Annotated in this window: 51 protein-coding genes (2 of these 51 cut by a window edge); 35 read left to right on the plus strand and 16 right to left on the minus strand. The window is 64.7% G+C overall.

The window, feature by feature from the left end; translation table 11 throughout:
• The 9 genes from D1012_RS18260 to D1012_RS18300 all read left to right on the plus strand — a co-directional run.
• Positions 1 to 1,388: the 3' portion of an NCS1 family nucleobase:cation symporter-1 gene (locus tag D1012_RS18260; RefSeq protein ID WP_118155572.1), read on the plus strand. It extends 52 nt beyond the left edge of the window; only the last 1,388 of its 1,440 coding nucleotides appear in the window; the start codon falls outside the window, past its left edge; its stop codon occupies positions 1,386 to 1,388.
• Between the two features lie 184 nt (positions 1,389 to 1,572).
• Entirely contained in the window at positions 1,573 to 2,526 is a 954-nt protein-coding gene (gene phnD, locus D1012_RS18265; RefSeq protein ID WP_118155634.1) for a phosphate/phosphite/phosphonate ABC transporter substrate-binding protein, read from the plus strand.
• 68 nt (positions 2,527 to 2,594) lie between these two features.
• Complete coding sequence (gene phnC / locus D1012_RS18270) at positions 2,595 to 3,416, plus strand: phosphonate ABC transporter ATP-binding protein (protein WP_118155573.1); 822 nt, start codon at positions 2,595 to 2,597, stop codon at positions 3,414 to 3,416.
• A complete protein-coding gene (gene phnE / locus D1012_RS18275; protein ID WP_118155574.1) occupies positions 3,413 to 4,213 on the plus strand; it encodes a phosphonate ABC transporter, permease protein PhnE in 801 nt (266 codons plus the stop codon). The genes phnC and phnE (D1012_RS18275) overlap by 4 nt, the downstream gene beginning before the upstream one ends.
• Positions 4,210 to 5,013, plus strand: a complete 804-nt coding sequence (phnE, locus tag D1012_RS18280; protein ID WP_118155575.1) for a phosphonate ABC transporter, permease protein PhnE — start codon at positions 4,210 to 4,212, stop codon at positions 5,011 to 5,013. Before phnE (D1012_RS18275) ends, phnE (D1012_RS18280) begins: the two co-directional genes overlap by 4 nt.
• Before the next feature lie 43 nt (positions 5,014 to 5,056).
• Complete coding sequence (locus D1012_RS18285) at positions 5,057 to 6,073, plus strand: ABC transporter substrate-binding protein (RefSeq protein ID WP_199489559.1); 1,017 nt, start codon at positions 5,057 to 5,059, stop codon at positions 6,071 to 6,073.
• Complete coding sequence (locus D1012_RS18290) at positions 6,073 to 8,235, plus strand: ABC transporter permease (protein WP_199489560.1); 2,163 nt, start codon at positions 6,073 to 6,075, stop codon at positions 8,233 to 8,235. The genes D1012_RS18285 and D1012_RS18290 overlap by 1 nt, the downstream gene beginning before the upstream one ends.
• 7 nt (positions 8,236 to 8,242) lie before the next feature.
• Positions 8,243 to 9,256, plus strand: a complete 1,014-nt coding sequence (locus D1012_RS18295; RefSeq protein ID WP_118155577.1) for an ABC transporter ATP-binding protein — start codon at positions 8,243 to 8,245, stop codon at positions 9,254 to 9,256.
• Between the two features lie 9 nt (positions 9,257 to 9,265).
• Complete coding sequence (locus D1012_RS18300; protein ID WP_118155578.1) at positions 9,266 to 10,108, plus strand: inositol monophosphatase family protein; 843 nt, start codon at positions 9,266 to 9,268, stop codon at positions 10,106 to 10,108.
• On the opposite strand, the gene D1012_RS18305 is transcribed toward D1012_RS18300, so the two are convergent.
• From D1012_RS18305 to D1012_RS18325, 5 genes are read right to left on the minus strand one after another with little or no spacing between them, the layout of a single operon-like run.
• Positions 10,075 to 12,507, minus strand: a complete 2,433-nt coding sequence (locus D1012_RS18305) for a GcvT family protein (protein ID WP_118155579.1) — start codon at positions 12,505 to 12,507, stop codon at positions 10,075 to 10,077. The genes D1012_RS18300 and D1012_RS18305 overlap by 34 nt on opposite strands.
• Before the next feature lies 1 nt (position 12,508).
• Positions 12,509 to 13,390 (minus strand): phosphotransferase family protein, encoded by an 882-nt coding sequence (locus D1012_RS18310; RefSeq protein WP_118155580.1) that lies wholly within the window; start codon positions 13,388 to 13,390, stop codon positions 12,509 to 12,511.
• On the minus strand, positions 13,387 to 15,384 hold the full coding sequence (locus tag D1012_RS18315) for an ABC transporter permease (protein WP_233517176.1): 1,998 nt from the start codon (positions 15,382 to 15,384) through the stop codon (positions 13,387 to 13,389). Before D1012_RS18315 ends, D1012_RS18310 begins: the two co-directional genes overlap by 4 nt.
• Positions 15,381 to 16,397 carry a quaternary amine ABC transporter ATP-binding protein gene (locus tag D1012_RS18320; protein WP_118155581.1) on the minus strand — a complete coding sequence of 339 codons (1,017 nt, stop codon included), beginning with the start codon at positions 16,395 to 16,397 and terminating at the stop codon, positions 15,381 to 15,383. Before D1012_RS18320 ends, D1012_RS18315 begins: the two co-directional genes overlap by 4 nt.
• Positions 16,398 to 16,407: 10 nt before the next feature.
• The gene (locus D1012_RS18325) at positions 16,408 to 17,343 is read right to left on the minus strand and encodes an ABC transporter substrate-binding protein (RefSeq protein ID WP_118155582.1); all 936 of its coding nucleotides are present in this window, start codon (positions 17,341 to 17,343) and stop codon (positions 16,408 to 16,410) included.
• A gap of 242 nt (positions 17,344 to 17,585) precedes the next feature.
• Between D1012_RS18325 and D1012_RS18330 the strand changes: the two genes are divergently transcribed.
• Positions 17,586 to 18,359, plus strand: coding sequence for a DeoR/GlpR family DNA-binding transcription regulator (locus D1012_RS18330; RefSeq protein ID WP_118155583.1), 774 nt, complete (start codon positions 17,586 to 17,588; stop codon positions 18,357 to 18,359).
• On the opposite strand, the gene D1012_RS18335 is transcribed toward D1012_RS18330, so the two are convergent.
• On the minus strand, positions 18,330 to 18,953 hold the full coding sequence (locus D1012_RS18335) for a class I SAM-dependent DNA methyltransferase (RefSeq protein ID WP_118155584.1): 624 nt from the start codon (positions 18,951 to 18,953) through the stop codon (positions 18,330 to 18,332). The genes D1012_RS18330 and D1012_RS18335 overlap by 30 nt on opposite strands.
• A gap of 68 nt (positions 18,954 to 19,021) precedes the next feature.
• On the opposite strand from D1012_RS18335, the gene D1012_RS18340 reads away from it, so the two are divergent.
• From D1012_RS18340 to D1012_RS18390, 11 genes are all read left to right on the plus strand, one after another.
• Positions 19,022 to 19,921, plus strand: coding sequence for a phosphotransferase family protein (locus tag D1012_RS18340; RefSeq protein ID WP_118155585.1), 900 nt, complete (start codon positions 19,022 to 19,024; stop codon positions 19,919 to 19,921).
• 119 nt (positions 19,922 to 20,040) lie between these two features.
• The gene (locus D1012_RS18345; RefSeq protein WP_118155586.1) at positions 20,041 to 21,312 is read left to right on the plus strand and encodes an imelysin family protein; all 1,272 of its coding nucleotides are present in this window, start codon (positions 20,041 to 20,043) and stop codon (positions 21,310 to 21,312) included.
• Between the two features lie 77 nt (positions 21,313 to 21,389).
• Complete coding sequence (locus D1012_RS18350; RefSeq protein ID WP_118155587.1) at positions 21,390 to 22,898, plus strand: di-heme oxidoreductase family protein; 1,509 nt, start codon at positions 21,390 to 21,392, stop codon at positions 22,896 to 22,898.
• Positions 22,898 to 23,869 carry an imelysin family protein gene (locus D1012_RS18355; RefSeq protein ID WP_118155588.1) on the plus strand — a complete coding sequence of 324 codons (972 nt, stop codon included), beginning with the start codon at positions 22,898 to 22,900 and terminating at the stop codon, positions 23,867 to 23,869. The genes D1012_RS18350 and D1012_RS18355 overlap by 1 nt, the downstream gene beginning before the upstream one ends.
• Positions 23,869 to 24,927 carry a DUF1513 domain-containing protein gene (locus tag D1012_RS18360; protein ID WP_118155589.1) on the plus strand — a complete coding sequence of 353 codons (1,059 nt, stop codon included), beginning with the start codon at positions 23,869 to 23,871 and terminating at the stop codon, positions 24,925 to 24,927. The genes D1012_RS18355 and D1012_RS18360 overlap by 1 nt, the downstream gene beginning before the upstream one ends.
• Before the next feature lie 115 nt (positions 24,928 to 25,042).
• Positions 25,043 to 26,098, plus strand: coding sequence for an ABC transporter ATP-binding protein (locus D1012_RS18365; protein WP_199489561.1), 1,056 nt, complete (start codon positions 25,043 to 25,045; stop codon positions 26,096 to 26,098).
• 4 nt (positions 26,099 to 26,102) lie between these two features.
• Positions 26,103 to 27,014 carry an ABC transporter permease gene (locus D1012_RS18370; protein WP_118155591.1) on the plus strand — a complete coding sequence of 304 codons (912 nt, stop codon included), beginning with the start codon at positions 26,103 to 26,105 and terminating at the stop codon, positions 27,012 to 27,014.
• A complete protein-coding gene (locus D1012_RS18375; RefSeq protein ID WP_118155592.1) occupies positions 27,007 to 27,810 on the plus strand; it encodes an ABC transporter permease in 804 nt (267 codons plus the stop codon). The genes D1012_RS18370 and D1012_RS18375 overlap by 8 nt, the downstream gene beginning before the upstream one ends.
• Positions 27,811 to 27,828: 18 nt before the next feature.
• A complete protein-coding gene (locus tag D1012_RS18380) occupies positions 27,829 to 28,854 on the plus strand; it encodes an extracellular solute-binding protein (RefSeq protein WP_118155593.1) in 1,026 nt (341 codons plus the stop codon).
• Between the two features lie 112 nt (positions 28,855 to 28,966).
• Positions 28,967 to 30,385 (plus strand): amidase, encoded by a 1,419-nt coding sequence (locus D1012_RS18385; protein ID WP_118155594.1) that lies wholly within the window; start codon positions 28,967 to 28,969, stop codon positions 30,383 to 30,385.
• A 1-nt stretch (position 30,386) separates the two neighbouring features.
• Positions 30,387 to 32,042 (plus strand): amidohydrolase, encoded by a 1,656-nt coding sequence (locus D1012_RS18390; protein WP_118155595.1) that lies wholly within the window; start codon positions 30,387 to 30,389, stop codon positions 32,040 to 32,042.
• Here D1012_RS18390 and D1012_RS18395 read toward each other — a convergent pair.
• Entirely contained in the window at positions 32,030 to 32,842 is an 813-nt protein-coding gene (locus D1012_RS18395) for a helix-turn-helix transcriptional regulator (RefSeq protein ID WP_118155596.1), read from the minus strand. The two genes, D1012_RS18390 and D1012_RS18395, sit on opposite strands and share 13 nt — an antisense overlap.
• Positions 32,843 to 32,931: 89 nt before the next feature.
• On the opposite strand from D1012_RS18395, the gene D1012_RS18400 reads away from it, so the two are divergent.
• The 13 genes from D1012_RS18400 (at position 32,932) to hutC (ending at position 46,474) form a co-directional block, all read left to right on the plus strand.
• Positions 32,932 to 33,990 (plus strand): ABC transporter ATP-binding protein, encoded by a 1,059-nt coding sequence (locus D1012_RS18400; RefSeq protein WP_118155597.1) that lies wholly within the window; start codon positions 32,932 to 32,934, stop codon positions 33,988 to 33,990.
• Complete coding sequence (locus tag D1012_RS18405) at positions 33,990 to 34,925, plus strand: ABC transporter permease (protein WP_118155598.1); 936 nt, start codon at positions 33,990 to 33,992, stop codon at positions 34,923 to 34,925. The genes D1012_RS18400 and D1012_RS18405 overlap by 1 nt, the downstream gene beginning before the upstream one ends.
• Entirely contained in the window at positions 34,925 to 35,731 is an 807-nt protein-coding gene (locus D1012_RS18410) for an ABC transporter permease (RefSeq protein ID WP_118155599.1), read from the plus strand. Before D1012_RS18405 ends, D1012_RS18410 begins: the two co-directional genes overlap by 1 nt.
• A gap of 29 nt (positions 35,732 to 35,760) precedes the next feature.
• Positions 35,761 to 36,789 carry an extracellular solute-binding protein gene (locus D1012_RS18415; protein WP_118155600.1) on the plus strand — a complete coding sequence of 343 codons (1,029 nt, stop codon included), beginning with the start codon at positions 35,761 to 35,763 and terminating at the stop codon, positions 36,787 to 36,789.
• Positions 36,790 to 36,876: 87 nt separating this feature from the next.
• On the plus strand, positions 36,877 to 37,632 hold the full coding sequence (locus D1012_RS18420) for a nitrilase-related carbon-nitrogen hydrolase (protein ID WP_118155601.1): 756 nt from the start codon (positions 36,877 to 36,879) through the stop codon (positions 37,630 to 37,632).
• Positions 37,633 to 37,634: 2 nt separating this feature from the next.
• Positions 37,635 to 39,737 carry an oxidoreductase gene (locus D1012_RS18425; RefSeq protein ID WP_118155602.1) on the plus strand — a complete coding sequence of 701 codons (2,103 nt, stop codon included), beginning with the start codon at positions 37,635 to 37,637 and terminating at the stop codon, positions 39,735 to 39,737.
• 25 nt (positions 39,738 to 39,762) lie between these two features.
• The gene (gene argE / locus D1012_RS18430) at positions 39,763 to 40,929 is read left to right on the plus strand and encodes an acetylornithine deacetylase (protein ID WP_118155603.1); all 1,167 of its coding nucleotides are present in this window, start codon (positions 39,763 to 39,765) and stop codon (positions 40,927 to 40,929) included.
• Positions 40,930 to 41,040: 111 nt separating this feature from the next.
• Positions 41,041 to 41,454: a RidA family protein gene (locus D1012_RS18435; RefSeq protein ID WP_118155604.1), complete on the plus strand. Its 414-nt coding sequence runs from the start codon at positions 41,041 to 41,043 to the stop codon at positions 41,452 to 41,454.
• 4 nt (positions 41,455 to 41,458) lie between these two features.
• A complete protein-coding gene (locus tag D1012_RS18440; protein ID WP_118155605.1) occupies positions 41,459 to 42,130 on the plus strand; it encodes a DUF1028 domain-containing protein in 672 nt (223 codons plus the stop codon).
• 25 nt (positions 42,131 to 42,155) lie between these two features.
• A complete protein-coding gene (locus tag D1012_RS18445) occupies positions 42,156 to 43,103 on the plus strand; it encodes a LysR family transcriptional regulator (RefSeq protein WP_118155606.1) in 948 nt (315 codons plus the stop codon).
• A gap of 95 nt (positions 43,104 to 43,198) precedes the next feature.
• Positions 43,199 to 44,434 (plus strand): flavin-containing monooxygenase, encoded by a 1,236-nt coding sequence (locus D1012_RS18450; RefSeq protein ID WP_118155607.1) that lies wholly within the window; start codon positions 43,199 to 43,201, stop codon positions 44,432 to 44,434.
• Positions 44,435 to 44,554: 120 nt separating this feature from the next.
• A complete protein-coding gene (locus tag D1012_RS18455) occupies positions 44,555 to 45,688 on the plus strand; it encodes an aromatic ring-hydroxylating oxygenase subunit alpha (protein ID WP_118155608.1) in 1,134 nt (377 codons plus the stop codon).
• 69 nt (positions 45,689 to 45,757) lie between these two features.
• Positions 45,758 to 46,474, plus strand: coding sequence for a histidine utilization transcriptional repressor HutC (gene hutC / locus D1012_RS18460; protein ID WP_118155609.1), 717 nt, complete (start codon positions 45,758 to 45,760; stop codon positions 46,472 to 46,474).
• 73 nt (positions 46,475 to 46,547) lie between these two features.
• Here hutC and D1012_RS18465 read toward each other — a convergent pair whose 3' ends face one another.
• From D1012_RS18465 to hutI, 5 genes are read right to left on the minus strand one after another with little or no spacing between them, the layout of a single operon-like run.
• A complete protein-coding gene (locus D1012_RS18465; protein WP_118155610.1) occupies positions 46,548 to 47,066 on the minus strand; it encodes a HutD/Ves family protein in 519 nt (172 codons plus the stop codon).
• Complete coding sequence (gene hutU, locus D1012_RS18470) at positions 47,063 to 48,748, minus strand: urocanate hydratase (protein WP_118155611.1); 1,686 nt, start codon at positions 48,746 to 48,748, stop codon at positions 47,063 to 47,065. The genes D1012_RS18465 and hutU overlap by 4 nt, the downstream gene beginning before the upstream one ends.
• A gap of 11 nt (positions 48,749 to 48,759) precedes the next feature.
• The gene (gene hutG / locus D1012_RS18475; protein ID WP_118155637.1) at positions 48,760 to 49,554 is read right to left on the minus strand and encodes an N-formylglutamate deformylase; all 795 of its coding nucleotides are present in this window, start codon (positions 49,552 to 49,554) and stop codon (positions 48,760 to 48,762) included.
• Positions 49,554 to 51,086 (minus strand): histidine ammonia-lyase, encoded by a 1,533-nt coding sequence (hutH, locus tag D1012_RS18480; RefSeq protein ID WP_118155612.1) that lies wholly within the window; start codon positions 51,084 to 51,086, stop codon positions 49,554 to 49,556. The genes hutG and hutH overlap by 1 nt, the downstream gene beginning before the upstream one ends.
• A complete protein-coding gene (hutI, locus tag D1012_RS18485; RefSeq protein WP_118155613.1) occupies positions 51,083 to 52,285 on the minus strand; it encodes an imidazolonepropionase in 1,203 nt (400 codons plus the stop codon). Before hutI ends, hutH begins: the two co-directional genes overlap by 4 nt.
• Positions 52,286 to 52,394: 109 nt before the next feature.
• Between hutI and D1012_RS18490 the strand changes: the two genes are divergently transcribed.
• Positions 52,395 to 53,726: a formimidoylglutamate deiminase gene (locus tag D1012_RS18490; protein ID WP_118155614.1), complete on the plus strand. Its 1,332-nt coding sequence runs from the start codon at positions 52,395 to 52,397 to the stop codon at positions 53,724 to 53,726.
• 76 nt (positions 53,727 to 53,802) lie between these two features.
• Here D1012_RS18490 and D1012_RS18495 read toward each other — a convergent pair whose 3' ends face one another.
• The 4 genes from D1012_RS18495 to recF form a co-directional block, all read right to left on the minus strand.
• Entirely contained in the window at positions 53,803 to 54,003 is a 201-nt protein-coding gene (locus tag D1012_RS18495) for a hypothetical protein (protein WP_118155615.1), read from the minus strand.
• A gap of 204 nt (positions 54,004 to 54,207) precedes the next feature.
• Positions 54,208 to 56,658 (minus strand): DNA topoisomerase (ATP-hydrolyzing) subunit B, encoded by a 2,451-nt coding sequence (gene gyrB, locus D1012_RS18500; protein ID WP_118155616.1) that lies wholly within the window; start codon positions 56,656 to 56,658, stop codon positions 54,208 to 54,210.
• A gap of 81 nt (positions 56,659 to 56,739) precedes the next feature.
• On the minus strand, positions 56,740 to 57,360 hold the full coding sequence (locus D1012_RS18505) for a LysE family translocator (RefSeq protein WP_118155617.1): 621 nt from the start codon (positions 57,358 to 57,360) through the stop codon (positions 56,740 to 56,742).
• Positions 57,357 to 57,671: the 3' portion of a DNA replication/repair protein RecF gene (gene recF, locus D1012_RS18510; RefSeq protein WP_118155618.1), read on the minus strand. 774 nt of this gene lie beyond the right edge of the window; only the last 315 of its 1,089 coding nucleotides appear in the window; the start codon falls outside the window, past its right edge; its stop codon occupies positions 57,357 to 57,359. Before recF ends, D1012_RS18505 begins: the two co-directional genes overlap by 4 nt.

Raw genomic sequence — 57,671 nt, forward strand, 5'->3', positions numbered from 1 at the left:
GACCGGTTGAACCGCACGAGAAAACCTGGGGATGGTTCGCCATCTTCAACGTCTGGGCAAATGATGTGCAGTCGCTCTTTGGCTACACCCTCGTCGCGTCACTGTTCATCGGTTACGGCGTCAGCGGCTGGACCGCCTTTGCCGCCCTGATCGCCGCCGGGCTTTTCGTCATGTTTCTGGTCAACCTGTCGGGGGCGGCGGGCGAGAAGTACGGCATTCCTTACCCGGTCTTCGCCCGCGCCAGCATGGGCACTGCGGGGGCCAAACTGCCTGCCATTTTACGCGCAACAGTCGCGGTGTTCTGGTATGGCGTGCAGGTCTATTTCGCCTCGACCGCGCTTGCCTTGCTGATCCGGCTGGTAACCGGCACTTCCGACGGCGGCCTGTTCCTTGGCATGACGGGCGTGGACTGGGTCTCGTTCCTGATCGTCTGGGCCTTTCATATTGTGATCTTCTGGCGTGGCATGAGCTGGGTCGCAACCTTTCTGAACATCGCGGGGCCGTTTGTTTACGCGGTGATGATCGGGCTGGTCATTGTCTTGTGGTTCAAATCCGATGGCCAGCTTTTGCACCATGCCGCCACGATTTTCGCCAATCCCGAAGGCACATGGAGCACCGAAATCGCCGGTTTCATTGCCATCGTCGGCACCATGATCGCGTATTTTGCCGCCGTTATGATCAACTTCAGTGATTTTTCGCGCTATGCGAAGAACAAGGAGGCGATGATCAAGGGCAACCTTGCAGGCCTTCCACTCAACATGATCCTGTTCTCTGCGCTGGCGTTGCTGACCACCGCGGGAGCTGCGGCGGTTTACGGAGAGCAGATCATCAACCCGACCGAAATCGTTGAGCGGACCGACAGCGTGCTTCTGGGTGTCATTGCCGCCATCACCTTCTTTGCGGCGACGGTTGGCATCAACCTTGTGGCCAACTTCATTCCGGCTGTGAACGGCATCGCCAACCTCGCGCCCGGCAAGATCAGCTTTCGCAAGGCGGGCATCGTCACCTCGGTCTTTGCCCTGATCATCGGCGGGCTTTGGACAGCGGTGATCAGTTCCATCGGGATCAGCGGCTTTGTGAACACGCTGGGGGCTACGCTTGCGCCGCTTTATGGCATTCTGGTGGTGGACTATTACCTGATCCGCAAACAGGAACTCAGCCGTGCCGATCTTTATGATCTGGAGGGTGGGATCTACCATTACGGCAATGGCTGGAACCAGAACGCGGTCTTTGCTTTCGGTATCGCCGCGCTCTTTTCGGTGGCAACGGTCTGGGTTCCGGCTCTGGAACAGCTTCAGGGCTATGCCTGGGTCATCGGTGCGCTGCTGGGTGGGGTGATCTACTATCAGCGGTGCAAGGCGGATCTGGCAGTATCGCCGCAGGTCTGATCAGGCACCATTGATCGAAAAGACAGGCGGGCAGATCTTCTGCCCGCCTGTCTTGTCTGAAACAGACATCGTGCCGGGACGGATCAGGCCGCCGCCCTCGGATTGTCACGAAAAGATTACGCAAGTGATACCCGTGTGTAACATGGAGTTGCTAGCCGACCTCCTGACCGAAAAGGAGATCGCCATGACCATCCGCACCCTGTTGACCGCGACCGCATTGACCTGTGCCGTCGCTTTGCCTGCCGCAGCTGAATTTGCCCTTGATGCCCGCTACATCGACGCCGACGGCGACATGATCGCCGACATCCCGACTGATCCGGCGCAGCTGGTCGATCCCGACACGCTGATCTTTGCCTATACCCCGGTCGAAGATCCGGCCGTTTATGCCGAAGCTTGGGCTGATTTCATCACCCATATGGAATCCGTGACCGGCAAAAAGGTGCAGTTCTTCCCGATCAACAGCAACGCCGCCCAGATCGAGGCGATGCGTGCAGGCCGTCTGCACATCTCGGGCTTCAATACCGGATCAAACCCGCTGGCCGTGGCCTGCGCCGGGTTCCGCCCGTTTGCGATGATGGCCGCTGCCGATGGCAGCTTTGGCTATGAGATGGAGTTCATCACCTACCCCGGTTCGGGGATTGAAAAGGTCGAAGACATCAAGGGCCGCACCATGGCCTTTACCGCCGAAACCTCGAACTCCGGCTTCAAGGCGCCTTCGGCCCTGCTGGCATCGACCTATAACATGGTTGCCGGCACCGATTTCACCCCGGCGTTTTCGGGCGCGCATGACAACTCCATCCTTGGCGTGGCCAACAAGGATTATGACGCAGCCGCGATCGCGAACTCGGTCATGTCCCGGATGATCGAGCGTGATGTGATCAAGCCCGAACAGGTCGTCAGCATCTACAAATCCGACACCTTCCCCACCACCGGCTACGGCGTTGCTCATAACCTGACGCCAGAGCTGCAGGATAAGATCCGCGACGGCTTTTTCAGCTTTGACTGGGCCGGATCCAGCCTTGAGGCCGAGTTCAGCAAGTCGGGTGAGTCGCAGTTCATCCCGATCACCTTCAAGGACAACTGGACCGTGGTGCGCGACATCGACGCTGCGATGGGCGTTTCCTACACCTGCCAGTGACCGACTGAGATACCCGGATGCGGGCGGAGCACTCCGTCCGCATTCCGCTTTTGTGCCAAGGATAACCGATGCTGACCGTGACCGACCTGACCAAAACCTATAAGACCGGAGACAAGGCGCTGGCCGAGGTCAGCCTGACCGTTCCCAAAGGGCAGGTTGTCGGGTTGATCGGGCCATCGGGGGCGGGCAAATCCACCCTGATCCGCTGCATCAACCGGTTGGTGGAGCCGACCAGCGGCAAGATCGCGCTGTCGGGGGCAGAACTCACCGGCCTAGGCCCGCGCGCGTTGCGGCGCGAGCGGCGGCGGATCGGCATGATCTTTCAGGAATATGCGTTGGTGGAACGGCTGACGGTGATGGAAAACGTGCTGTCCGGCCGTCTGGGCTATGTCTCGTTCTGGCAAAGTTTTACGCGGCGCTTTCCGTCCGCCGACATCGAACGCGCCTACCGCCTGTTGGACCGGGTGGGCCTGATGGAACATGCCGACAAGCGCGCCGATGCGCTGTCGGGCGGTCAGCGTCAGCGGGTGGGCATTGCGCGGGCGCTCAGCCAGGAACCCGAGCTGCTGTTGGTCGATGAACCCACCGCCAGCCTTGATCCCAAAACCAGCCGCCAGATCATGCGCCTGTTGATCGAGATCTGCGCCGAACGCGGCCTGCCCGCAATTGTGAACATCCATGACGTGCCACTGGCGCAGCAATTCATGCAGCGCATCATCGGCTTGCGTGCAGGTCGCGTCGTCTTTGATGGCCCGCCCGAGCAGCTGACCGAAAGCGTACTGACCACAATTTACGGTGCCGAAGACTGGACCGCCATGCGCAAGGATGGCGAGGCCGACCGGGTGGCCGAGGCCGAGGCTGTGGCCCGTCTGGCGATGATCAGCGCATGACCGGGTATCCCACCACATGGCGGCGTCCGCCGCAGATTGTGACCGACCGCCGTTGGCGCATCGTGCTGACCGTGGCCATCATCGCCTATCTGCTGATCGGCATGGGCAGCGTCGAGGTGAACTGGGCCCGGATGATGGAAGGCGGCGAACGTGGCCTGCGCTTTGTCTACGGCTTTCTGCAACCCGACTTCACCTCGCGCTGGAAAGACATCTCCAACGGGCTGATCGAAAGCCTGACCATGACGTTGACCTCTACCGTTGTCGGCGTCGCCATTTCGATCCCCATCGGCATTGGTGCTGCACGCAATCTGGCCCCGCCATGGGTCTATTACATCTGCCGCAGCATCATCGCCGTCAGCCGGTCGTTGCAGGAAATCATCATTGCAATCTTTCTGGTGGCCATGTTCGGCTTTGGTCCCTTTGCCGGGTTCCTCACGCTCAGCTTTGCGACCATCGGTTTTATCTCCAAACTGCTGGCCGAAGACATTGAGGATATCGACGAGGCGCAGGCCGAGGCGATCCGGGCGACGGGGGCAAGCTGGCTGCAGCTGGTGCATTACGCGATCCAGCCGCAGGTGATGCCGCGGCTGATCGGGCTGTCGCTGTACCGGCTCGACATCAACTTTCGCGAAAGTGCGGTGATCGGGATCGTGGGGGCGGGTGGCATCGGGGCCACACTGAACACCGCCATCGACCGCTATGAATATGACAGTGCGGGCGCGATCCTGCTGGTCATCATCGCCATCGTGATGGTGGCAGAATACTCCTCCTCCTATCTGCGGAAGTTCCTGCAATGACCGAGTTTCCCCAGACATGGGCGTTCCGCACCCCGCGCGCCCGGCTCGCGCTTTGGTTTGGCTGGCTCTGCCTTGTGGCGCTGTTTGTCTATTGCTGGCAGGTGATGACATCGACCACGATCTGGATGTTCATCTGGGATGCCCCGCGTCAGGCCGCCGACATCGGCAGCCGCATGTTCCCGCCGCGGCTGTCCTATCTGCCAGAGCTGATGATACCGCTGTGGGATACGCTCAACATGGCCACGCTGGGCACCATGCTGGGTGTGATCCTTGCCGTGCCCGTCGCTTTTTTGGCAGCGCGCAACACCACGCCCTCGGCGCTGATCCTGCGCCCGGTGGCGCTGTTCATCATCGTGGCCTCGCGTTCGATCAACTCGCTGATCTGGGCATTGCTGCTGGTCGCAATCCTTGGTCCCGGCCTTCTCGCCGGGATCATCGCCATCGGCCTGCGCTCGATCGGGTTTATCGGCAAGCTGATGTATGAGGCGATCGAGGAAACCGACATCCGCCAGATCGAGGCCGTCACTGCCACCGGGGCCAGCCCGGCGCAGGTGCTGAACTACGCCATCGTGCCGCAGATCATGCCCGCCTTCTGGGGAATCACCGTGTTTCGCTGGGATATCAACATCCGCGAAAGCGCAATCCTTGGTTTGGTTGGCGCGGGCGGATTGGGTCTGAAACTGCAAGCCTCTCTCAATACGCTCGCCTGGCCGCAGGTTACGACGATTCTGCTTGTTATTTTGGCAACTGTGATAGTGTCGGAATGGGTTTCGGCACGGGTGCGCAGTGCGATCATCTGAACAACCGCCATGCAACAGCATGGCCCAACGGGAGACTGACCACATGACCAGACGTTTTACGCTGATCGGGGCCACGGCACTTGCGCTGCTGCCCATGGGCGCTTTTGCTCAGGACAAGGAGCTGGTGCTCTATTGCTCGGTGGATGAGGAATGGTGCCGCGCGCAGTCCGAAGCCTTTGTCCGCGAAACCGGCATCAACGTGCTGATGACCCGCAAATCGTCGGGCGAGACCTTTGCCCAGATCAAGGCCGAAGAAGGTCAGCCGCGCGGTGACGTGTGGTGGGGCGGCACCGGCGACCCGCATCTGCAGGCCGCCCAAGAGGGGCTGACCGAAGAATACCGCTCGGCCATGCTGTCAGAGCTGCAGCCATGGGCTGTCGCACAGGCCGAAACCTCGGGCTACAAGACCGTGGGCATTTATGCCGGGGCGCTGGGGTTTGGCTACAACTCCACCATGGTCACCGAAAACCCGCCTGCCTGCTGGAATGACCTGCTGGACGCGCGCTTTGCCGATGACATTCAGGTTGCAAACCCGAACTCCTCGGGCACCTCCTATACCATGCTGGCCACGATGGTTCAGCTGATGGGCGAGGATGAGGCGTTTGCCTATCTGGCCAAACTGCATGCGAATATCAACCAGTACACCAAATCCGGCTCTGCCCCGATCCGGGCGGCGGCGACCGGCGAAAGCGCTGTCGGCATCGTCTTCATGCATGATGCGGTCACCCAGGCCACCACGGGCGCGCCGATTGTGACCGTGGCCCCGTGTGAAGGCACCGGCTATGAGGTCGGCTCGATGTCGCTGATCAAGGGCGGCCCGAACCCCGAGGCGGCAAAGATCTGGTATGACTGGGCGCTTTCGGCATCGGCACAGGAAATCGGCGCCACTGCGAAAAGCTTTCAGGTGCCGTCGAACGGGTCTGCCGCCACCCCGCCTGAGGCCCCGAAACTGGCCGATATCAAGCTGATCGACTATGATTTCGCCAAATACGGCTCGTCCGAGGTCCGTGCAGCGTTGCTTGCACGCTGGGATGCTGAAATCGGCGCGCTGCCGAAGTGATGCGTGCAGTGAAAGGCCGGATTGGCCTCGTTTGGTCCGGCCTTTTGTTGACCGCAATTCTGGCCCTGCCCTGGTTCAAGGGCGGGGCACTGCTTGACTCGGCGCTGGCCGAGGGCGTGGCGGGCCGGGTCTGGCTGCTGCCGCTGGTGGCGGTGGCGCTGGGTCTGTCGGGTCTGTCGGTGCTGTCGCGCGACTGGCGGATACACCCCGCCGGGGCGGCACTGGTCGGGGCCGGTCTGATCTGGCTGCTGCTGCAGGGCTTTGGCATCGGCCTGCGCGGGCCAGCCCTGCCTGGCATCGGCGTCTTGTTCCCCACCGCGCTTGCCGGGCAGCCCGGCTTTGGCTGGGGGGCGTGGATCGCAGGCATTGCTCTGGTCGGCGCACTGGCCGAGGTTCTGGCCGCGCGCGGCTTTTGCCGGGGCGAGCGGTTTGCCGCGTTCTCGATCATCGGCATCGTGGCGGCGCTGTCGCTTTTTGTCTTTTTCCCCATTCTGAAACTGATGTCGGCGGCGTTTGTCGCCCCTGATGGCACACTCTCGCTTTTGCCGTTCGTGACCCGTATCACCGCCTCTGACCTGTGGTCTGTCGGTTGCCTGACCGGCGCCGGGCGCTGCGGCGTGGTGATCAACAGCGTGGTGCTGGGCGTTCTGTCGGCGGTTTTTGCCACGGCGTTGGGCCTGGCACTTGCCTTGCTGGTCGCCCGCACCGATTTCCGCATGAAGCGTCTTTTGCGGGCGATTTCCATCCTGCCGATCATCACGCCGCCCTTTGTTGTCGGCGTTGCCATCATCGTTCTGTTCGGCCGGACCGGCGTGGTCACGGTCGAGGTGGCTGACTGGTTCGGGGTGCGCCCCACCCGTTGGGTCTACGGCCTGCCCGGCATTCTGCTGGCGCAGGTTCTGGCTTTTGCCCCAGTAACCTTTCTGGTGCTGCTGTCGGCGCTGGAGGCAATCAACCCCACGCTGGAAGAGGCATCGACCACGCTGGGCGCAAAGCCTGTCACCACCTTCCGCACCGTGACATGGCCGCTGCTGCGGCCCGCACTGGCGGCGGCGTTCCTGCTCGCCTTTATTGAAAGCCTGGCCGATTTCGGCAACCCGATCGTGCTGGGCGGCAGCTATGATGTGCTGTCCACCAAGATTTTCTTCGCCGTCGTCGGGGCGCAATATGACCTGGGACAGGCGGCCACGCTGTCAGTGCTGCTGCTGACGCTGACCGTCGCGGCGTTCTGGGTGCAGACGCGCTGGCTGGGCCGCGCCAGCTATGTGACGGTCACCGGCAAGTCTGATGCCGGGCTGGTCGCCCCGGTGCCGCCGCTGATCAAATGGGCGGCGGTGGCGGCGGTGGTGCCTTTCGTGGTCTTCACCGTCGGCATCTATGCCATTGTCCTGATCGGCGGCTTCGTCAAAGACATCGCCCGGCTGGAAATGGCCCCGACCTTTGGCCACCTGTGGACCGCATTTTCCTTTGAGATCAGTGAACGCGGCGTGCAGCTGTTCGGCTCTGCGTGGAACAGCATGATCACCACGCTCTGGGTCTCGGCGCTGTCGGCCCCGCTGACCATGGGCATCGGCATTCTAACCGCATGGCTGATCGCGCGGCAGGATTTCACCGGCAAGCGCGCGTTTGAATTCGGCACGCTGCTGTCTTTCGCGATTCCGGGCACGGTGGTCGGCGTCAGCTACATCGCCGCTTTCAACGTGCCGCCAATCGACATGACCGGCACGATGGCGATTCTGGTGATCTGCTTTGTGTTCCGCAATCTGCCGGTGGGCATGCGCGCGGGCATTGCCGCACTGGCACAGATCGACCGCAGCATGGAAGAGGCCAGCCAGACCATGGGCGCGGGCGGGGGCCGGGTGCTGCGCGATGTGGTGCTGCCGCTGATCCGGCCCGCGATTTTTACCGCGCTGATCTATTCGTTCGTGACGGCGATGACGGCGGTTTCGGCGGTGATCTTTCTGGTCTCGGCCCGGCACAACATGGCCACGGCCTATATCATGGGCCGGGTCGAGAATGGCGAATATGCGCTGGCGATTGCCTATTCATCGGTGCTGATGCTGGTGATGGTGGCTTGTGTCGCGGCAATGAACTGGGCCGTCGGCACGCGACGGCTGGGGCGGCGGACAGCGGTTGCCAACCCCGCGCAACCGGCGGAATGAGGGATATATGACCGAGACAGCCATCGAATTCCGCAGCGTGGTCAAGCGCTACGGCGACGCCACCGCCGTCGCCGGGATCGATCTTTCCATCGCCAAGGGCGAGCTGGTCACCTTCCTCGGCCCGTCAGGCTGTGGCAAGACCACATCCTTGCGCCTGATCGCCGGGCTGGAACTGCCCAGCGAAGGGCAGGTGTTCATCGCCGGGCGCGATGTCAGCCGTGACCCGGCCTCGGCCCGCAATGTCGGCATGGTGTTCCAGTCTTATGCGCTGTTCCCGCATATGTCTGTCCTTGACAATGTGGCTTACGGGCCGGTGATCCGCGGCACGGCCAAGGCGCAGGCACAGGAAAAGGCACGCGAAATTCTGGATCAGGTTGGGCTTGGCGGGTTGCATCAGCGTCTGCCCGCCGAACTCTCGGGCGGCCAGCAGCAGCGCGTGGCCGTGGCCCGCGCCATCGTGCAGCAACCCGATGTGATCCTGTTTGACGAGCCGCTGTCGAATGTCGATGCCAAGCTGCGCCGCAAGGTGCGCGAGGAAATCCGCAGCCTGCAGCGCCGCTTTGGCCTGACGGCGGTGTATGTGACCCATGATCAGGAAGAGGCGCTGGCGGTGTCGGATCGGATTGTGGTGATGGACCGGGGTCGCATCGCCCAGGTTGGCACCCCCGCCGATCTGTATGAACGCCCCTCTACCCCGTTCATCGCCGATTTCATCGGTGACGCGAACCTGATCCGGGGTGAGGTGGCGCAGGGCTATTTCACCGCGCCCGGCCTGTCGCTGCCGGTCACCGGCCCTGACGGCCCTGCCACCCTTTCGATCCGCCCCGAGCGGATCACGCTGGCCCCCGGTGGCCCAGACCGGGTGGTGACAGCCACCTATCTGGGCAGCCGGATGGAGTATATGGTGGCGGCGCAGGTCGGTGAAATGCTGGTCTCGCGCCCGATTTTCGAACCGCGTCTTGCCGCCGGGCAGGACGTGTCGCTGCACATCACCCATACCGACGTTTCCCGCGTCGCCTGAGGACAGACCATGACCGATGCGATCCAAAGCCGCTTTGACCTTGCTCGCCAGCTTGCCACCGAGGGCGGGGCGCTGGCGCTGAGCCATTTCCAGAACCGCGACCGACTGGTGATCGAGGCCAAGGCCAGCCCGCAGGACATTGTCAGCCGCGCGGATCGTGAGGTTGAAGACCTGATCCGCGCCGGGATTCTGGCCGCGTTCCCGCAGGATGCCATTCTGGGCGAAGAGGGCGGCGCGCAGACGGGTGACAGCGGTTTCCTGTGGGTGATCGACCCGATTGACGGCACCTCGCCGTTTCTGGCCGGGCTGCCGCATTGGTGCGTGATCATCGCATTGGTGCAAGGCGATGAAACCGTGGCCGCCGTCACCGCGCATCCGCTGTCGGGCGAGGTGTTTACGGCGATCAGGGGGCAGGGCGCATGGCTGAACGACACCCCCATGCGCTGCGACCCGGCACACCGGATCACCAACAGCCTTGTCGCCATCGGCGCCAGCCATCGCACCGACCCGGATCATGTCTCGGGCGTGATTTCCGGGCTGATGCAGGCGGGCGGCATCTTTTACCGCAACGGTTCGGGCGGGCTGATGCTGGCGTCAGTCGCGGCGGGGCGCTTAGGTGGCTATTACGAGCCGCACATGAACCCGTGGGATTGTCTGGCCGGTGCGCTGATGATCACCGAGGCGGGGGGCCGCGCGCTGCCCATCGGCATTGATCCGGAAGGCGATCTGGTTCTGGCCACAGCGCCCGGCGTGTTCGATGACCTGTGTGCCGTCGTGGCCAAGGCACCGCCGGACCAGAACAACCCGGATCAGAACTATCAGGCGCGGATGCGCACCCCCTCCGGGTCATAAAGCGGCCGCAGGCTCAGCGTGGCGGGCAGCGCCTCGCCCGCGACCACCAGCGCATAGCGCCCCGCGTTCAGCCAGGCATCGGCCACGCCCTCTGCATGGCGGACATAGCCATACCCGATGCTCTGGCCGATGGTATAGCCATAACCGCCCGAGGTCAGATAGCCGACCGCCACCCCGTCACGCAGAATGGTCTCGCGCCCGACCAGCACCGCGTCAGGGTCCGCCACGGTGAACCCCACCAGCCGCTTTTTCAGCGGCTGCCCGGCGACAGCCTCCAGTGCGGCGCGGCCAAGGAACGGCGCATTGCCCTTCATTTTCACCGCCCAACCCAGACCCGCTTCGAACGGGGTGTCGTTGGGGGTGATGTCAGACGACCAGGCGCGATAGCCTTTCTCCAGCCGCAGCGATTCCAGCGCGCGGTATCCCACCGGGCGCAGGCCCGGGTCCGCCGCCATCAGCGCATCAAACACCGCGCCCATCCGGGCCAGCGGAATGTGCAGCTCCCACCCCAGCTCGCCCACATAGGTCACCCGCAGCGCCCGCACCTGTGCCCCGGCGATGCTGATCTCGCGCGCATGGCCAAAGGGGAACGCGGCGTTGCTCACATCCTCCGCCGTTACGCGCGCCAGAATGTCCCGTGCGCGCGGCCCCATCAGCGACAGGGTGCCCCAATCTTCGGTCACATCGGCAAAGCTGAGCCCCTCGGCGGGCAGGTGGTCGGCGATCCAGGCGAAATCATGGGTGCGAAAGCCGGTGCCGGTGACGATATAGAACATATCTTCCGCCAGCCGCGCCACGGTCAGATCGGCCTCGATCCCGCCGCGTGTGTTCAGGAGTTGCGTATAGGTCAGCCGCCCCACATCCCGCGCCACCCGGTTGGCGCAGATCGCTTCCAGCGCCTCAGCGGCCTTGGGGCCGGACAGTTCGTACTTGGCAAAGCTGGACTGGTCGAACAGCCCGGCATGGGTGCGCACATGGGCATGCTCCTCCCCCACCGGGCCGAACCAGTTCTGCCGCCCCATCGAGTAGACGTCTTTCGCCTCCATCTCCACTGGCGCGAACCAGTTCGGCCGCTCCCACCCGAGTTTCGAGCCGAACACGGCGCGCCGCACCTTTAGCCGGTCATACAGCGGCGACACGATCAGCGGGCGGCCGGAGTCGTATTCCTCATGCGGGAAAGCTACGGTGTAATGCTTGCCATAAGCCTCCAGCGTGCGCGTTGCCACCCAGTCGCGGTCGCGGTGCATTGCGGAAAAGCGCCGGATATCAACGGCCCACAGGTCCAGCGGTGCCTCGCCCCGCATCACCCATTCCGCCAAAACCCAACCGGCCCCGCCGCCCGACGCAATGCCAAAGGCATTAAAACCTGCACCAACAAACATGTTCGGGCATTCGGGTGCTGCGCCAAGGATGAAATTCCCATCCGGCGTAAAGCTCTCCGCGCCGTTGATCATCTGCTTGACCCCGGTGGTCTCCAGCGCCGGAATGCGGGCCATCGCCTGTTCCAGATGCTGGCCGAAATGCTCGAAATCATCGTCAAACAGCCGGAATTCCCAGTTCGGCGGAATGTCCCCGGTGACCCAGCCCTGCGGATTCGGCTCATAGCCGCCCATCACCAGCCCGCCGACCTCTTCCTTGAAATAGGTGCGGCGGTCAGGGTCGCGCAGCGTGGGCGCATCGGGTGACAGCCCGTCAATCCGTTCAGTGATGATATACTGATGCTTGACCGGGTGCAGCGGCACAGCCACCCCCGCCATCGCCCCGATCTGCCGTGCCCACATGCCGCCGCAGTTCACCACGGTATCACAGGCGATCACGCCCCGATCCGTCTCCACATGGGTGATGCGGCCCCGGTCCATGGTAAAGCCGGTCACCGTCACGCCTTCGACAATCCGCGCGCCATGCATCCGCGCGCCTTTGGCAAGGCTCTGGGTGATGTCCGACGGGCTGGCCTGCCCGTCGGTCGGCAACCAGCTGGCGCCGATCAGGTCGGATGTCTCCATCAGCGGCCACATCCGCTTCACCTCTTCGGGCGAGATCAGGTGCATCTCCATCCCGAAGCTGCCTGCCGTGGTGGCAAGGCGGCGATACTCGGTCCAGCGGTCGGGGGTAGTGGCCAGCCGCAGACAGCCGGTCATCTTCCAGCCGGTATCCAGCCCGGTTTCCGCCGCCAGGCCCTTATAGAGATCCACCGAGTATTTCAGCACCTTTGTAATGCTGGCCGAAGACCTGAGCTGCCCGACCAGACCCGCTGCATGCCAGGTCGAGCCGGAAGTGATCTTGCCCTGTTCCAGCAGCAGCACATCGGCCTTGTGGTCGCGCGCCAGATGATAGGCGGTGGAACAGCCGATGATGCCGCCACCGATAACGATGATCTGGGCCTGCGCAGGAAGGGTCATGTCAAAGCGTCCCGTGTGTCTGGATGAACTGGTCGAGTGCTGCATCAAGGCGGCTCAGGTTTTCGCGCGCGTAATCGCGGTAATCTGAGCCGTGGGCAGCAAGGTGAATATCCGACACCATGGCCCACATCGCCTCACGCAAAAGGCTGGCGCATTGCATGGCGGCAAAGGCGCGCTGAAAACCGGCATCGGGGGTATGACCCAGATAACTGTGCAGCAGGGTGGCGGTTTCGTCAGGGGTCATGCCCGCATTCGACGACACCCCGGCAAGGTCAAACATCGCTGTGCCAAATCCCGCATATTCATAGTCGATCAGCCAAAGGCGCGTGCCGTCCTCCAGAATATTGGCGGGCAACAGGTCATGGTGGCCAAAGATGATCGGCAGTGCGATCTGTGCTGCCTCCAGCCGGTCAGACAGCGTCAGAAACCGCGGCAGTTCCGGCGCAAACGGACTGCCCCCCGCTGCAATCGTCCGGGCATAATCGCGGATCACATGGAACGGCCAGAAGATATAGGGCGTGCCGTGGATGTGCCGCGCCATGCCATCATGAAACCGGCGCAGCAGCATGCCGATCCGGTCGGGGGCGGCGCGCACATCATCCGCCGCCCATGTCCGCGAGGGGATGAACTGCACCACGCTGACACCGGGCGCGGCATATTCCACCGCCGGGCCAAAGCCTGCGGCATGGGCGGCGCGCGCGGTCGCCACTTCGCGCGCACGGTCCACATGATGAAACGGAAAGTCGCGGCCAAAGCGGGCAACATGCTGGCCCGTCGCATCGGTCACAAGCCAGCTTTCATTCGACAATCCCCCCTCCAGAAGCACCGCCGAAGGCGTGCCGGACCAGCAGGGCAATGCGGTGATCTGTGAGGGTGCGGTCATGCCTGTCCCCCCAGCCCCAACCGGGCGCGGGCATTGCGGGCCGCCGCAGACAGCAGCCGGTCGGCAATGATGGCGATAAAGGCAATCGCCAGCCCCGCCACCAACCCGTTGCCGGGGTTGGCCTTGGTCAGCGCGATATAGACATCCTGCCCCAGATCACGTGTGCCGACCAAAGCGGTGATCACCAGCATCGACAGCGCGAACATGATGGTCTGGTTCAGCCCCAGCAAGATCTCGGGCAGCGCCAACCGCAGGCGGATGCGGGTCAGGATCTGCCACGGCGTGCAGCCCATGGCGCGCCCCGCCTCGATCAGACGGGGGTCCACCGATTGCAGGCCCAGAACGGTGTAGCGAATGGCGGGCGCGATGGCATAGGCGACCACCGCGATCATCGCGGTGAAATCGCCGACCCGGAACAACATGACAATCGGCATCAGATACACAAAACTCGGCAGCGTCTGCGCGGTGTCGATCACAGCGCGCGTCACCGCCCACAGCCGGTCGCGCATGGCCACGGCGATGCCGACCGGCACCCCGATGGCCATGGCAATCAGGGTCGAGATGCCGCAGAGATAGACCGTGATCATCGCCTTTTCCCACTGCCCGGTCGCGGCAATCAGGAACGACAGGCCCGCCGTCAGCAGCGCCAGCCGCCACCCGCCCAAGCGCCAGCCCGCGACGCCCAGCAGCAGCACCACCGCCAGCCAGGGCAGCCCCAGCATGAACCGTTTCACCGGCACCAACAGCCAGACGAGGAAGAACGTCTTTACCGCCTCCAGCGTGTCGAAAAAGGTCACGTTGATCCATTGCACCGCCGACGCCCAGAACGGGCTGGTCGAAAGCCGGGCGGCATCGGGATAGGTCTGCACCGCCGGGATCAGCAGGCCGAAGACAAAGCCTGCTGCAATCATCGCCAGCGCCGCCGCCAGATACGGATGCCGCCGGATCACCCCGCCCGGCACCGCCGGAGCCGTGCCACGATGCGCCACCGCCTGACTGAAGCGGTCCAGCGCAATGGCCAGCGCCACGATCGCCAGTCCCGCCTCCAGTCCCGCGCCGAAATCGAGCCGGCGCAAGGCGTTCAGCACATCAAACCCCAGCCCCCCCGCGCCGATCATCGAGGCGATGATCACCATGTTCAGCGACAGCATGATCACCTGATTGACCCCCACCATCAACGGCTCGCGCGCCGAGGGGATCAGCACCCGCCACAGGGTCTGACGCGGGGTGCAGCCCACCATGCGGGCCAGATCATGCGCCTCGTCCGGCACCCGCGACAGCGCCAGCGTGGTGATCCGGGTCATCGGCGGTGTGGCATAGATCAGCGTGGCAATCACCGCCGCCGTCGGGCCAAAGCCGAACAGGATCAGGATCGGCACCAGATAGGCAAACACCGGCATGGTCTGCATCAGGTCCAGCAACGGGCGCAAAGCACGTTCGAACCACGGATGCCGCCACGCCAGAATGCCGAACACCAGCCCCCCCGCAACCCCCAAGGGCACCGCCACGAGGATCGAAGCCAGCGTGACCATGGCGCTGTGCCACTGGCCAAACACCGCGATAAAGCCAAAGCAGGCCGCCATCAGCAGCGCCAGCCGCAGGCCCCCGGCCCAATGCCCCAGCACAGCCACCATGCCGATGACCGCCACCCAAGACACCGGCGGCACATGCTGCACCATCACGCCGCCGGTCTGTTGCTGTACCCCGTTCGCCAGCAGCCCAAGCGCCAGCTGATACGGCTGATCGACCAAGGCCGCGATGGCCCGCGTCAGATCGGAAAACGCGACAGGGCCAAGGCTGGCATCCTTCACCAGCCAGGTGATCGCCGCCCCGATCCAGCGCGCAGCAGGGATCTGCCAGGCCTTCGGATAGTCAAAGGCCATTGGCAACAACGCCTGCCCCCAGACCCACAACGCCAGCGTCAGGGCCAGGGCCACAGCCCAAACCGCCCGGCCGCTCAACGGGTAGCCATGGGGCAACGCCAATGCCGTCATGCCTCACCCCCCAGCAACAGGCGGATGACATCCTCCCGTCGCACTGTGCCGATGGCGCGACCGTCTTCGGTCACGCCCACCTGTGCCGCGCCCGACAGAAACGACGGCCCGGCATCCGCCACGGTGGCTCGGGCGGGCAGGCGTGGCATGTCGCCCGGCACCGGGCCGGGGGTCATCAGCGAGGCCAGCCGCACCACCTTGGCCTTTGGCACCGCGCGGGTGAATTCGCGCACGTAATCGGTGGCCGGATTCAGCACCAGATCTTCGGGCGTGCCGATCTGCACCACCGCGCCATCCTTCATGATGGCGATGCGGTCGGCCAGCCGGATCGCTTCGTCAAAGTCATGGGTGATGAAGACAATGGTTTTGTGCAGCCGCGACTGCAGCCGCATGAACTCGCCCTGCAACTCGCGCCGGATCAGCGGGTCCAGCGCCGAAAACGGCTCGTCCAGAAACCACAGTTCCGGCTCTGCCGCGAGCGACCGCGCAATGCCCACGCGCTGCTGCTGGCCGCCCGACAGCTGCCGGGGATAAGACGCCTCGCGTCCGGTCAGCCCGACCAGCGTGATCATCTCCAGCGCCCGCGCCTCCCGCGCGGATTGGGCCATCCCCTGCACCTCCAGCGGAAACGCCACGTTGTCGAGCACGGTCATATGCGGCAGCAGCGCGAAATGCTGAAACACCATCCCCATCTTGTGCCGCCGGATCCGGGTCATCTCGGCCTCGGTCGCGGTCAGCAGGTTCTGGCCGTTGAACAGGATCTCGCCCGCCGTCGGCTCGATCAGCCGCGACAGGCAGCGTACCAGCGTCGATTTGCCAGACCCCGACAGCCCCATGATCACAAAGATCTCGCCCCGCCGCACCGACAGATCAACCGCCCGCACCGCAGGTATCAGCCCGAGTGCGGCCAGCCGCTCCGGGTCGTTGCGTGCCGCTGTCAGGTGGTCGGCGGCACGCGCGCCAAACACCTTCCAGACATTGCGACAGATCAGGGTATCGGGGCCGGTTGACATGGGGGCAAGGCTACTTGGCGATCCAACCGCTCCACGTCGGCTCATTGGCGGTGATCCAGTCGGCGACCACGGCCTCAACCGTCTTGCCGTTCAGATCAACCTCGGTGATCATCGCGCCCATCTGGTCGTTGTCGATGGAAAAGGCGGAAATCGCCTTGTGCGCGCCCGGCCATTTGTCCTTGACCCCCGACCAGCCGACTTTCCAGATATCGCCAAACGGCTTGCCGCAGTCATAGGCCGCGTCGGGGTTGCCGCCCCAGGCCGGGTCCGTATAGCAGGCGGCGTCATAGGTTGGAAATTCCACCCATTCCCCCTCATACTTGGCCGGAGCCCAGTGCGGGGCGTAGATCCACAACAAGACCGGAGCCTGCCGCTGATAAGCCGACTCCAGCTCGGCAAACAGCGCGGCATCGGTGCCGGCGTGGATCACCTCGAACGGCAGGTCCAGCGCCTCGATCCGCTCTTCGTCAAAGCCACCCCATGTCACCGGCCCGCCCAGATAGCGGCCTTTGGGGGCAGTTTCCGGGGTCGAAAACGCCTCTGCACAGGCGGGGTCTTTCAGGGCATTCCAGTCCGGCAGGCCGGGGCACTTTTCCTTCATATAGATCGGATACCACCACTCCTCCTTCGCCTGCATCCCGGTCGGGCCCAGCACCTCGACGCCGCCGGTGGCCGTGGCGGCATCCATCGCCTCGCGCCCGGTGGTTTCCCAGATTTCCATCGCCACATGCAGATCGCCGGTTTCCAGCCCGGCAAACTGGGCCAGATAGTCGGCCTGCACATATTCGACGTTGTAGCCACCCTTGCGCAGCACCTCGCCCATCAGCTGGGTGGTGATCAGCTGGCCGGTCCAGTCGTGCAGGGTCAATTTGATCGGGTCGGTTGAATCCTGCGCCATGGCGGTGGTGGCGCAGAGCATGGCGGCAAGGCTGAAGGTCAGGCGCATCGGTCACTCCCTGGTGTGGAACGGGGCCGCGTCGGGCGCGGCCTGTGGGTCTGGTTCCGGGCGCTTGGGGCGCGAAAGCGGGCCTGCGCCTTCTGATCGTCTCCCGATTACCGCGCGTCACATAGGCAGCTGTCAACGAAAACTTGGGAAATATGTGGTTTCGATGACCGTTTGTTTGTCTTGTGGCAAAGAAGCGGGCAAGATACTTGGTATCTTTACACGCCTCGACAGGACATCGCCCTATGCTGACCCCACGACACGGCGCGATTCTCAAGTTGCTGGAGGATCGCGGCCCGCTTTCGGTGACCGCCCTTGCCGACACGCTGGAGGTGTCCGCCGAGACCCTGCGGCGTGACGTGCGGGCGCTGGCCGATGCCGGGGCGGTGGTGCGGGTGCATGGCGCAGTCGGTCTGGCGGGCCAGATGGGCGAGGCGCCGTTTCACCGCCGCATGCGCGAAAATGCCGGACCAAAGCAGGCCATCGCGCGGGCGATGGCGGCGCAGATTGCCGATGGTGACTCGCTGATGCTGGACACCGGCACCACCACCAGCTTTCTCGCACGCGAACTGTTGGGCCATCGCCGCCTGACGGTGGTGACCAATTCATCCGACATCGCCCGCACGCTGGCCACGGTCAACGGCAACAGGGTGTTCATGGCAGGCGGCGAGTTGCGGGGCGATTCCGGGGCGTCGCTGGGCGCCTCGGCGCTGGAGTTCATCCGCGACTTTGCGGTTCAGCACGCGATCATCTCGGCGGGTGCTGTCGATGCCAGCGGCGTGATGGATTTCGACCTGCAAGAGGCGGAATTTGCCCGCGCCGTGCTGGCCTGTGGCGCGCGGCGGGTGGTGGTGACCGATGCCACGAAATTCGGACGGCGCGGCTTTATCCGCGTCTCGGGCTTTGATCTGGTGGATGAGATCGTCACCGACTCCGCCCCGCCGCCGGATGTGGCAGCGGCCCTCGCCCGCTCTGAGACGCGGGTGCAGCTAGCAGCGGCGGATCACAACGGCCAGTGACGGAATGGTGCCCGCCTCGCCGGGCATCGAGACGTAAGGCGCTGTGGTCTCCACCACGCGCACCCCCGCCATGCTGTGCAGGGCTGTGGCAAACCCATCCTCCCACAGCGTCGTTTTCACGGTCAGCACCAGCGGCCCGCCGCTGCGGGTGATGCGGATCAGCTCCGGCAGCGCCTCGGCCCCGACATGGCCGGTGGTGAACACGCCGGTCGAGATCACCGCCGCAAACGCCCCATCGGCAAAGGGCAGCGGCTGACCCAGCGCCAGCTGATGCAGCCGGGCATAGCTGCCCTTGGCGCGGGCGACGGCGAGCATCCCCGTCGACAGATCCAGCCCTTCGACCGGGGCAAAGCCCAGAATACCCAGCCAGTCGCCCAACAGCCCGGTCCCGCACCCGGCATCCAGCACCGGCCCCGCGCCGCGAGGGGCTTGGCGGGCGAGCAGGGCGCAGCCGATCGACGGGTGGCGATAGCCTGCCGCCGCCATCTCGGCATCATAGCTGGCCGCCCATGCGTCATAGGCCGCGGCCACCTGTTCCGGGGCTTGCGCCTCGTAGACCTTGCCCAGATGGCCGTCGTGATGACCCGTGCTCATGGTGGACTCTCCTGTCTTCCGGCGGCTAGCTTGGTCCAGACCGCAGGGCAAGGCAACGGGGGAACAGGATGCCGGATGACATCGCAGGCTTGATCGCGGAAATCCCGATGCTGGCCGGATGGAGCGGCCCGGCGCAGCGGCTGGGCGGGCTGACCAACCGGGTGTACCGCTTGGGCGAGGCGATCCTGCGGGTGCCGGGGGAGGGCACGGCAGATTACATCGACCGCACCGCCGAAGCCGTGGCGGCCGAGGCGGCAGCGCAGGCCGGGGTCAGCCCTGCCGTGCTGTATAACGATCCGGCCAGCGGCCTCATGGTCACTCGCTATGTCGCAGATACGGTCACGATGACGCCCAACGCCTTTCGTGCCCGCCCCGGCGCCCCCGCCCGTGCTGCGCTGGCCTTGCGGCAGTTGCACCAGTCGGGACAGGTCTTTGCCACCCGGTTCGAGCTGTTTGCCATGATCGACGACTATCTGCGCCTGCTGTCGGGGAAGGATGTGGCCCTGCCAGACGGCTACCATGCCGTGGTGCGCGAGGCCGAGGCGGTGCGCGCAGCCCTTGCCCGCACCCCGGTGCCGCTGGCGCCCTGCCATTGCGACCCCTTGTGCGAGAACTTTCTGGATACCGGGTCGCGGATGTGGATCGTCGATTGGGAATACGCCGGCATGAACGATCCGATGTGGGATCTGGGCGATCTGTCGGTCGAGGCGGGTTTTGACGAAGGCCAGGATGAGGCCCTGCTGGCCGCCTATTTCAATGGCCCCGCCCCACCACAGGACCAGGCGCGAATGGTGATCTACAAGGCGATGTGTGATCTGTTGTGGACCCTCTGGGGCCTGATTCAGCTGGCCAATCACAACCCCGCCGATGATTTTCAGGCCTATGCAGATGGCCGCTTTGCCCGCTGCCGGGCCTTGATGGCCACGCCCGGTTTTGCCCGCCATCTGGCCGTGTTGCAGGCATCCTGAGGGGGTGTGGACTAAAAGTTTACTCAAATTATAAACTTTACGGGAAGTGTTTTAGTCAGGTATATCCTCTGCATCAGCCCGCCGCGTCGACGGGGCAGCCCTGATCAAAGGATTTACAGATGAAACATATTCTTGCGGCCACAGCGCTGGGCACCGCCCTTGCCACCTCGTTCACAGCAACCTCTGCGCTTGCCGCCGACCCATCCGCCGTTGTGACGCATTATGCCGATCTGGCCGCTGCCAAATATGCCGACAGCCTGACAGCCGCCCAAAGCCTGCGCGCCGCCGTCGATGCGCTGATCGCCGCACCCTCGCCCGAGACTCTGGCCGCCGCGCGATCCGCCTGGATCGACGCCCGCGTGCCCTATCAGCAGACCGAAGTGTTCCGCTTTGGCAATGCGATTGTCGATGACTGGGAGGGCAAGGTGAACGCCTGGCCGCTGGATGAGGGCCTGATCGACTATGTTGATGCCGGTTCAGCGCAGAATGAGGAAAACAGCCTCGCCGTGCTCAACATCATCGCGACGCCGAAATTCACCCTCTCGGGCACCGAGATCGACGCGACCGCGATCACGCCAGCGCTGATTTCAGAAACCCTGCACGAGGCAGACGGGATCGAGGCCAATGTCGCCTCGGGCTATCACGCGATCGAATTCCTGCTCTGGGGGCAGGATCTGAACGGCACCGGCCCCGGCGCAGGCGACCGCCCCTATACCGATTTCGTGCAGGGCGATGCCTGCACCGGCGGCAATTGTGACCGCCGCGTTGCGTATCTGAAGGCCGCGACCGATCTGCTGATCTCGGACCTGGAATTCATGGCCGCCGCCTGGGCTGAGGGCGGAGAGGGGCGGGCAACCGTGACCGCCGATCCGCAGGCCGGTCTTCTGGCGATGCTGACCGGCATGGGCAGCCTGTCCTATGGCGAGCAGGCGGGCGAGCGGATGAAGCTGGGCCTGATGCTGAACGACCCCGAAGAAGAGCATGACTGCTTTTCCGACAACACCCACAACAGCCACTATTACGACGGTCTGGGCATCCGCAACGTCTACCTTGGCAGTTACACCCGGCTGGACGGCACCGAACTGACCGGCCCGTCACTGTCCGATCTGGTGGCGGCACAGGATGCGGCAGTCGATACCCAGCTCAAGGCCGAACTCGACGCCTCGGTTGCGGCTTTGATGGCAATCAAGCAAGCTGCCGAATCCGGTTTCGCCTATGACCAGATGCTTGAAGCTGGCAACAAAGAGGGCGAGGCGCTGATCATGGGTGCGGTTGATGCGTTGGTGACGCAAACCGCGTCGATTGAGCGGGCGGTCACGACGCTGGGGCTGACAGAGATTGATTTCGAAGGCTCGGACAGTCTCGACAACCCATCCGCCGTCTTTCAGTGAGACAGGGTGTCGCAGAGACAATAACTGATTGAAACAGTCGGATTATGAAGCGTAAAAGGGGACAAGAGGTATTGACCATGCTGCGCCCCCTTTTTCTGTTGTCGTTCCTTGCTGTCCCCTGCGCTGCCCAGACACTGGATGACCGCCATCTGCCGGTCATTCCCAGAACCGCCGAAGACGCGGCAAAGGTCGCCGCGATCCTGCGCCCGGTGCAGGATTTTTCACAACCAGAGGCGTTCGAGGCCAAGCCTGCGGGCGCGGCAACGGTGCGCGCGCGCGATACCGCTGATGCGTTCAGCCAGTTTTCCGGCAACATGCCCTTTGCGCATGAGATGGATTTCAAACTGGGCAATGCGCTGTTTCGCAAGACCTGGGTGGCCTCGCCAGCATCGACCCTCGCGTCGGACGGGCTGGGGCCGCTGTACAACGCCCGCGCCTGTCAGGACTGCCACCTGAAAGACGGTCGCGGCCATACCCCCGCCAACCCCGACGATGCGCGCGTGTCGATGTTCCTGCGCCTGTCGGTGCCCGGTGGGGTCACACCGGACGCGATCAGTGAATGGCTCGCCACCAGCCCCGACCCGGTCTATGGCGGCCAGTTGCAAGACTTCGCCGCCCCCGGTCACGCCGCCGAAGGCCGGATGGAGATTTCCTATACAGAGATCCCCGTCACGCTGGCCGATGGCAAAGTGGTGTCGCTGCGCGATCCGGCCTATGCCATTTCAAACGCCGGCTACGGACCATTGCACCCCGAGCTGATGATCTCGCCCCGCGTTGCGCCGCAGATGATCGGCCTTGGCCTGCTGGAGGCCATTCCCGCCGCCGACATCCTGTCCCGCGCCGACCCGGAGGATGCCGACGGGGATGGCATTTCGGGCCGCGCGCAGATTGTGATGTCGATTGAGCATGGCGTGCCGATGCTGGGGCGGTTTGGCCTCAAGGCGGGCAAGCCCACGGTGAAGGAACAATCCGCCGGGGCTTTTGCGGGCGATATGGGGCTGTCCAACCCGCTGCACCCGCAGCCCTTTGGCGATTGCACCCCCGGGCAACCGGCCTGTGTGACGGCGGTGCATGGTCAGGAACAGGGCATCCGTGACGGGCTGGAGGTTGACGCGCAAAGCCTCGATCTGGTGACGTTCTACGCGCAAAACCTTGGCGTGCCAGAGCGGCGTGGGGTCAGCGACCCGCAGGTGCTGCGCGGCAAGGAAATGTTTCACAACCTGCAATGCGCGGCCTGCCACACCCCCAAACATGTGACCCACCGGCTGAAAGGGCAACCCGAACAAAGCTTTCAACTGATCTGGCCCTACACTGACCTCTTGTTGCATGACATGGGCGAGGGGCTGGCCGACAACCGGCCCGAAGGCCGCGCCACCGGGCGCGAATGGAAAACCCCGCCGCTCTGGGGCATCGGTCTGACACAGGCGGTCAGCGGTCACACCGAATTCCTGCACGACGGCCGCGCCCGCAGCCTGCTGGAGGCGATCCTGTGGCATGGCGGCGAGGCACAGACCGCCCGCGATGGTGTGGCTGCCCTGCCCACCGCCGACCGCGATGCGCTGATCACCTTTCTGGAAAGCCTGTGATGGTCAAACATCTTGCCTTTGTGTTCGCCCTGCTGGCGGCCCCGGTTCATGCCGATGTGGCCGATGTCGTGGCAGACCATATCCTGCCCGGCTACGCAGCTTTTGCGCAGGCGACGGCAGATCTTGACCGGCAGGCCGCGGCGTCTTGCACCGCAGACACCCTGCGGCCGGCCTTTCAGACCGCTTTTGATGCCTGGATGGCGGTGCAGCACCTTCACCTTGGCCCGGTGGAAGAGGCGGGGCGTGGACTGGCGATTGCCTTCTGGCCCGACCCCAAGGGCCTTGGCCGCAAGGCGCAGCTTGGGCTGATGCAGGGCGATCCGGCAAAGCTGACGCCAGAGGCCTTTGCCGATCAGTCCGTCGCCGCGCGCGGCCTGACCGGGCTGGAGCGGCTGCTCTATCCGACCACCCCGTGGCCCGCCGATCCCTGCCCCCTGATCCGCGCCACGACGGCCGATCTGGCCCGGCTGGCGGATGAGGTGCAGGGCGGCTGGACCAGCGGCTTTGCCGATCAGCTGCTGACCGCTGGCGCGCAAGGCAACACCCGCTATCTGTCAAAAGCCGAGGCCCGGCAGGCGCTGTTCACCGTGCTGGTCACCGGGCTGGCGCAACTGCACGATCAGCGGCTGGGCCGCCCGATGGGCACATTTGACCGCCCGACGCCGGAACGCGCCGAGGCGCGCGCCTCGGGCCGCAGTCTGCGCAACGTGCTTTTGTCATTGCAGGCGCTTCGCGCGCTGGCCACCAGCCTGACAGAACCGGCACCGCAAACCCAGGCGGCGCTGGGCCATGCCATCGCTCTGGCGCAAAACCTTGATGATCCGGTGTTTGCCGGGATCGCCACCCCCACGGGGCGGCTCAAGGTCGAGGTGCTGCAGCAAGCAGTGGAACAGGCGCGGCAGGCGGCACTGGCCGAGATCGGCCCGGCGCTGGGTGTCGGCATTGGTTTCAATGCTCTGGACGGTGACTGATGGCCACCAGGCGCGCCTTTCTGTCCGGCCTTGCGGCGCTGGCGCTGCCAAAACCGGGTTGGGCCGCTGTCGGCAGCCCGCATTGTCTGGCGGCCGGCAAGACCGCAGAGCGCTATGTGCTGCATGGCCTGTCGGCTGACGGGCACAGCCTGTTTGCGATTGACCTGCCCGGTCGCGGCCACGCTGCCGCGGCACATCCCCACCGCCCGCTGGCTGTGGCCTTTGCCCGCCGCCCCGGCACCTTTGCGATTGTGCTCGATTGCATGACCGGCGCGGAACAGTACCAGCTGACCCCGCCCGCTGGCCGCCAGTTCAACGGCCACGGCGTGTTTTCCGCTGATGGCCGCGTGCTTTATACCTCTGAGGTGATCGCCGAAACTTCTCAAGGCCGCATCGGGATTTGGGAGGCCGAGGACTTTCAACGGGTCGGCGAATGGTCATCTGGTGGCATCGGGCCGCATGATCTGAAACGGCAGGCCGATGGCGGGCTGATCGTCGCCAATGGCGGCATCGCCACCGACCCTGCGGATCGCAGCAAGCTCAACATTGCCACGATGCGCCCCAACCTGACCCGCCTGTCGCCCGCAGGCGAGATCACGGCGCAGGCGGAACTGCCGCCCGCGCTGTGGCAGAACTCCATCCGCCACCTGGCACTTGCGCCGGATGGCACCGTCGCCTTTGCCATGCAATGGGAGGGCGATCCGGCAGAGCCGGTGCCGCTGCTGGGTCTGTGGCAGATCGGCACCCCGCCGCAGCTGTGCCCGCCACCGGAGGCCGAGGCGTTTCGCATGCAGGGCTATGCCGGGTCTGTTGCCATCAGCGGCTCTGGCCAGATCGCGCTGACCTCGCCGCGTGGCGGCGTCGTGATGATCCACGCGCAGAACGGGGCCCATCTGGCAACCCATGCCCGCGCCGATGTCTGTGGCGTCACGGCGCTTGGGTCTGGTTTTCTGCTCAGCGATGGGTCCGGCGCGCTGTGGTCTTTGGAGGATCAGCAGCTGAGTCCGCTGACTGTGGGCGATACCCACTGGGACAATCATATCGTGCCGCTGGCCTGATCGACTGCCTGATCTGTCAGCACATTTTAACAATACCGTCCCCCTGACAAAGGTTTTGCTTGCCCGATGGCAAAAGCCTCGCCCAATATGATCAAAATATATGGGAGCGAGTCACTTGACCCAAAAGGTGGCCATCACCGCGCAGAATGTCGTCAAAGCCTTTGGCCAGGGTGCCGCCGCCGTCCGCGCGCTGGATGATGTGTCGGTCGATATTGCAACGGGGGAATTCTTTACCCTGCTAGGCCCCTCTGGCTGTGGCAAAACCACGCTTTTGCGGCTGATCGCGGGGTTCGAGATGCCGACGGCAGGCAAGATCCTGATCGACGGCGCCGATGTGACCGAAATGCCGCCGAACCGCCGCCCGGTGAACACCGTGTTCCAGTCCTACGCGCTGTTCCCGCATCTGACCGTGGCCGAAAACATCGGCTTTGGCCTCAAAATGCAGGGCAGACCCAAGGCCGAGGTTGCGGCGACCACGACCGAGATGCTGGCCTTGGTCAAGCTGGACGCGATGGCCGACCGCAAAATCAGCCAGCTTTCCGGCGGGCAACAGCAGCGCGTGGCTTTGGCACGCGCGCTGGCCCCGCGGCCAAAGGTGCTGCTGCTGGACGAGCCGCTGTCGGCGCTGGACCTCAAGCTGCGCAAGAAAATGCAGGTCGAACTCAAACGCTTGCAGACCGAGACCGGCATCACCTTTGTCTTTGTCACCCATGATCAGGAAGAAGCCCTGACCATGAGCGACCGCATCGCGGTGATGAGCGCAGGCAAGATACAGCAGATTGGCGCGCCGCGCGAGATCTACACCCGCCCGGTCAACCGCTTTGTCGCCAGCTTTGTCGGTGAGACGAACTTTCTGCCGGTCACCGCCACGCCACAGGGCGCACGTCTGAGCACCGGCGATGTGATCGCCGCCGAGGGCGAGGGCAGCGTGCTGATCGTCCGGCCCGAACAGTTGCGCCTTGGCCCTGCCGGGGTTGGCGCGGGGCTGGCTGCCAAAGTGACCGGCGTGGTCTATTTCGGCACCGATATTCACGTGAACCTGTCGCTGGCCGATGGCACGGCCCTGACCGCACGGGTGCCCAGCCCGGTTGATGGCGGCGCGGATTTTGCCACCGGGCAGGATGTCGCCGTGACGTTCCAGCCGGGCGCCGCCCGCCTGATCCGGGAATAGCGCCATGAGCCCCGCCGAACAAAGCCAGCGCAGCAGATCAACCCGCAACGGCTGGCTGCTCTCGGCCCCCGCCTTGACCCTGCTGTTCCTCGCTGCCTCTGGCCCGCTTTTGATCGTGCTGGTCTATTCTTTCCTGACCCCCGGCCAATATGGCAATGTGGTGTGGGATTTCAGTCTGGATGGCTGGATCGGCATTCTGTTCACCCGTGACATCTTTGACGGCACGATGAACCTTGCCGACGCGCATCTGACGATCTTCTGGCGCTCGGTCAAACTGTCGCTGATGACCACGGCGCTGACCTTTGCGCTGGGGTTTCCGACGGCCTGGTTCATCGCCACCCGCCCGCCGGCGCAGCGCGCGATGTGGCTGTTTTTGATCACCATTCCGTTCTGGACCAACCTGTTGATCCGCACCTTTGCGATCAACGAGGTGATCCGGAATGAAGGCTTGATGAACACCGTTCTGACCGGCCTCGGCCTGATTTCCGAACCGATCCGGCTGATCAACACCGACACCGCCGTCTTCATCGGCATGGCCTATGTTTACCTGCCGCTGATGGTGCTGCCGCTGTTTGCCGCCATCGACCGTTTCGACATGAAACTGCTGGAGGCAGGCTATGACCTGTACGCCAGCCGGATGCAGGTCTTGCGCCATGTGATCGTGCCGATCGTGAAACCGGGCATCGTGGCGGGGTCGATCCTCGTCTTCGTGCCTTCGCTCGGGGCCTATGTCACCCCGCGCGTGCTGGGCGGCGGCAAGAACATGATGATCGGCAATTTCATCGAGCTGCAGTTCGGTCAGGGCCGCAACTGGCCACTGGGCGCGGCGCTGTCGATGGCTTTGCTGCTGATCGTGATGGCGGCGCTGCTGGTCTATGTCCGCGCCAGCACAAAGGGGAGCAATCCACATGGCTGAACGCAGCTTTGAAGTCTCGCGCCTGCCCGGATTTGCCACCGTCGCCATCGCCGTGTTCGTGCTCCTGTATCTGCCGATCCTGACGCTGGTGGTGTTCTCCTTCAACTCCGGCCCCTCCATCGCGGTGTGGCAGGGCTGGTCACTGCATTGGTATACCGATGCCTGGAACAATGAAGCGGTGAAAGGCGCGACCATCCGGTCGCTGATCATCGCCACCGCAGCCAGTGCGGTTGCCACCAGCGTGGCCACCATGGCCGCGCTTGGCACCACCCGGCGCGCGGCGTTTGGCGGGCAGACCTTTATCTATGTGGTGATCAACCAGCCGCTGATGGTGCCGGAAATCGTCACCGCAGTTGCGCTGCTGATCCTGTTCGGCGTGGTCAAACAGGCCACCGGCTATCAGGGTCTGGGCTATCTGATCCTGGCCCATGCCGCATTCTGCACACCCTTTGCCTATCTGCCGATCCGCGCCCGGCTGGAGGGGATGGACCTGTCCCTCGAAACTGCCGCCTGCGATCTGTACGCCAACCCGTGGCAGACGTTCCGCCATGTCACCTTGCCGCTGCTGGCCCCCGGCATTGCGGCCGGGGCGATGCTGGCCTTTGTCATCTCTCTGGATGACGTGGTGATCACCGAATTCGTGAAGTCGGGCGGGCAGGATACCTTGCCCACCTATATGCTGGGCCAGATGCGACGCGCCATCACGCCCGAGGTCAACGCCATCTCGACCGCCCTTCTGGGGCTGACAGTGGTGCTGCTGACCTTGTTCTTTATCCTGACGCGCAAAAAAAACTGACCAACCGGGAGACGACATATGAAAACCACGCTGAGTGCTCTGGCCATTCTGGCCGCAACCACCTCACTGGCGCAGGCCGAAGGGGTGCTGAACCTGTACAACTGGGGCAATTACACCGGGCCTGATCTGCTGGCCAAGTTCGAGGCGGAAACCGGCATCAAGGTCACCGTTACCGATTATGACAGCAACGACACCGCACTGGCCAAGATCGAGGCTGGCGGTCATGGGTTTGATCTGGTGGTGCCGTCGGCCAACTATGTGCCGATTTTCATCGAAAAGGGCCTGACGGTCGAACTGGACCTGTCAAAGCTGTCAAACCACGGCAACATCGCGCCCGAGTGGATGGATGTGGATTGGGATACAGGCCGCAAATACTCGATCCCGTGGCAATGGGGTTCGACCGGAGTTGCGGTCAACACTTCGGTATATGGCGGCGATATCAATACGTCGGCAATCTTTCTTGAGGTGCCCGATGAGCTGAAAGGCAAGATCAACGTCGTACCGGAAATGAATGATATCGTGAACCTTGCCATAATGTATGTCGGTGGCGAACCCTGTTCGGAAGACACAGAAGTGTTGAAAAAGGCCCGCGATGTGCTGCTTGCCGCCAAACCCGACTGGATCAGCATGGATTATGGTGCAACCGAAAAGCTGTCGAACAACGACTGGGCGGCAAGCGTGAACTGGAACGGCTCCAGCATGCGCGCACGTGTCAACAACGGGTCGGTAGCCTATGGCTATCCCAAAGAGGGATATCCGGTCTTCATGGATTCCGCGATGCTTCTGCACGACGCGCGGAACGTGGAAGAGGCTTACAAATTTCTTGATTTCATCATGGTTCCGGAAAACGCAGCCATGATCTCGGCCTTTGCACGCTATGCCAATGGCATTGCCGGGTCCGAGGAATTTATGCCCGAAGACATGAAGTCCGCCCCCGAAGTGGTGACACCCGAAGAGCACAAGGCGGCGGGCGTGTTCCTGCCCACCTGCTCCCCCACGGCGCAGCAGTACATGACGGCGATCTGGACCGAGCTTATGAAATAAGCTCTGCCGCAAACCGTGGGGGGCTGTCTGCCCCTCTCCAGCTCAGCGGTTTCTAGAACTGATCGTGAAACCGCTGAGCGACCCCGAGAGTATTTCCAAAGGTGCAAGCGGCATGGAGCTGTGGGAGCATTCGGCCAGTGATCTGGCCCGGATGATTGCGGCGCGGGGCGTGGCCCCGTCCGAGGTGATGGCGGCGTCTCTGGCGCGGATTGCGGCGGTCAATCCGGTTGTGAATGCAGTGGTCTCGCTGCGCGATGCCGATGCGCTGATGGCCGAGGCAAAGGCGGCGGATGATGCCCCGCATCAGGGCTGGCTGCATGGCCTGCCGCTGGCGGTCAAGGATCTGTGCGCCACCAAGGGGTTGCGCACCACCTGGGGCAGCCCGCTGTTTGCCGGTCACGTGCCGCAGGCCGATGACCTGCTGGCGGCGCGGATGCGGGCGGCCGGGGCGATCTTTATCGGCAAGACCAACACGCCGGAATGGGGCCATGGCAGCCATTCGTTCAACCCGGTGTTCGGCGCGACCAGCACCCCCTATGACCTGACCCGCACCGCAGGCGGCTCGTCCGGCGGGGCGGCGGCGGCGCTGGCCGCGCGCATGGTGCCGGTGGCCGATGGCAGCGACATGATGGGGTCACTGCGCAACCCCGCCGCATTCTGCAACGTCTATGGCTTCCGCCCCAGCTGGGGGCTGGTGCCCGCCGATGCCGAGGGTGAAACCTTCCTCGCCACGCTGGCGACCGAAGGGCCGATGGGCCGCACCGTCGAGGATGTGGCCCGGCTTTTGCAAGTGCAGGCGGGGCCGAACCCCGAGGTGCCGTTTGCCGTGCCGGTGCAGGACTATGTGACAGGGCTGGAGCGTGCCAGCCTGCGCGGCAAGCGCATCGCATGGCTGGCCGATTGGGGCGGGGCCTATGCGATGGAGCCCGGTATTCTGCCACTGTGCGAAACGGCATTGCAGGTCTTCACCGACCAAGGTGCCGAGGTCGAGGCGATTGCCCCGCCGTTTCCCGCCGAAAAGCTGTGGCAAGCGTGGATCACCCTGCGCGCCATGCTGAACGCGGGCCGGATGAAAGCGCTCTACGACGACCCCGCCAAACGCGCCCAGCTCAAACCGGAAACGGTGTGGGAGATCGAGCAGGGCCAAACCCTCACCGCGCAGGCGGTCTATGAGGCCTCCACCCTCCGCAGTCGCTATTACGCCCATATGGCGCGGCTGTTCACCCGCTTTGATGCCGTGGTGCTGCCCACCGCGCAGGTCTGGCCGTTCCCGGTCGGCTGGCGCTGGCCACAACAGATCAACGGCCACGCGATGGACACCTATCACCGCTGGATGGAGGTGGTGATCCCCGTCAGCCTGATCGGCCTGCCCGCGCTGTCCGTTCCCGTCGGCTTTGGCGCAAACGGCCTGCCGATGGGGATGCAGATTGCCGGGCCGGTGGGGGCCGATGCCGCCATTCTGGCCATGGGACACGCCTATCACCTTGCCACCGACTGGCCGGGCCGCCGCCCGCCACAAACCGAGGACTGAGATGACCGCCGATCTGATCCTGACCAACGCCCGCGTGCTGACCATGGACGCCTCCAACCCCCGCGCCGAAGCCGTGGCCATCGCCGCAGGCCGCATCCTCGCCGTCGGCTCTGCCGCGCAGATCGAGGCGCTGGCGGGACCGCAGACGCAGGTGATTGACGCGAACCGCCGCACCGTCCTGCCCGGCTTTGTCGAAAGCCACCTGCATCTGGTGTTGGGTGGCGCGGAACTCGGCCATCTGCATGTCTCGGGCCTGCACGGGATCGACGCTTTGCGCGACGCCTTCCGCCGCTTTGGCGACCAACACCCCGACCGCCCGCTGCTGATGGCACAGGGCGCGGATTACGCCATGCTCGATCACCCCGTCACCCGGCAGGATCTGGATGCGATAATGCCCGACCGCCCCATCGCCATGACCTCGCATGATCATCACACCGTCTGGGCCAACACCGCAGCGTTGCAGGCCGCAGGCATCCTGCACGGCATGAACACCCCGCACGGGCATGAGGTGGTGATGGCCCCGGATGGCACCGCCACCGGCGAATTGCGCGAGTTCGAGGCGTTTGCCCCGGTGATCGCGCTGGGCGGTGAGGCGCGGCTGAACCTTGGCATCGCCACCGGCGAAGAACCGTCATCACCCCCCAATGCGGCAGAACGGGCGCTGGACAAGACCAAGATCGAGGCTGGCCTGAAACACTGCGCAGCGCATGGTATCACCAGCATGGTGAACATGGATGGCAACCGCTACACGCTGGACCTGCTGCGCGAGATGCAGGCCGAGGGGCGATTGACCGCAAGGGTCAAGGTGCCGTTCCACTTCAAGCCGCATATGGACCTGTCCGACCTCGACCGGGCCGAGGCGATGACCCGCGATTTCAACGATGACTGGCTGCAATCGGGCTTCGTCAAGATGTTCATGGATGGCGTCGTCGACAGCCGCACCGCCTTTATGGTCAACGATTACCCTGATCAGCCGGGGCATCGCTCTGACCCCTTGTTCGCCCCCGACCGGTTCAACGAAATAGCGACCGAGATCGACCGCAGGGGCTTGCAGATCGCGGTGCATGCCATCGGCGATGGCGCGGTGCGCACCACGATTGACGGGTATGAGGCGGCGCAAAATGCCAATGGCCGCCGCGACAGCCGCCACCGGATCGAACATATCGAGCTGATCGACCCGTCAGATATTCCCCGCCTTGGCGCGCTGGGCATCACCGCCAGCCTGCAACCGCCGCACCCGCCCGGCGCGATGGATTTCCCGCTGATGCCGACGCTGGAGCGGATCGGTCGGGCGCGCTGGAAAGACGCCTATCTGTGCAAGACGCTTGCCGATCAGGGTGCTGCGCTGGCCTTTGCCAGCGACTGGCCTGTGACCGATGTATCGGTCATGCGCGGGATGCAGGCGGCGCTGACCCGTACCCCGTTTGACGGCTGCGCCGATGAGCGGGTCGGGCTGATGGCAACGCTGCACGCCTATACCGCAGGCGGCGCATGGGCTGCGCATTGCGACCACCTGACCGGGCGGCTGATTCCCGGCATGGCGGCAGATGTTGTGATGATCGACGGCGATCTGGAGACGTTACCCGCTGATGCCTTCGGCAGCACCGCCATCGCCCTCACCATCTGCGGCGGGCGCATCACGCATCAGGCGCTGTGACCCGGCTCCGCCCGGTCTTTCAGCAACGGCAGCATCAGCGCAAACAGCTCGGCCTGTGACGAGATCCGGCAGCGGGCATAAAGCTGTTTGCGGAACACCTTGACGGTCTGCGGCGACAGGCTCAGCCGCAGCCCGATGGACACCGTGGAATGCCCGCGCAGGATCAGCAGCGCCACCTCGGCCTGACGCGGCGACAGGTGAATGCCGCGCCCGGCCCGTGCCGCATCGGCCAGCAGGGCAGGGGTATCCTCGGCGGGGCCAGTGGAGCGTGCGATATTGGCCCAATGCGCCTCGACCAGCGCCAGCACGACGGGCGCAATCCGGCTGCACGTCTCGACCTCGCGCATCGCAAACACCCGCCCCGATGACGCATCGCGCCCGACACAGATGTTCAGCGTGACCCAGGGCGAGGGATAGGCGACAAAGGTAATCTCGTCGATCAGCGTGGTCTGGTCGTAATACTCGATGAAATAGCGGCTGCGCTGAAACGCATCCGGCGCAATATCGGCAATCCGGTACGCCCCGGCAGGCGCACGGCGCAGATGCAGGTCATAAAACGGGTCCAGCCGGTAGGCCCCGGCCAGATAGGTGCGGTCCAGTGCGGCAAACACCTGCGGATGGTCGGTCTGCCGGTACAGCACCAGCGGCGGCCCGGCGCTGCGATAGGCCAGAATGATCAGGTTATCCGGCGCACAGACCGCGCGAAAGAACGAGGCCAGAGCCTGCTCAAACCCCGGCAACCCGCGCAGGCGGATCGCCTCGGCCAGTTGCGCCTCGGCCAGATTGGGCAACGCCTTCATGGCGGTGTCATACCTCGTTGGGGGTATATACCCCGGAAAATCCCGTGATTAGCCTTTGATGGCATATTCCGGGGGTATGGACCAGCTGCATGCAGACCGCCATCGACATCCGCACCGTGACCAAGACCTATGGCACCTTTACCGCGCTGCATGGCGTGTCGCTGTCGATCATGGACAACGAGTTCTTTACACTGCTCGGCCCCTCCGGCTGTGGCAAAACCACGCTTCTGCGCATGATCGCGGGGTTCGAGGATGTGACAAAGGGTGACATCCTGTTGTTTGGCCAGAACATTGCCGCGCTTGACCCCAACCTGCGCCCGGTCAACACGGTGTTTCAGCAATACGCGCTGTTTCCGCATATGTCGGTGATCGACAACGTGGCCTTTGGCCTGAAGATGAAGGGCTTTGACCTGCCCACCCGGCGCAAGCGCGCGGGCGAGATGCTCGACATGGTGCATCTGTCCAGCTTTGCCGACCGTCTGCCTGCCCAGCTGTCCGGCGGTCAGCAACAGCGCGTGGCGCTTGCCCGCGCACTTGCCCCGCAGCCAAAGGTGCTGCTGCTGGACGAGCCGCTGTCAGCGCTCGACCTCAAGCTGCGGCAGGCAATGCGGATGGAGCTGAAACAACTGCAACAGGACACCGGCATCACCTTTATCTTCGTGACCCACGATCAGGAAGAGGCGCTGACCATGTCCAACCGCATTGCGGTGATGAGCGCGGGCCATGTGCAGCAGATCGGCACCCCGCGTGACATCTACGAGTCGCCGGTCAACCGCTTCGTTGCCGATTTCATCGGTGAGACCAACCTGCTGGAGGTCGAGGTCGCCAGCATCACCGGCGATCTGGCACAGGTGATCCTGCCCGGTGGCCATAGCATCACCTGCTCCACCGCCACCCACGATCCCGGCCGCCATCACCTGTCGATCCGGCCCGAACGGCTGACGCTTGGCCCTGTGGGCACGGGGCTGGAGGCCACGGTGGATCAGGTGATCTATCTGGGCACCGATCTGCAGGTTCTGGTCCGGCTTGATGGCGGCACGCCGCTGCAGATCCGCATCCAGAACGCCGCCCGGATCGAAGTCCCCGAACCCGGCACCCGCATCGGCCTGCAGCTGGAGGAAGGTGCCGCGCGCCTTCTGGCCGACTGATGGCCGCGCCAACCCCAACTACGGCCCCCGACAGCGGCGCCAGCAGCGATGCCACCTATCGCAGCGCCCGCGTGCCGCTGTTGTTGCCGACATGGCTGGTGATCGGATTTTTCCTGATCCTGCCCGTTGCTTTGATGGCGGTCTACTCATTCCTGACCAAGGAAATGCGCGGCGGGGTGATCTGGGAGTTTTCCCTCGCCGCCTATGACCAGTTCTTCATCAACCGGGGCCTGTTCGGCGACGAACCCGCATCGCTGGAATGGACCTACATCAGCGTCTTTGGCCGCTCCATCGCGCAGGCCGCCACCGCCACCACCCTGTGTCTGCTGATCGGTTTTCCCACCGCATGGTTCATCGCCACCCGCGCGCCCGCCACCCGCGGCGTCTGGCTGTTCCTGATCACCGTGCCCTATTGGGTAAACCTGCTGATCCGCACCGTCTCCTTGCGCTTTCTGATCCGTGAAAATGGCCCCCTGAACGACGCATTGCTCGGCTCCGGCCTGATCGCCGAACCCCTCGCATTGATCAACACCAATTTCGCGGTGCAGCTCGGCCTGTTCTACAGCTACCTGCCCTTCATGGTGCTGCCGATCTATGCGGCGGTAGAGCGCTACAACTTCACCCTCTCCGAAGCCGCCGCCGATCTTTATGCCAGCCGATGGGTCACCTTGCGCGACATCGTGCTGCCCATCGTCAAACCCGGCATCATCGCCGGCTGCCTGCTGGTCTTCATCCCATCGCTGGGCGCGTTTCTGGCCCCCAACCTGCTGGGCGGGGCCAAGAATTTCATGATCGGATCGCTGATCGAGGAACAGTTCAAACGCTCGCTCGGCAACTGGCCGTTTGGCGCAGCAGTGTCGATGATCCTGATGAGCCTCGTGCTGGTCCTGCTCCTGCTCTACGCGCGCAGCATGGCACGGGCGGAGGCGCGCTGATGGCCCTGCGTTCGGTCCGCCATTACCCCGGCTTTTTCAGCATCGCCATGCTGTGCCTGATCATCCTGTATGCGCCTCTGATCGTGGTCATGGTCTATTCGTTCAACGACAGCCCCTCGATCACCAACTGGGGCGGGCTGTCGTTGCGCTGGTACTTTGACGTGTTCACCGGGCCAGAGGCACCGCGCTTTCGCGCCGCTGCGTGGAACTCGCTGACCATCGCCGTGCTGGCGGCAACGATTGCGACGGCAATTGCCACCGCCGCCGCGCTGGCCATGCTGCGCGCGGGCAAGTTCAAGGGCCGGTCGCTGACATTCGCCCTGATCAACCTGCCGCTGATGGTGCCCGAAATCGTGATCGCCGTCGCCACTCTGATCTTTTTCACCATGATCGGCTTTACCACCGGCTATCTGACCATCCTGATCGCGCACATCACCTTCTGCATCCCGTTCGCTTACCTGCCCATCGCCGCCCGGCTGCAAGGCATCGACGGCAGTTATGAGGCCGCGGCCCGCGACCTCTACGCCACCCGCGCGCAGTCATTCTTTCTGGTGTTGCTGCCGCTGATGGCCCCCGGTGTGATCTCGGGCTACCTGCTGGCCTTCATCATCAGTCTGGATGATTTCATCATCACCAATTTCGTCAAAGGGGCCGGCATGGAAACCCTGCCGACCGCGATCTTCGGCTCGGTCAAACAAGGCATCAAACCCAACATCATGGCGATTTCCACGTTGATGCTGGGTGTCTCCATCCTTTTCGTCACCCTGTCCTACCTGATCAACCGCAAGGGCCGCCAGAGCCCGTAAACCAAGCCCGTCCAACAAGGAGCCCGCCAATGAACCGCCTGATCTCCACCACCTCCGCCCTGTGCCTGATGGCCGGGGCCGCCTCGGCCGAAGGCACGCTGTCGGTCTATCACTGGTTTGAATACATCCCGCAGGAGCTGGTCGACAAGTTCACCGCCGAGACCGGCATCACCGTGACCATCGACACCTATGACAGCAACGAATCCATGCTTGCCAGCCTCAAGGCCGGCAAGCTGGGCCAGTATGACGTGGCCGTGCCCGCCGATTTCATGGTCGAGATCATGGCTGAGACCGGTATGCTCGACACCTTCACGGCCGAAGAGATGCCAAACCTGCCCAACATCGCGCCGCAATGGCTGGATGTGCCGTTCGATCCAGGCCGCAAATCCTCGATCCCCTATCAATGGGGTTCCACCTCTTTCGCGGTCAACCGTGGGGTCTACACCGGCGATATCTCCAGCCTCGGCATCATCTTTGACCCGCCAGAGGAATTGCGTGGCAAGATCAACGTGCTCGACAGCCAGAACGAAGTGCTGATCCTTGGCTCGCTCTACCTCGGCGTTCCGCAATGCTCCACCGACCGCACCCAGCTCAAGGCGCTGTCCGACATGCTGGTGGCCGCCAAACAGCACTGGGCCAGCTTCGGCTCCGACACCGCCAAGGATGTGATGGTCTCCGGCGATGCGGCGGCGGGCATGATCTACAACGGTTTCTCCGCCAAGGCCCGCGCCGAAGGCGCGAACGTCGAATACAGCTACCCCAAAGAGGGGCATGTGCTGTGGATGGACAATGTGGTGCTGCTGAAAGACGCGCCGAACCGCGCCAATGCGATCACTTTCATGAATTTCCTGCTGGAGCCTGAAAACGCCGCCGCCGTGACGAATTACGCGGCCTACACCTCGGGCGTGTCCGGGGTAGAGCCGTTTCTGGATGAGGCGATCCGCACCAGCCCGGAAAACAACCCGCCCGCAGGCGCGGCCCCTGGCGTCTTTGCCCAAGTCTGCGATGAGGACACCCAGAAACTCTACGACGCCATCTGGATCAACCTGAAAAAATGAACCCGCCGGGGGCCGCTCACCCCGGCCCCCATTTTCTGTCCACAAATATCCCGGGGGTCCGGGGGCAGCGCCCCCGGGGTTTGCACCATGCGCATCGCTGTCTGGCAGGGCCCGTCCCCCGCCGCCGATCTGGAAAACGGCCTGTCACAGGCCGAAGCCGCGCTCTCCGCAGCGGGCAACATGTCGGCCTCGGTGCTCGTCCTGCCCGAGATCTGGCTTCCGGGCTATAACCAGCCGGATATTCCGTCCCGCAGCCTCGCCGCCGACTCCGCCGAACTGGCACGCCTTAGCGCTGCGGCCCGCGCCGCGCGCTGTGCTCTGGTCATCGGCTACGCCGAACAGGCCGAAGGCCGCCTTTACAACGCCGCCCTGTGTCTCGGCCCCGACGGCACCCCCCTCGCCAACTACCGCAAGATCCAGCTCTACGGCCCGCGCGAACAGGCGCTTTACAGCCCCGGCACCGGATATGTGACCTTTGATCTGGCAGGCCAGACACTTGCGCTGCTGATCTGCTATGACATCGAATTCGCCCCGCATATCAAGGCTCTGGCTGCGCAGGGCGTCAGCCTGATCCTGTGCCCCACCGCCAATATGCACCCCTTCATCCATGTCCCGCGTGTCACCGTGCCCGCCATGGCTGCCAGCCACGGCCTCGCCATCGCCTACGCCAATTACTGCGGCACCGAGGGTAATCTGACCTATACCGGCGGCAGCCAGATCATCGGTCCGCATGGCGAGATTCTCGCGCTGGCGGGCGAACACCCCGCCCTGCTGATCGCCGATCTGCCCGCCCGCGATCCGGCGCGCCTCTCCACCCAATCCGCTGATTTCAGGACGGTCTGACCATGCCGAAAGACGCCCGCGACAGCCGCTATGACATCTTGTTCGAACCGCTGCAGATCGGCCCGAAGCTGGCCAGGAACCGCTTCTATCAGGTGCCGCATTGCAACGGCGGCGGTTACCGCGACCCCTCTGCCGTGGCCGAGATGCGCCGCACCAAGGCCGAGGGCGGCTGGGGCGTGATCTTTACCGAACAGACCGAGATTCACCCCACGTCCGAAATCACCCCCTTCATCGAACAGCATCTGTGGGAGGACAAGGATATCCCCGCCCTCGCCGCGATGGCCGACGCGATGAAGTCGCATGGCGCGCTGGCGGGCATCCAGCTGGCCTATTCCGGCATCAACGGCCCCAACCTCTACTCGCGCGAGGTGCCGTTGGCGGTCTCTGGCGGGCCGATCCTCACCTTCACCTCCGATCCGGTGCAGGCCCGCACCATGGACCGCGGAGACATTCGCGATCTGCGCCGCTGGTTCCGCAATGCCTTCCGCCGTTCCCAATCCGCAGGCTTCGACCTGATCTGCCTCTATGGCGCGCATGGCTTTGGCATCCTGCAACATTTCCTGTCCCGCGCCACCAATCACCGTACCGACGAATACGGCGGTTCCTTGGAAAACCGCGCTCGCTTCCTGCGCGAGATCGTGGACGAGGCCCGCGAGGAAACCAAAGGCGAACTGGCAATCTCCCTGCGCCTGTCGCTGCACGAGGCGGGCGCCTTTGGCTTTTCCAACGCCGAGCTGCGCGATTTCATCGAAATGCACGGCGATCTGCCCGACATCTGGGATCTGGCCCATGGCACATGGGAGGCGTGCTCCGGCACCTCCCGCTTCAAACCCGAGGGCGCACAGGAAGATCTGGTGCGCGGCATCAAATCACTCACAAGCAAACCCGTGGTCGGTGTCGGCCGCTTCACCTCTGCCGATGCCATGGTGCGCCAGATCCGCTCCGGCATCCTCGATTTCATCGGCGCGGCGCGGCCCTCGATCGCCGACCCGTTCCTGCCGAAAAAGATCGCCGAGGGCCGGTTCGACGACATCCGCGAATGTATCGGCTGCAACATCTGCGTGTCGGGCGACATGACCGGGGGCATTTCCCGCTGCACCCAGAACACCGCGTTCATGGAGGAATGGCGCAAAGGCTGGCACCCTGAACGCGCCCGGCCAAAGGGTCGCTCTGACACGGTCCTGATCGTCGGTGCCGGGCCCACCGGGCTGGAGGCGGCGTTGCAGGCGGCAAAACGCGGCTACCACGTCACGCTGGCCGAGGCGACGACCACCCTTGGCGGTCGCGTCGCCCGCGAACGCACGCTGCCCGGTCTGTCGGCATGGGGCCGGGTGGCCGACTTCCGCACCGGGCAACTCGCGCCCCTGACCAATGCCGAGATCTACCGCGACAGCCGGCTGACCGCTGATGACGTGCTGGCCATGGGCGCGCAACATGTGGCCATCGCCACCGGGTCCAGTTGGCGGCGCGACGCGGTGGCCCGCCTGCACCTGCACCCCATCCCCACCGATCCCGCCATGCCGGTGTTTTCCCCGGATGACATCATGGCGGGCGACGGCCCCGCCGGCGGGCGCGTCACGCTTTATGATGACGATCACTTCTACATGGGGTCGGTCATCGCCGAGGTGCTGGTGGCGCGTGGCTGTACGGTGGATTTCGTGACACCGGCCACCAAGGTTGCCGAATGGTCCGAAAACACGCTGGAGCAGGCGATCATCATGCGCCGCCTGTTGGAACTGGGCGTGACCGTCCACACCAGCAAAGCCCCCGAGGCGATTGCCGCGCATGAGGTCACGCTGGGCTGCACATGGACCGGCGCACAGACCACCCTGCCAGCCGATGCCGTGGTCATGGTCACCGCGCGCATCCCGCATGACAGCCTGTATCACGACCTGCGCGCCCGTCAGCCAGAGTGGGCCGAGGCCGGTATTCTCTCGGTCAAGCTGATCGGCGATGCCGCCGCCCCCGGCCCGATTGCCTGGGCCACCTATGCCGGTCGCCGCTTTGCCGAAGACCTCGACGAACCCGACGACCGGGGCGACACCCCCGCCTTCCGGCGTGAGGTGGCGCGGCTGGAGCCATTGCCCTCGCGCCTGCCTTCGTGAAGACTGGCGCAAAAGGGGGCATCACATGACACCGACCGAAACATGGCTCAGCCGCCTCATCGCCCACCCCACCGTCAGCAGCGACACCAACCTGCCGCTGATGGATGAGGTGGAACAGGCGCTGACCGCCCTTGGCGCGGTCTGCACCCGCTTTCCCGATGCCACCGGGCAAAAAGCCGCCTTGCTGGCCCGGCTTGGCCCCGATGGCCCCGGCGGGCTGATGCTGTCGGGGCATGTCGATGTGGTCCCGGTCACGGGTCAGGACTGGACCGTGCCGCCGTTTCAGATGACCCGTGAGGGCGACCGTCTGTATGGGCGCGGCAGCACGGATATGAAGGGCTTTATCGCCGCCATGCTGGCCTTGGCCGGGCGCGCGCCAACTCTGAGGCACCCGCTCTGGCTGGCGATTTCCTACGATGAGGAAGTCGGCTGCATCGGCGTCCGCCCGATGCTGGCCGCGCTCAAAGCCCGCAATATCCGCCCCGATCTGGTGGTGGTGGGGGAGCCCACGTCGATGCGCCTTGGCCTTGGCCACAAGGGCAAGCTGGCCTTTACCGTCACCGCCAAAGGCATCGCCCGCCACTCGTCCGAGGCACCGCTGGCGCTCAACGCGCTGCATCTGGCGGCGGATTTCATGACCGCCATGCGCGCCTTGCAGGATGAGATCGCAGCACATGGCCCGGCCGAGGATGGCTATTCCGTCCCGCATGCCACCGTGCATGTCGGTCGCCTGACTGGCGGCACCGTCGTCAACCTTGTGCCCGACAGTGCAGAGCTGCTGATGGAACTGCGCCTGCTGGCCGCCGATGATCCCGCCGCCCTGACCGCTCGCCTGCATGACCTCGCGGCGCAGATCGTGGGCCCCCATCGCAGCGCTTTCCCCGCCGCCGCGCTGACCGTCGTTGAGACTGGCAGCTACCCCGGCCTGTCCACCCCGCTGTCCGCCGCCGTCCACGCCTTCGCCACCTGCCTGCCCCCCGGCACCAGACCCTGCAAGCTCAGCTACGGCACCGAAGGCGGCCTGTTCGCCCAAGCGCTCGGCGTGCCGGTGGTGGTCTGCGGCCCCGGCGACATGGCCCAGGGCCACCGCCCGGATGAGTATATCGAAGCCGCACAACTCGCCGCCTGTGACGCCGCGCTCGATGCGGCGCTGGTACGGTTCTGTCTGTCATCGGAAGCCTGCTTTGATTAGTCTGTGCCTAAGCAAAGCCAAGGCAAGCCATGCTTTTACTTTAGCCACAATCCCCGCATCCTGCCGCAGAAATCCGGCATGACAGACTTACCGCCGCCCAGAGGAAACCCCATGGCCCACACCCGCCACCGCAAGTTCAATACCAAGGACACTTACCCTGAACAAAAGCTTGATAACGATCTGGCGCAGGCCGTCGTGGCGCGTGGCCGCATGGTGTTCCTGCGCGGACAGTGCCCGCAAGACCTTGATACCGCACAGAATATCAACAGCCACGACCCGGTGGAGCAGACCCATAAGGTGATGCAGAACATCCGGCAGCTGTTGGAAGAGGTCGGCGGCAGTATGGAGCATCTGTGCAAGGTCGTGGTTTACCTGACCGACGTGCGCCACCGCGAAGCCGTTTACCGCACCATGGGTGAATACATCAAAGACGTGCACCCGGTTTCGACCGGCGTTGTCGTCACCGCCCTTGCCCGCCCCGACTGGCTGGTGGAAATCGATGGAACCGCCGTGATACCGGATTGATTCCATGACATTTTCCCTGATCGCCCGTTGCGCGCGCACTGGCCAGTTCGGCATGGTGATCGCCTCCTCCTCGCCCGCCGTTGCGGCCCGCTGCGCGCATGTTCGCGCGGGCGTGGGGGCGGTGGCCAGCCAGAATGTCACCGACCCCGCCCTCGGCCCCCTGTTGCTCGATCAGATGCAGGCCGGGTTGTCTGCGCCCGATGCGATGGCGCAGATCACCACGGGCCGCGCGCATATCGACTATCGCCAGCTGCTGGCCATCGACGCGCAAGGCCGCACCGCCATCCACTCCGGCACACAGGTGCTCGGTCTTTGGGGGGAAGCGATGGGCACAGATTGCGCCGCAGGCGGCAATCTGCTGGCGAATGACACTGTCCCCAGCGCCATGATCACCGCCTTCGAGACCACCCAAGGCCCCTTGGGCGAGCGCCTCATGACCGCGCTGGAGGCTGGTCTTGCCGCAGGGGGCGAGGCGGGCCCGGTGCATTCCGCCGGGCTGAAACTGGCCGACCGTCTGAGCTGGCCGCTGGCCGATCTGCGCATCGACTGGGCCGATGACCCCATCGAGATGCTGCGCAGCGCGTGGGAGGTCTATCGCCCGCAGATGCAGGCCTATGTCCAACGCGCTACCGATCCGACACAGGCCCCCAGCTACGGCGTGCCCGGCGATGAATGACCGCCTCAGATACTGAAAGGCGACGATGCCCCTGCGCTTTACCCTCCGCCAGTTGGAATACCTCGTCGCGGTAGGCGATGCCGGGTCGATTGCGGTCGCGGCCGAGCGGGTCAACGTGTCATCCCCGTCGATCTCTGCCGCCATCGCGCATCTGGAGCATGAATTCGGCCTGCAACTCTTTGTCCGTCGCCATGCGCAGGGCCTGTCGCTGACCAGCGCGGGGCGTCAGGTCTGTGATCACGCCCGGCAGATTCTGGCGCAGGCCGGGCAGCTGAATGATCTGGCGGGCAGCATCACCCAGACCGTGCAGGGGCGGCTGCATGTCGGCGGGCTGATCACCTTTGCGCAGGTGATCCTGCCGCAACTGCGCCGCAGCTTTACCGATCTGCACCCGCAGGTCGAGTTTCACCAGTCCGAAGGCGACCAGCCCGATCTGTATGACGGCCTGCGTCAGGCCAGGCTGGACGCGGCCCTTGGCTACGACCTCGACATCCCCGCCGATCTGGATTTTGCGCCCCTGGCCAGCCTGACGCCTTATGCCGTGCTGGCCGTCACCCATCCGCTTGCCGGGAATGAAACGGTGACACCGCAGGATCTGGCCCCATATCCGATGGTGCTGCTCGACCTGCCGCTTTCGGCGGATTACTTTCTGTCCTGCTTTCACGCCGCCGGGCTGAAACCGCGCATCGTGGAGCGCACCCGTGACATGGGGGTGATGCAAAGCCTTGTGGGGCAGGGCTTTGGCTATTCCATCGCCAATATCCGCCCGTGGTCAGACCGCTCGCCCGATGGCCAGCCTTTGCGCTTTGTGCCGCTGACCGGCGGGGTGCGCCCCATGCAGCTGGGCCTGATCCTGACCATGGGCGCGCAATCGTCGCTGACCATGCGCGCCTTTGTCGCCCATTGCCATCAGGAGCTGACCCCGGAAAAGGTACGCAGCCTGCGCCCGGCGATAGACCCCGGCGCAGCTTAGCCGCAGCCTGATCCGGGCTGAGCCAGATCATCGTTTTCCTGAACCAAGGGTCGGATTACACTTTTCCCATCCCCTCCGCCGAAAGGACGCCTGACATGATGCCTGAGAAAATCAACACGCTGGTCATCGGTGGCGGTCAGGCCGGGGTGGCCACCAGCGCGCATCTGGCACAGCACGGTGTGCCGCATCTGGTGCTGGAGCGCGCCCGCATCGCCGAGCGCTGGCGGTCCGAGCGCTGGGATTCACTGGTCGCCAACGGCCCCGCCTGGCATGACCGTTTCCCCGACATGACCTTTGACGACATCGCCCCCGACAGCTTTGCCGGCAAAGACCGCGTGGCCGACTATTTCGAGGCGTTCGCTGCGAAGATCAATGCCCCGATCCGCTGCGGGGTCGAGGTGACGGCGCTGCACCGCACCCCCACCGGGACTTTCCGCGCCGAAACCAGCGATGGCGTGATCGAGGCCGATCAGGTGGTGGTCGCCACCGGCCCGTTTCAGAAACCGCTGATCCCGGCCATGGTGCCTGCGCAAGCCGGGCTGACCCAGATCCACTCCAACGCCTACAAGAACCCCGCCCAACTCTCCGAAGGCGCGGTTCTGGTGGTCGGCGCAGGCTCGTCCGGCGCGCAGATTGCCGAGGAATTGCAGCGCGCGGGGCGTCAGGTCTATCTGTCGGTCGGCCCGCATGACCGCCCGCCGCGCCGCTATCGCGGGCAGGATTTTGTCTGGTGGCTGGGCAAACTGGGCAAATGGGACGCCAAGGCCAAGGAGCCGGGCACCGAGCATATCACTATTGCGGTCAGCGGCGCGTATGGCGGCCACACGATGGATTTCCGCCGCCTTGCCGCGCAAGGCGTGGTGCTCTTGGCCCGCGCCAATGGCTTTGCGAATGGCGCGCTTATGGTCAACGATGACCTCGCCCGGAACATCGCCCAAGGCGACGCCAACTATCTGTCGGTGCTGGACGAGGCCGACGCCTATACCGCCGCTCACGCCCTCGACCTGCCCGAAGACCCCGAAGCGCGCGTCTTTGCCCCGCTGCCCGCTTGTGTGACGCAACCGCTCCTGTCGTTTGATCTGGCGGCACATCGCATCACCACGATCATCTGGGCCACCGGCTTTGCGCTCGATTACAGCTGGATCAAGCTGGACGCCTTCGACGCCCAAGGCCGCCCGCTCCACACTGAAGGCGTGTCGCAGGTGCCCGGTCTGTATTTCGTCGGCCTGCCCTGGCTGTCCTGTCGCGGCTCGGCGTTTATCTGGGGCGCATGGCGCGACGCTGAACGGCTGGCTGCCCATATCGCCGCACGGGTGCCTGCCGATGCCTGACCCTCGGGCAGAACGCCCGATCCGGCTGCAAAACCTTGCCGCCGGGCCACAGCGCGCTTGCCCGGCCCCCGATCCCCGCGCATGCTTGCAGAGAAACCCAACGGCAGACGGAGGTGTCAGATGACCCGCCACGACCCCGGCCTCACCCCGCTGGCCGAACTGCGCGCCAATGTTGCGCAGCCGTTCGAGCGCGCCACCGCCATGCCGAAATCGGTCTATACCTCGCCCGACTTTGCCGCGCTGGAACAGCAGCACATCTTTGCCCGCGAATGGCTCTGTGCCGGTCGCGCCGATGCGCTGCCCAATCCCGGCGATTACCTGACGATGGAAATCTCGGGCGAGCCAATCATCATCCTGCGCGACCGCGAAGGCACCCTGCGCGGCCTGTCCAACGTCTGCCGTCACCGGATGAGCACCCTGCTCGAGGGGCGCGGCAACACCCGCGCCATCGTCTGCCCCTACCACGCCTGGACCTATAACCTTGATGGCACCTTGCGCGGCGCGCCCGCGATGACCCTGAACGAGGGGTTCTGCAAAGACCAGATCGCGCTGCCGAAAGTCCGGGTCGAAAACTGGCTCGGCTGGATCATGGTCACCCTGAACCCCGACGCCCCCGCCCCGTCCGAGGCCCTGAGCGATGTCGAAAACCTCGTCGGCTATCTTGGCATGGAACACTATGTCGAGGCGTTCCGCGAAGAGTTCCACTGGAACACCAACTGGAAGGTGCTGGCCGAGAATTTCATGGAAAGCTACCACCTGCCGGTCTGCCACGAGGGCACCATCGGCGGCACGGTGGACCTGCTGAAAATGACCTGCCCGGAGGGATTCCCCTCGTTCAACTACCATTACATCGTCAAGAACGACTCGCTGCCGCTGACCCTCGCTCACCCGTCCAACACCACGCTAACCGGCGATGAACGGCGGATCACCTGGCTGGTGTCGGTCTACCCCGCCCTGCTGATCACGCTGACGCCGGGGTATTTCTGGTATCTCTGCCTCACCCCAGACGGCCCTGGAAAGGTGAATGTCCTGTTCGGTGGCGGTCTTGCGCCGGACTGGGCCGCCGACCCGCAGGCGCCCGCACATTTTGCGGCGCTCAAGGCGCTGCTTGATGATGTGAATATCGAAGACAAAGGCTGTGTCGAACGGGTCTATCGGGGCCTGTGCGCCGACATGTCCTCGCCCGGTGCGCTCAGCCATCTGGAACGCCCCAATTTCGAATTTGCCACCTATATCGCCAGCAAGATGCCCTGACCCTTCCCCTGCGCTTGTTCCGCCCGGCCCGGTTGTCTAGGCTGCGGGCGGAGCAGAACAGGGGCCCTTGTGGACAGCCGCACCACCCATCACGACCGCATCCTTGCCGATCTGCGTGACAAGATCACCGGCGGCGACTGGCCCCCCGGCTTTCAACTGCCGTTTGAAACCGTGCTTGCCGAACAGCATGGCGTGTCGCGCATGACGATGAACAAGGTGCTGGGCCAGCTCACGCGCGAAGGTTTCCTTGTGCGTCGCAAGAAGCTGGGCACCTTTGTTGCCCAACCAATGGCACAGGCAGCGGTGATGGCGATCACCGATATCGAGGCCGAGGTGCGCGCGCTTGGCCTGGAGTGGCGCTTTGACCTCACCTTGCGCGATCTGCGCCCGCCGCGTCCCGATGAAATCCAGACCGCCCGCATCGACGGGGTCGCCCCGGTTCTGGCGCTGCAAGGCCTGCACTATGCAGGTGAGCAGCCGTTCTGCCACGAATCCCGCATCATCAACCCCGCCAGCGCGCCTGCGGCCCTCGTACAGGATTTCCGCACCATCGCGCCCGGCCAATGGCTTTTGCGCGAAATCCCGTGGACATCGGCCGACCACCGCATCCGTGCCATCAACGCCCCCGCCGCGATGGCCCGCGCGCTGGCGCTGGCCACGGGAGAGGCCTGTCTGGAAGTTACCCGCCGCACCGAAAGCGCCGGGCACTGGGTCACGCTGGTCACCCAGACCTACCCCGGATCACGGCACCAGCTGGTCAGCCGCTTCACCCCGGACGAGCGGTGAAGGTGAGTATTTTTTCCAAGATGAAATCCCTGCCGTGTCATCTTGGCCCAAATACTCACCGATGGCGCAAGGGTCAGGCGCGCGGCAGATGAATCGCGATGACAGGCGTACCGATCAGGTGCGCCACAAGGTCAGTCTCTGCCAAATCCAGATCCACCAGATCCAGCCGCGCCAGACCGGCGGCGGGCGCCAGCAGCATGGCAAAGCGCGCATCGGCTGTGAGCGGCCCGACAGTGACCTGTGCCTGTAGCGGGCGGCGGGTCATCACGTTGAAATCAAGGAGGGGCGAGCCGTCCAGCCGCGCCGTGCAAGGCGCATCGCCGGCAAAGGCAAGAGCGCTGCCGGGGGCAAGGGGATGGTCTGTGCCGTCAAAGGTCAGCACCATCGCCCCGCCCTCGATCACCGTCAGCACCCGGTCCACCCCTGGGAACAGCGAGAACGGGCCGGAGCGATCCACCCGCGCCGTGCTCAGGCGCAGGGTGAAATCGTCAAATCCGGCCCCTTCGGGCCAGCACAGAATCTCCGCCGTCTCACCGCCGCCGTTCTTCCACGGGCGAAAGACGCGGGCGGCGGCGGGGTAGATCCCGCTCATCCGAGGCCCGGCAGGCGCAGCCCGTGGTCGGCAGCACACTCGCGGGCGATGTCATAGCCTGCATCGGCATGGCGCATCACGCCCGTGGCCGGGTCGTTCCACAACACCCGATCCAGCCGCTTCGCGGCCTCATCGGTGCCATCGGCGACGATCACCACCCCGGCGTGCTGGCTGAACCCCATGCCCACGCCGCCGCCATGGTGCAGCGACACCCAGGTCGCCCCGCCCGCCACGTTGAGCATCGCGTTCAGCAAGGGCCAATCCGACACCGCATCCGACCCGTCCTTCATGGCTTCCGTCTCGCGGTTGGGGCTGGCCACCGAGCCGGAGTCCAGATGATCCCGCCCGATCACCACCGGCGCTTTCAGCTCGCCCGAACGCACCATTTCGTTCAGCATCAGACCGGCGCGATGGCGGTCGCCAAGCCCGATCCAGCAGATCCGCGCGGGCAGGCCCTGAAATGCGATCCGGTCTGCGGCCATATCCAGCCAGCGGTGCAGATGGGCATTGTCGGGGAACAGTTTTTTCATAGCAGCGTCGGTTTTGTAGATATCCTCCGGATCGCCCGACAGCGCCACCCAGCGGAACGGCCCGATGCCCCGGCAGAACAGTGGGCGGATATAGGCGGGCACGAAACCGGGGAAGGCGAAGGCGTTTTCCAGCCCCTCTTCCTTTGCCACCTGCCGGATGTTGTTGCCATAATCCAGTGTCGGCACCCCCGCGTTCCAGAACCCCACCATCGCCGCCACATGGTCGCGCATCGAGGCCCGCGCCGCCGCCTCCACCGCCGCCGGGTCGCTCTCGCGCTTTGCCTGCCATTCGGCAACGGTCCAGCCCTTGGGCAGATAGCCGTTCAACGGATCATGGGCCGAGGTCTGGTCGGTCACGATATCGGGCCGCCCGTTCGGCATCGGCTCCCCTGCCTGCATACGCCGGTAGATCTCGGGGAACACATCTGCCGCATTCCCGATCAGCGCGACCGACTTCGCCTCTCCGGCCTTGGTCCACTGATCAATCAGCGCCAAAGCCTCGTCCAGCGTATGCGCCTTGGCGTCGCAGTACCGGGTGCGGATGCGGAAATCGGCGCGGGTTTCGTCACACTCCACCGCCAGACAGCAAGCCCCCGCCATCACCGCCGCAAGGGGCTGCGCGCCCCCCATGCCGCCAAGGCCAGCGGTCAGGATCCAGCGCCCCTTGAGGCTGCCATCATAATGCTGCCGCCCGGCTTCGGCAAAGGTCTCATAGGTGCCCTGCACGATCCCTTGGGTGCCGATATAGATCCATGATCCGGCGGTCATCTGGCCGTACATCATCAGCCCCTTGCGGTCCAACTCGTGGAAATGCGCCCAGGTCGCCCAATGCGGCACGAGGTTGGAGTTCGCAATCAGCACCCGTGGCGCATCGGCATGGGTGCGAAAAATCCCCACCGGCTTGCCCGATTGCACCAGCAGAGTCTCGTCCGCCTCCAGATCGCGCAGCGCGGCGCAGATGCGGTCAAAATCCTCCCATGTCCGCGCGGCCCGGCCGATGCCGCCATACACCACCAGCTCATGCGGGTTTTCGGCCACATCGGGGTGCAGGTTGTTCATCAGCATGCGCAAGGCCGCTTCGGTCAGCCAGCTTTTGCAGCTGATCTCGGTGCCGGTGGCGGGGTAGATGTCGCGGGTGTTGTGGCGGGTCATGGTGGCCTCCCTCAGCTGTGTGCCAGACGCGGGGCCAGATCGGCCAGCGTGGCAAGGATTTCTGTCAATGTCTTGCGCAGATGGGTCGCGCGCGCGGGGTCCAGCGCAAACGGCGGCTCCTCTGCGCCCAGATGGCTGATCTGCGACAGTTCCATCTGGATCGCATGCACCCCGGTCTCTGGCCGGCCATAGTGCCGCGTGGTCCAGCCGCCCTTGAACCGCCCGTTCAGCACCCATGAATGGCCGGAGGTGGCGGCAATTTGCGTAACCGCCTGTTCCAATGCGGGCGCGCATGTGGTGCCGTTGTTGGTGCCGATGTTCAGCTCGGGCAGGGTGCCCGGAAACAGCCACGGGATTTCCGACCGGATCGAGTGGCAGTCATACAGCACCGCCACCCCATGCCGCGCCCGCACCCTTGCCACTTCAGCCGCAAGGGCCGCGTGATAGGGTCGGTGCACCGCCTCCAGCCAATGCGCCACATCCGCGGCCCCCGGCGGCTGGCTCCAGATCGGCACATTGTCAAAGGTCGTCTCCGGGATCAGCCCGGTTGTGGTCTGGCCGGGGTACAGGCTGACCCCGCTGGGGTCGCGGTTCAGGTCGATCACATAGCGCGACTGTGTGGCCGTCACTGTGGTCAGCCCGGGGATCAGCCCGGCGTAGAGTTCATGGATATGCCAGTCGGTGTCGCGCAGCACCCGGCCCTCGTCGTTCAGCCGCGCCCAGACTTCGGACGGCACTTCGGTGCCAACATGCGGAAACGCCAGAATGACCGGGCCGTCGCCCTCATGCACCTGCACCACCTGCATCACGCCACCCATGGCAGCAGATCTGCCCCCGCCGCCTCCAGCGCGCCCGATGCCACCAGATCGCCCGCTGCTTCCATATCCGAGCCCATGAACCGGTCCGCCTCCAGCGCCGGTATCCGCGCGCGGATCGCCGCAATCGCCGCCTGCAGGCTGGGCGAGGTGGTCAGCGGCCCGCGCAGGCCCACGCCCTGCGCCGCCACCATCGCCTCGACCCCGATGATCCAGTACAGGTTCTGCGTCATTGCCAGCAGCCGCCGCGCGCCATGGCAGGCCATCGAGACATGATCCTCCTGATTGGCCGAGGTGGGCGTGGAATCCACCGAGGCCGGATGTGCCAGCATCTTGTTTTCGCTCATCAACGCCGCCGACGTGACCTCCGCGATCATCAGCCCCGAGTTCAGGCCCGGTGTCGGAGTCAGAAACCCCGGCAGGCCAAAGTTCAGCGCGGGGTCCACCAGCAGCGCGATCCGCCGCTGCGCAATCGCGCCAATCTCGGCCACGGCCAGCGCGGTGATATCGGCGGCAAAGGCCACCGGTTCGGCATGGAAATTGCCGCCCGACACCACCGATCCATCCGACAGCACCAACGGATTGTCGGTCGCGGCATTCGCCTCGATCTCCAGCGTGCGGGCAACGCCCCGCATGATGTCCAGCGCCGCCCCCGCCACCTGCGGATGGCAGCGGATGCAATACGGGTCCTGCACCCGCTCATCGCCCTCCACATGGCTGTCGCGGATCTGACTGCCCGCCAGCAACGCGCGCAAAGACGCCGCCACGTCGATCTGCCCCTGATGCCCGCGCAAGCTGTGGATTTCCGCCGCAAACGGCGCGGTCGATCCCATCGCCGCATCGGTCGACAGGGCCCCGGTGACAATCGCCGCCCGCAAGGCCCGCTCCGCCCGGAACAGCCCCGCGAGCGCCAACGCGGTCGACACCTGCGTGCCGTTGATCAGCGCCAGCCCCTCCTTGGCGGCCAGCACCACCGGGGCCAGCCCGGCACGGGCCAGCGCCTCCGCCCCCGGCAGACGCGCCTCGCCCAGAAACGCCTCACCCTCGCCGATCATCACCGCTGCCATGTGCGCGAGCGGCGCCAGATCACCCGACGCCCCGACCGAGCCCTTTTCCGGGATCACCGGCATCACCCCATGCGCCAGCATTCCCTCCAGCAGGGCGATCACCTCTGGCCTTGTGCCCGAGGCCCCGCGCCCCAGTGACATCAGCTTCAGCGTCAGGATCATCCGCACCACGGCGGTATCCAGCGGCGCACCCACGCCGCAGCAATGCGACAGGATCAGGTTGCGCTGCAACTGCGCCACATCGCCCGCCGCGATGCGGATCGAGGCCAGCTTGCCGAACCCGGTGTTCACTCCGTAGACCGCCGCATCCCCGGCCGCGACCTCGGCAATCCGCGCCGCCGCCCGCGCGACGGCAGGCGCGCAATCGGGCGTCAGCCGGGGCGCGCCGCCCTGCCAGTACAGATCGCGCAACGTCGCCAGCGGCACCGCGCCGGGGGTCAGGATCATTTCGGTCATGCGACCACCTCTCCTTGAAAAATCCGGGCGTGCAGGGGGTTGAACCCGATCCGCGCCACCAGTTGCGCCGGGGTTTCGGCGTCCCAAAGCACCATATCTGCGGCGAGGCCCGGCGCGATCCGCCCGACTTCATCCTGCAATCCCAGTGCCCGCGCCGCATGCGCCGTGATCGCCAGCAAGCATTCCGCTACGGTCAGGCGAAACAGCGTCGCCCCCATGTTCATCGCAAGCAAAATCGAGGTCAGGGGCGAGGTGCCGGGGTTGCAATCTGTCGCCAGCGCCATCGGCACGCCCGCCGCCCGAAACGCCGCGACCGGCGGCAGCACGGTTTCGCGCAGCGCATAAAACGCCCCCGGCAGCAGCACCGCCACCGTGCCCGACGCCGCCATCGCCTGCGCATCACCTGTCGTCGCATGTTCCAGATGATCCGCCGACAGCGCGCCATAACGCGCGGCAAACGCCGTACCGCCCAGATGCGACAACTGCTCGGCATGGATCTTCACCGGCAGGCCTAGCGCCCGCGCCCGGTCATACAGCGGGGCCAGTTGCGCGGGGGTAAAGGCGATCCCCTCGCAAAAACTGTCGACCGCATCGACCAGCCCCTCGGCATGTGCCGCCTCCAGCCCCGCAATCGCCACTTCGGCGATATAGGCCTCGGGCCGCGCGTCATACTCCGGCGGCAGGGCATGGGCGGCCAGCCATGTGGTGCAGACCCGCACCTGCCGCGCGTGGCCCAGGGCCCGCGCCGCGCGCAGCATGGTCAGTTCCGCCGCGACCGACAGGCCATAGCCCGACTTTACCTCAATGGTACACACGCCTTCGGCCAGCAGATGATCCAGCCGGGGCAGGCTGGCTGCAACCAACGCCTCGACGCTCATCGCCCGCGTGGCGCGCATGCTGGCCTTGATGCCGCCACCCGCCTGCGCAATCTGCGTATAGGGCACGCCGACGAGCCGCATCTCGAACTCGTTGGCCCGGTCGCCGCCAAAGATGATATGGCTATGGCAATCCACCGGGGCAGGGGTCAGCAACCGCCCGCCACAATCGACGATCCTGTGACCGTCGCGCGCCAGCCCCGGCCCCACCGCCACAATCCGCCCGCCTTGCGTCAGCACCTCCAGCGCCCCCGCTTCGGGCGCGCGGTCAATGCTGCCGTCAGCGGTGACAATCCGTGCATTGGTCCATAGCGTGGCGATCATCGCGGCCCCCCCCTGATGCGGCACAGGAATCTGCTTCCTTTGCGCTTTGATTAAGTATATACATATTATGGATCGCCTGCATAGCCCCCTTGCCAAAGGAACGCCTGCCATGACCCTGCATGCAAAAACCGCCCTGCTCCCCGATGGCTGGGCGCGCGATGTGCGGCTGGTGCTGCGGGCGGGCCGGATTGACAGCGTTGCCACCGGCACGCCGCCCCAGCCCGGCGACCACCGCGCCGGCATCCTGATTCCCGGTCTGCCCAACCTGCACAGCCACGCGTTTCAGCGCGGCTTTTCCGGCCTGACCGAACAGCGCGGCCCGACCTGCGACAGCTTCTGGACCTGGCGCGAGATGATGTACCGCTTCGCGCTTTCCCTGACGCCCGAGGCGATGCAGGCCATCGCAGCCCTCGCCTATGCCGAAATGCTGGAGGCTGGCTTTACCCGTGTCGGTGAATTCCACTACCTGCACCACGCCCCAGATGGCCGCGCCTATGACAACCCGGCCGAAATGTCGGCCCGGATCTTTGCTGCGGCGGAAGACACCGGCATCAGCCTGACCCATCTGCCGGTGTTCTACGCCCATGGCGGTTTCGGCCCCAAACCGGCGGGCGAGGGTCAGCGCCGGTTTCTCCACACGCCCGACCGCTTTGCGGATCTGGTGCAGGCCTGCGACGCCATGGCCCGCCCGCAAGACCGCATCGGCCTCGCCCCGCATTCGCTGCGCGCGGCAACGATGGACCAGATCACCGCGCTGGCACAGGCCTTCCCGAACCGACCCTTCCACATCCACATCGCAGAGCAATTGCAAGAGGTGGAGGATTGCGTTGCCTTCACGGGCCAGCGCCCGGTCGAATACCTGCTGACCCATGCCCCCGTCTCCGCCGACTGGTGCCTGATCCACGCCACCCACCTGACCGATGCCGAAGTACAGGGCATCGCCGCGACACAGGCCGTCGCCGGCCTGTGCCCGATCACCGAGGCCAATCTGGGCGACGGCATTTTCCCGGCAGAACCGTTTCTGGCTGCAGGTGGGCGCTTTGGGCTTGGCACCGACAGCAATGTGCAGATCACGGCGGCGGGTGAGGCGCGGATGCTGGAGTATTCCCAACGCCTGCACCACCGCGCCCGCAACGTCTGCGCCGATACCGGCTCCACCGGCGCGCGGCTGTTTCACGGCGCGGCCAGCGGCGGCGCGCACGCCCTCGCCGCCCCCGCCCCGCAGATCACCCCCGGCGCGCCCGCCGATCTGGTCGCGCTGCACGACCTGATGGCGCTGGATATGGCCGATGACCGCCTGCTCGACCGCTGGATCTTTGGCACCGACCTGACCGTGGCCGACGTCTGGGCGCATGGCGCGCATCTGGTGCAAGGCGGCCGCCACATTCACCGCGACCGCATCCGCGATCTGGCCGCTGCCGCCTGCCGCGCGCTGATCTGACCGCAACAGAAAACGCCCGCAGCCAAACGGCTCCGGGCGTCTTTTACAGCACAGCACCCCCGCAAAGGGGCAGGCGTCAGGCTTTGTCAGCCGGTTCCGCGTCGGGCGCAGCGGCCTCGGCTTCAACTTCAACCTCCGCTTCCGGTTCAACCGCTTCCGGCTCGGCGGCGGGACGCGCGCCAAGGGCAAAACGCTTCCACTTGCGCGATTTCGGGCTGCCGGGCTTGCTCAGAAAATCGGTCAGGTCAAACGGCGTCTTTTGCGGGGAATATCCCATGTTCAGGCTCCTGTCAGGCTGGATTCGGTTGGAAACCGGCCGGGACAGAGCCTGCCATGACGCGGCACAAAGACCTTGTGCAGCTTATTCCAAGATGGGGGTCCGGCACCCGTTAAACCAGTGCCACACCACAACAATCGCAGAACCCAAGGGGATCACCCGAAACTTTCCGCGCCGCCCCGCCGCAAAGCACGGCGGCACAGATCAGAAATCCAGATTTTCCACATTCAGCGCGTTTTGCTGAATGAATTCGCGGCGTGGCTCCACCACATCGCCCATCAGCTTGGTGAAAATGTCATCGGCCTCGGCCAGATCGTCCACCTTGACCTGCAACAGGGTGCGCGCCTCGGGGTCCAGCGTGGTTTCCCACAGCTGTTCCGGGTTCATCTCGCCCAGCCCCTTGTAGCGTTGCAGGGTCAGGCCCTTTTCACCCTCGGCCAGAATCGACTTCAAAAGATCGGTGGGCCCGTAAACCAGCTGCTCACGGTCCTTGCGCACCAGCTTGGCCGGGTCGCGGAAGGCGTCGCGGCTGTCGCGCGACACCGTTGACAGCCGCCGCGCCTCGCCCGAGCGCAGAACGGCACCATCCAGCGTCCGCAATTCCTCGACCCCGCGCAGGATGCGCGACAGGCGGATGCCGTGATCCTGGGTGATCCGGCCCGCCCAGCCCTTTTCATACTCCGCTGCGATCAGGTTCAGACGGATGGCCACAGTATCGGCCACCGCCTGCAGATCGGCATCGGCCTGACCGGGGTCAAACGCCCCCGCCAAAGCTGCCTGTTCCAGCAGATTGCGCGGATAGTTGGTCGGGAACGACTCCAGCACCCGGCGGAACTGCCGTGCGCCGTTGATCACACGGCGCAGGTCTTCGCCCGCCAGTTCCTCGCCATTGCCGAGCCGCAGAATCGCGCCATCCAGCCCCATGTCGATCAGGTAATCTTCCAGACCCGCCTGATCCTTGATGTAGACTTCGGACTTGCCGCGCGCCACTTTGTACAGCGGTGGCTGCGCGATATAGAGGTATCCGCCTTCGATCAGCTCCGGCATCTGCCGGAAAAAGAACGTCAGAATCAGGGTCCGGATATGCGCGCCATCCACATCGGCGTCGGTCATGATCACGACCTTGTGGTAGCGCAGCTTCTTGATGTCAAACTCGTCGCGGCCAATCCCGGTGCCCAGTGCGGTGATCAGCGTGCCGATCTCCTGGCTGGCCAGCATCCGGTCAAACCGCGCGCGCTCCACGTTCAGGATCTTGCCCTTCAGCGGCAACACCGCCTGATTGGAGCGTGAGCGTCCCTGTTTTGCCGAACCGCCAGCCGAATCCCCCTCGACGAGAAAGATTTCAGATTTCGCCGGGTCACGTTCCTGACAATCGGCCAGCTTGCCGGGCAGCGATGCCACATCCAGCGCCGTCTTGCGCCGCGTCAGCTCGCGCGCCTTGCGCGCTGCTTCCCGTGCGAGGGCCGCCTCGATGATCTTGCCGACAATGATCTTTGCCTGCGCCGGGTTTTCCTCAAACCACTCCGCCAGCTTTTCGTTCACCAGATTCTCGACCGCAGGCCGCACCTCGGAACTGACCAGCTTGTCCTTGGTCTGGCTGGAGAATTTCGGGTCCGGCACCTTGACCGACAACACACAGGTCAGCCCCTCGCGGGCGTCATCGCCGGTGAAATCAATCTTTTCCTTCTTCGCAATCCCCTTGGCCTGCGCATAGCCGTTGATGGTCCGCGTCAGCGCGCCCCGGAACCCGGCAAGGTGGGTGCCGCCATCGCGCTGCGGGATGTTGTTGGTAAACGGCAGCACCATCTCGTTGTAACTGTCATTCCACCACATCGCGACTTCAACGGTCATGCCATTGCGCTCGCCAATCATATAGATCGGCTCGGCCATGATCGACGATTTGGAGCGGTCGAGGTATTTCACATACTCCCGCACCCCGCCTTCATAGAACAGCTCGGTGTGCAGCGGCTCTGCCGGGCGGTCATCCTCGACAATGATCCGCACGCCCGAGTTCAGAAACGCCAGCTCCCGCAGCCGGTTTTCCAGCGTCTTGAAGCTGTACTCCAGGTTCGAGAACGTCCCCTCCGGAATGTTGGTCTTGGCGCTGGCCAGAAACCGCACCTCGGTCCCCCGCATTCCGGGTGCCGGACCAATGGCGCGCACATGTTCCACGCATTCGCCATGCTCAAACCGCGCCCGATACTCGGTCTCATCGCGCCAGACGGTCAGCTCCAGCCATTCCGACAGCGCGTTGACCACCGAAACGCCCACGCCATGCAACCCGCCGGAAACCTTATAGGCGTTGCCCGAGTCGTCGGTGTTGTTGAACTTGCCGCCCGCATGCAGCTGGGTCATGATGACCTCTGCCGCCGACACGCCTTCTTCCTGATGGATATCCACCGGAATCCCGCGCCCGTTGTCACGTACCGATACGCTGGAATCCGCGTGGATCTTGACCGTTACCGCCGTTGCATGCCCGGCCAGCGCCTCGTCGATGCCGTTGTCCACCACCTCATAAACCATGTGGTGCAGACCCGACCCGTCATCGGTGTCACCAATGTACATGCCAGGGCGTTTGCGAACCGCCTCTAACCCCTTGAGAACCTTGATAGAATCGGCGCCGTATTCGGCGGGTTTGCGGGCAGCTTCGGCCATGCGTCATGAACCCCAAATAATGTGTGCGACTTATACCGCCGGGGGCGGGGAATGTCACCCCTGCGACACAAGATTTGGGGGTCAGCTAAAGGGAATCACACATCCCACCGCAATCAGCAAAACCCCCGAGACCACATTCAGCCGCCGAAGCGCCGCCGGGCTGCGCAGCAACTGCCGTGCGCGGTCCAGAAACAGCGCCAACCCCAGATTGCCCAGCATCGGGATCAGCGCCGAAACCAGCAGAATCGCGGCAATATCCCAGGCGTTCACACGCGAAAGATCAAAGAACCCCGGCAGAAACCCCATGTAGAACAGAATGGCCTTGGGGTTGCCGATCACCGCCGCCACGCCGACCGAAAACCCGGCCCAGACGCCGGGCCGCGTCATCCGGCTGTCCGCCCCCGGCACCGCCGCCGGTTTGCGCAGCAGCAGCACCCCCATCACCACAAACACCGCCGCCGCGATCCAGCGCAGCACCTCCAGCAGATCGCCATAGAGCGACAGCACCCAGGCCAGCCCCAGAATCGCGCAGAGCGGCCAGATCAGATCCCCCAGCGCCACGCCCACTGCCAGCGGCCAGGCCCCCGCCATGCCGCCCGACAGCGCCCGCGCGGTCAGCGCCACCCAGACCGGGCCGGGGATCACCCACAGCCCGACCATGGCCAGCGCGTATAGCGCCAGCTGATGCAATGTCACCGTCATCCCGTCACCTCTGATACGCCGCCCGCTTCGGTCACGGCCACGCTTTGCGCTCGCGCGCCCAGACTGTCAAACAGCCCCGGCTCTGTTCCCGTCATCAGTGCCTGCGCCCCCAGCGCACAAATCTCGTCGTACAGGGCCGCACGCCGGGCCGCATCCAGATGCGCTGCCACCTCGTCCAGCAGCACCACCGGCGCGCGGCCCAGATCGGCACGCAGCGCCCGCGCATTCGCGAGGATCAGGCTGATCAGCAAGGCCTTCTGCTCCCCGGTCGAACATTGCCCCGCCGCCACTCCCTTGGCCGCGTAAACCGC

The sequence above is a fragment of the Pseudotabrizicola alkalilacus genome (assembly GCF_003443995.1).
GTDB lineage: Bacteria > Pseudomonadota > Alphaproteobacteria > Rhodobacterales > Rhodobacteraceae > Pseudotabrizicola > Pseudotabrizicola alkalilacus.

Coding starts and splice junctions, on each gene's coding strand:
- phnD (WP_118155634.1), top strand. CDS start 1,573: ATGACCATCCGCACCCTGTTGACCGCGACCGCATTGACCTGTGCCGTC.
- phnC (WP_118155573.1), top strand. CDS start 2,595: ATGCTGACCGTGACCGACCTGACCAAAACCTATAAGACCGGAGACAAG.
- phnE (WP_118155574.1), top strand. CDS start 3,413: ATGACCGGGTATCCCACCACATGGCGGCGTCCGCCGCAGATTGTGACC.
- phnE (WP_118155575.1), top strand. CDS start 4,210: ATGACCGAGTTTCCCCAGACATGGGCGTTCCGCACCCCGCGCGCCCGG.
- D1012_RS18285 (WP_199489559.1), top strand. CDS start 5,057: ATGACCAGACGTTTTACGCTGATCGGGGCCACGGCACTTGCGCTGCTG.
- D1012_RS18290 (WP_199489560.1), top strand. CDS start 6,073: ATGCGTGCAGTGAAAGGCCGGATTGGCCTCGTTTGGTCCGGCCTTTTG.
- D1012_RS18295 (WP_118155577.1), top strand. CDS start 8,243: ATGACCGAGACAGCCATCGAATTCCGCAGCGTGGTCAAGCGCTACGGC.
- D1012_RS18300 (WP_118155578.1), top strand. CDS start 9,266: ATGACCGATGCGATCCAAAGCCGCTTTGACCTTGCTCGCCAGCTTGCC.
- D1012_RS18305 (WP_118155579.1), bottom strand. CDS start 12,507: ATGACCCTTCCTGCGCAGGCCCAGATCATCGTTATCGGTGGCGGCATC.
- D1012_RS18310 (WP_118155580.1), bottom strand. CDS start 13,390: ATGACCGCACCCTCACAGATCACCGCATTGCCCTGCTGGTCCGGCACG.
- D1012_RS18315 (WP_233517176.1), bottom strand. CDS start 15,384: ATGACGGCATTGGCGTTGCCCCATGGCTACCCGTTGAGCGGCCGGGCG.
- D1012_RS18320 (WP_118155581.1), bottom strand. CDS start 16,397: ATGTCAACCGGCCCCGATACCCTGATCTGTCGCAATGTCTGGAAGGTG.
- D1012_RS18325 (WP_118155582.1), bottom strand. CDS start 17,343: ATGCGCCTGACCTTCAGCCTTGCCGCCATGCTCTGCGCCACCACCGCC.
- D1012_RS18330 (WP_118155583.1), top strand. CDS start 17,586: ATGCTGACCCCACGACACGGCGCGATTCTCAAGTTGCTGGAGGATCGC.
- D1012_RS18335 (WP_118155584.1), bottom strand. CDS start 18,953: ATGAGCACGGGTCATCACGACGGCCATCTGGGCAAGGTCTACGAGGCG.
- D1012_RS18340 (WP_118155585.1), top strand. CDS start 19,022: ATGCCGGATGACATCGCAGGCTTGATCGCGGAAATCCCGATGCTGGCC.
- D1012_RS18345 (WP_118155586.1), top strand. CDS start 20,041: ATGAAACATATTCTTGCGGCCACAGCGCTGGGCACCGCCCTTGCCACC.
- D1012_RS18350 (WP_118155587.1), top strand. CDS start 21,390: ATGCTGCGCCCCCTTTTTCTGTTGTCGTTCCTTGCTGTCCCCTGCGCT.
- D1012_RS18355 (WP_118155588.1), top strand. CDS start 22,898: ATGGTCAAACATCTTGCCTTTGTGTTCGCCCTGCTGGCGGCCCCGGTT.
- D1012_RS18360 (WP_118155589.1), top strand. CDS start 23,869: ATGGCCACCAGGCGCGCCTTTCTGTCCGGCCTTGCGGCGCTGGCGCTG.
- D1012_RS18370 (WP_118155591.1), top strand. CDS start 26,103: ATGAGCCCCGCCGAACAAAGCCAGCGCAGCAGATCAACCCGCAACGGC.
- D1012_RS18375 (WP_118155592.1), top strand. CDS start 27,007: ATGGCTGAACGCAGCTTTGAAGTCTCGCGCCTGCCCGGATTTGCCACC.
- D1012_RS18380 (WP_118155593.1), top strand. CDS start 27,829: ATGAAAACCACGCTGAGTGCTCTGGCCATTCTGGCCGCAACCACCTCA.
- D1012_RS18385 (WP_118155594.1), top strand. CDS start 28,967: ATGGAGCTGTGGGAGCATTCGGCCAGTGATCTGGCCCGGATGATTGCG.
- D1012_RS18390 (WP_118155595.1), top strand. CDS start 30,387: ATGACCGCCGATCTGATCCTGACCAACGCCCGCGTGCTGACCATGGAC.
- D1012_RS18395 (WP_118155596.1), bottom strand. CDS start 32,842: ATGAAGGCGTTGCCCAATCTGGCCGAGGCGCAACTGGCCGAGGCGATC.
- D1012_RS18400 (WP_118155597.1), top strand. CDS start 32,932: ATGCAGACCGCCATCGACATCCGCACCGTGACCAAGACCTATGGCACC.
- D1012_RS18405 (WP_118155598.1), top strand. CDS start 33,990: ATGGCCGCGCCAACCCCAACTACGGCCCCCGACAGCGGCGCCAGCAGC.
- D1012_RS18410 (WP_118155599.1), top strand. CDS start 34,925: ATGGCCCTGCGTTCGGTCCGCCATTACCCCGGCTTTTTCAGCATCGCC.
- D1012_RS18415 (WP_118155600.1), top strand. CDS start 35,761: ATGAACCGCCTGATCTCCACCACCTCCGCCCTGTGCCTGATGGCCGGG.
- D1012_RS18420 (WP_118155601.1), top strand. CDS start 36,877: ATGCGCATCGCTGTCTGGCAGGGCCCGTCCCCCGCCGCCGATCTGGAA.
- D1012_RS18425 (WP_118155602.1), top strand. CDS start 37,635: ATGCCGAAAGACGCCCGCGACAGCCGCTATGACATCTTGTTCGAACCG.
- argE (WP_118155603.1), top strand. CDS start 39,763: ATGACACCGACCGAAACATGGCTCAGCCGCCTCATCGCCCACCCCACC.
- D1012_RS18435 (WP_118155604.1), top strand. CDS start 41,041: ATGGCCCACACCCGCCACCGCAAGTTCAATACCAAGGACACTTACCCT.
- D1012_RS18440 (WP_118155605.1), top strand. CDS start 41,459: ATGACATTTTCCCTGATCGCCCGTTGCGCGCGCACTGGCCAGTTCGGC.
- D1012_RS18445 (WP_118155606.1), top strand. CDS start 42,156: ATGCCCCTGCGCTTTACCCTCCGCCAGTTGGAATACCTCGTCGCGGTA.
- D1012_RS18450 (WP_118155607.1), top strand. CDS start 43,199: ATGATGCCTGAGAAAATCAACACGCTGGTCATCGGTGGCGGTCAGGCC.
- D1012_RS18455 (WP_118155608.1), top strand. CDS start 44,555: ATGACCCGCCACGACCCCGGCCTCACCCCGCTGGCCGAACTGCGCGCC.
- D1012_RS18465 (WP_118155610.1), bottom strand. CDS start 47,066: ATGAGCGGGATCTACCCCGCCGCCGCCCGCGTCTTTCGCCCGTGGAAG.
- hutU (WP_118155611.1), bottom strand. CDS start 48,748: ATGACCCGCCACAACACCCGCGACATCTACCCCGCCACCGGCACCGAG.
- hutG (WP_118155637.1), bottom strand. CDS start 49,554: ATGCAGGTGGTGCAGGTGCATGAGGGCGACGGCCCGGTCATTCTGGCG.
- hutH (WP_118155612.1), bottom strand. CDS start 51,086: ATGACCGAAATGATCCTGACCCCCGGCGCGGTGCCGCTGGCGACGTTG.
- hutI (WP_118155613.1), bottom strand. CDS start 52,285: ATGATCGCCACGCTATGGACCAATGCACGGATTGTCACCGCTGACGGC.
- D1012_RS18490 (WP_118155614.1), top strand. CDS start 52,395: ATGACCCTGCATGCAAAAACCGCCCTGCTCCCCGATGGCTGGGCGCGC.
- D1012_RS18495 (WP_118155615.1), bottom strand. CDS start 54,003: ATGGGATATTCCCCGCAAAAGACGCCGTTTGACCTGACCGATTTTCTG.
- gyrB (WP_118155616.1), bottom strand. CDS start 56,658: ATGGCCGAAGCTGCCCGCAAACCCGCCGAATACGGCGCCGATTCTATC.
- D1012_RS18505 (WP_118155617.1), bottom strand. CDS start 57,360: ATGACGGTGACATTGCATCAGCTGGCGCTATACGCGCTGGCCATGGTC.